General features: G+C 61.6%; 52 protein-coding genes (1 of these 52 cut by a window edge). 17 read left to right on the forward strand and 35 right to left on the reverse strand.

Features of this window, described 5'->3' with window-relative positions; all coding sequences use genetic code 11:
• Positions 1-50 precede the first annotated feature (50 nt).
• The 23 genes from atpA to PW947_RS12750 form a co-directional block, all read right to left on the reverse strand.
• Positions 51-1,592 (reverse strand): F0F1 ATP synthase subunit alpha, encoded by a 1,542-nt coding sequence (atpA, locus tag PW947_RS12640; RefSeq protein ID WP_299632070.1) that lies wholly within the window; start codon positions 1,590-1,592, stop codon positions 51-53.
• 58 nt (positions 1,593-1,650) lie between these two features.
• Entirely contained in the window at positions 1,651-2,190 is a 540-nt protein-coding gene (locus PW947_RS12645) for a F0F1 ATP synthase subunit delta (protein ID WP_299632072.1), read from the reverse strand.
• 2 nt (positions 2,191-2,192) lie between these two features.
• Positions 2,193-2,663 carry a F0F1 ATP synthase subunit B gene (locus PW947_RS12650; protein ID WP_299632073.1) on the reverse strand — a complete coding sequence of 157 codons (471 nt, stop codon included), beginning with the start codon at positions 2,661-2,663 and terminating at the stop codon, positions 2,193-2,195.
• 135 nt (positions 2,664-2,798) lie between these two features.
• On the reverse strand, positions 2,799-3,068 hold the full coding sequence (gene atpE / locus PW947_RS12655; protein WP_007180033.1) for a F0F1 ATP synthase subunit C: 270 nt from the start codon (positions 3,066-3,068) through the stop codon (positions 2,799-2,801).
• A 75-nt stretch (positions 3,069-3,143) separates the two neighbouring features.
• Positions 3,144-3,995, reverse strand: a complete 852-nt coding sequence (gene atpB, locus PW947_RS12660; protein WP_299632121.1) for a F0F1 ATP synthase subunit A — start codon at positions 3,993-3,995, stop codon at positions 3,144-3,146.
• A gap of 222 nt (positions 3,996-4,217) precedes the next feature.
• Positions 4,218-4,730, reverse strand: coding sequence for an ATP synthase subunit I (locus PW947_RS12665; RefSeq protein WP_299632122.1), 513 nt, complete (start codon positions 4,728-4,730; stop codon positions 4,218-4,220).
• A 395-nt stretch (positions 4,731-5,125) separates the two neighbouring features.
• Entirely contained in the window at positions 5,126-6,016 is an 891-nt protein-coding gene (locus PW947_RS12670; protein ID WP_299632123.1) for a ParB/RepB/Spo0J family partition protein, read from the reverse strand.
• A gap of 37 nt (positions 6,017-6,053) precedes the next feature.
• Positions 6,054-6,824: an AAA family ATPase gene (locus PW947_RS12675; RefSeq protein ID WP_299632124.1), complete on the reverse strand. Its 771-nt coding sequence runs from the start codon at positions 6,822-6,824 to the stop codon at positions 6,054-6,056.
• A gap of 80 nt (positions 6,825-6,904) precedes the next feature.
• Positions 6,905-7,588, reverse strand: coding sequence for a 16S rRNA (guanine(527)-N(7))-methyltransferase RsmG (rsmG, locus tag PW947_RS12680; RefSeq protein WP_299632125.1), 684 nt, complete (start codon positions 7,586-7,588; stop codon positions 6,905-6,907).
• A complete protein-coding gene (gene mnmG, locus PW947_RS12685) occupies positions 7,585-9,546 on the reverse strand; it encodes a tRNA uridine-5-carboxymethylaminomethyl(34) synthesis enzyme MnmG (protein WP_299632126.1) in 1,962 nt (653 codons plus the stop codon). Before mnmG ends, rsmG begins: the two co-directional genes overlap by 4 nt.
• Before the next feature lie 174 nt (positions 9,547-9,720).
• On the reverse strand, positions 9,721-10,497 hold the full coding sequence (locus PW947_RS12690) for an ABC transporter ATP-binding protein (RefSeq protein ID WP_299632937.1): 777 nt from the start codon (positions 10,495-10,497) through the stop codon (positions 9,721-9,723).
• Positions 10,497-12,281 carry a branched-chain amino acid ABC transporter ATP-binding protein/permease gene (locus PW947_RS12695; protein WP_299632127.1) on the reverse strand — a complete coding sequence of 595 codons (1,785 nt, stop codon included), beginning with the start codon at positions 12,279-12,281 and terminating at the stop codon, positions 10,497-10,499. Before PW947_RS12695 ends, PW947_RS12690 begins: the two co-directional genes overlap by 1 nt.
• A 4-nt stretch (positions 12,282-12,285) precedes the next feature.
• On the reverse strand, positions 12,286-13,341 hold the full coding sequence (locus PW947_RS12700) for a branched-chain amino acid ABC transporter permease (RefSeq protein ID WP_299632128.1): 1,056 nt from the start codon (positions 13,339-13,341) through the stop codon (positions 12,286-12,288).
• Positions 13,342-13,607: 266 nt separating this feature from the next.
• Entirely contained in the window at positions 13,608-14,768 is a 1,161-nt protein-coding gene (locus PW947_RS12705) for an ABC transporter substrate-binding protein (protein WP_299632129.1), read from the reverse strand.
• Between the two features lie 316 nt (positions 14,769-15,084).
• On the reverse strand, positions 15,085-16,251 hold the full coding sequence (locus PW947_RS12710; protein WP_299632130.1) for an ABC transporter substrate-binding protein: 1,167 nt from the start codon (positions 16,249-16,251) through the stop codon (positions 15,085-15,087).
• A gap of 575 nt (positions 16,252-16,826) precedes the next feature.
• On the reverse strand, positions 16,827-17,798 hold the full coding sequence (locus tag PW947_RS12715; RefSeq protein ID WP_299632131.1) for a branched-chain amino acid ABC transporter permease: 972 nt from the start codon (positions 17,796-17,798) through the stop codon (positions 16,827-16,829).
• Positions 17,798-18,682, reverse strand: coding sequence for a branched-chain amino acid ABC transporter permease (locus PW947_RS12720; protein WP_299632132.1), 885 nt, complete (start codon positions 18,680-18,682; stop codon positions 17,798-17,800). Before PW947_RS12720 ends, PW947_RS12715 begins: the two co-directional genes overlap by 1 nt.
• Before the next feature lie 85 nt (positions 18,683-18,767).
• Positions 18,768-19,985: an ABC transporter substrate-binding protein gene (locus tag PW947_RS12725; protein WP_299632133.1), complete on the reverse strand. Its 1,218-nt coding sequence runs from the start codon at positions 19,983-19,985 to the stop codon at positions 18,768-18,770.
• 113 nt (positions 19,986-20,098) lie between these two features.
• Positions 20,099-20,854 (reverse strand): ABC transporter ATP-binding protein, encoded by a 756-nt coding sequence (locus PW947_RS12730; protein WP_299632135.1) that lies wholly within the window; start codon positions 20,852-20,854, stop codon positions 20,099-20,101.
• Complete coding sequence (locus PW947_RS12735) at positions 20,851-21,630, reverse strand: ABC transporter ATP-binding protein (protein ID WP_299632136.1); 780 nt, start codon at positions 21,628-21,630, stop codon at positions 20,851-20,853. The genes PW947_RS12730 and PW947_RS12735 overlap by 4 nt, the downstream gene beginning before the upstream one ends.
• A 259-nt stretch (positions 21,631-21,889) precedes the next feature.
• Complete coding sequence (locus PW947_RS12740; protein ID WP_299632137.1) at positions 21,890-23,602, reverse strand: choline dehydrogenase; 1,713 nt, start codon at positions 23,600-23,602, stop codon at positions 21,890-21,892.
• Positions 23,603-24,242: 640 nt separating this feature from the next.
• A complete protein-coding gene (locus PW947_RS12745) occupies positions 24,243-25,409 on the reverse strand; it encodes an IS30 family transposase (RefSeq protein ID WP_299632139.1) in 1,167 nt (388 codons plus the stop codon).
• A 205-nt stretch (positions 25,410-25,614) separates the two neighbouring features.
• Complete coding sequence (locus PW947_RS12750; RefSeq protein WP_299632140.1) at positions 25,615-27,138, reverse strand: CoA-acylating methylmalonate-semialdehyde dehydrogenase; 1,524 nt, start codon at positions 27,136-27,138, stop codon at positions 25,615-25,617.
• A gap of 124 nt (positions 27,139-27,262) precedes the next feature.
• On the opposite strand from PW947_RS12750, the gene PW947_RS12755 reads away from it, so the two are divergent.
• Positions 27,263-28,162, forward strand: coding sequence for a LysR family transcriptional regulator (locus tag PW947_RS12755; RefSeq protein ID WP_299632141.1), 900 nt, complete (start codon positions 27,263-27,265; stop codon positions 28,160-28,162).
• Positions 28,163-28,444: 282 nt separating this feature from the next.
• Positions 28,445-28,987, forward strand: a complete 543-nt coding sequence (locus PW947_RS12760) for a class IV adenylate cyclase (protein WP_299632142.1) — start codon at positions 28,445-28,447, stop codon at positions 28,985-28,987.
• Between the two features lie 45 nt (positions 28,988-29,032).
• Here the strand turns inward: PW947_RS12760 and PW947_RS12765 are convergent, their stop codons facing one another.
• Positions 29,033-29,524, reverse strand: a complete 492-nt coding sequence (locus PW947_RS12765) for an Lrp/AsnC family transcriptional regulator (RefSeq protein ID WP_299632143.1) — start codon at positions 29,522-29,524, stop codon at positions 29,033-29,035.
• A 138-nt stretch (positions 29,525-29,662) separates the two neighbouring features.
• On the opposite strand from PW947_RS12765, the gene phhA reads away from it, so the two are divergent.
• Both phhA and PW947_RS12775 read left to right on the forward strand, forming a co-directional pair.
• Positions 29,663-30,553 carry a phenylalanine 4-monooxygenase gene (gene phhA / locus PW947_RS12770; protein ID WP_299632144.1) on the forward strand — a complete coding sequence of 297 codons (891 nt, stop codon included), beginning with the start codon at positions 29,663-29,665 and terminating at the stop codon, positions 30,551-30,553.
• 105 nt (positions 30,554-30,658) lie between these two features.
• A complete protein-coding gene (locus PW947_RS12775; protein ID WP_299632145.1) occupies positions 30,659-30,964 on the forward strand; it encodes a 4a-hydroxytetrahydrobiopterin dehydratase in 306 nt (101 codons plus the stop codon).
• Between the two features lie 67 nt (positions 30,965-31,031).
• Here the strand turns inward: PW947_RS12775 and PW947_RS12780 are convergent, their stop codons facing one another.
• The gene (locus PW947_RS12780) at positions 31,032-31,256 is read right to left on the reverse strand and encodes a DUF3717 domain-containing protein (RefSeq protein ID WP_299632146.1); all 225 of its coding nucleotides are present in this window, start codon (positions 31,254-31,256) and stop codon (positions 31,032-31,034) included.
• Positions 31,257-31,380: 124 nt separating this feature from the next.
• Here PW947_RS12780 and PW947_RS12785 point away from each other — a divergent pair, with 124 nt between their 5' ends.
• Both PW947_RS12785 and PW947_RS12790 read left to right on the forward strand, forming a co-directional pair.
• Positions 31,381-32,067 (forward strand): response regulator transcription factor, encoded by a 687-nt coding sequence (locus PW947_RS12785; protein WP_299632148.1) that lies wholly within the window; start codon positions 31,381-31,383, stop codon positions 32,065-32,067.
• Positions 32,068-32,213: 146 nt separating this feature from the next.
• On the forward strand, positions 32,214-33,767 hold the full coding sequence (locus tag PW947_RS12790; RefSeq protein ID WP_299632149.1) for a sensor histidine kinase: 1,554 nt from the start codon (positions 32,214-32,216) through the stop codon (positions 33,765-33,767).
• Positions 33,768-33,820: 53 nt separating this feature from the next.
• Here PW947_RS12790 and PW947_RS12795 read toward each other — a convergent pair whose 3' ends face one another.
• The 7 genes from PW947_RS12795 to mnmC all read right to left on the reverse strand — a co-directional run bounded on the left by PW947_RS12795 (position 33,821) and on the right by mnmC (position 43,369).
• On the reverse strand, positions 33,821-34,345 hold the full coding sequence (locus PW947_RS12795) for an SET domain-containing protein-lysine N-methyltransferase (protein WP_299632151.1): 525 nt from the start codon (positions 34,343-34,345) through the stop codon (positions 33,821-33,823).
• Between the two features lie 198 nt (positions 34,346-34,543).
• A complete protein-coding gene (locus tag PW947_RS12800) occupies positions 34,544-35,656 on the reverse strand; it encodes an NADH:flavin oxidoreductase/NADH oxidase (RefSeq protein ID WP_299632152.1) in 1,113 nt (370 codons plus the stop codon).
• A gap of 111 nt (positions 35,657-35,767) precedes the next feature.
• Entirely contained in the window at positions 35,768-36,478 is a 711-nt protein-coding gene (locus tag PW947_RS12805) for a glutamine amidotransferase (protein WP_299632153.1), read from the reverse strand.
• Between the two features lie 201 nt (positions 36,479-36,679).
• Positions 36,680-37,318, reverse strand: a complete 639-nt coding sequence (locus tag PW947_RS12810) for a MarR family winged helix-turn-helix transcriptional regulator (protein WP_299632154.1) — start codon at positions 37,316-37,318, stop codon at positions 36,680-36,682.
• 683 nt (positions 37,319-38,001) lie between these two features.
• Positions 38,002-39,117, reverse strand: a complete 1,116-nt coding sequence (locus tag PW947_RS12815) for a YbdK family carboxylate-amine ligase (RefSeq protein WP_299632155.1) — start codon at positions 39,115-39,117, stop codon at positions 38,002-38,004.
• A gap of 161 nt (positions 39,118-39,278) precedes the next feature.
• The gene (locus PW947_RS12820; RefSeq protein WP_299632156.1) at positions 39,279-40,484 is read right to left on the reverse strand and encodes a cation:proton antiporter; all 1,206 of its coding nucleotides are present in this window, start codon (positions 40,482-40,484) and stop codon (positions 39,279-39,281) included.
• Positions 40,485-41,401: 917 nt separating this feature from the next.
• Positions 41,402-43,369 (reverse strand): bifunctional tRNA (5-methylaminomethyl-2-thiouridine)(34)-methyltransferase MnmD/FAD-dependent 5-carboxymethylaminomethyl-2-thiouridine(34) oxidoreductase MnmC, encoded by a 1,968-nt coding sequence (gene mnmC / locus PW947_RS12825; protein ID WP_299632158.1) that lies wholly within the window; start codon positions 43,367-43,369, stop codon positions 41,402-41,404.
• Between the two features lie 212 nt (positions 43,370-43,581).
• On the opposite strand from mnmC, the gene PW947_RS12830 reads away from it, so the two are divergent.
• Together PW947_RS12830 and PW947_RS12835 are read left to right on the forward strand one after the other, a co-directional pair.
• Positions 43,582-43,782 (forward strand): hypothetical protein, encoded by a 201-nt coding sequence (locus PW947_RS12830; RefSeq protein ID WP_299632160.1) that lies wholly within the window; start codon positions 43,582-43,584, stop codon positions 43,780-43,782.
• A gap of 18 nt (positions 43,783-43,800) precedes the next feature.
• Positions 43,801-44,079 (forward strand): HU family DNA-binding protein, encoded by a 279-nt coding sequence (locus tag PW947_RS12835; RefSeq protein ID WP_074262967.1) that lies wholly within the window; start codon positions 43,801-43,803, stop codon positions 44,077-44,079.
• A gap of 206 nt (positions 44,080-44,285) precedes the next feature.
• Here PW947_RS12835 and PW947_RS12840 read toward each other — a convergent pair whose 3' ends face one another.
• Both PW947_RS12840 and PW947_RS12845 read right to left on the reverse strand, forming a co-directional pair.
• Positions 44,286-45,533, reverse strand: a complete 1,248-nt coding sequence (locus PW947_RS12840) for a GTP-binding protein (RefSeq protein WP_299632163.1) — start codon at positions 45,531-45,533, stop codon at positions 44,286-44,288.
• Between the two features lie 157 nt (positions 45,534-45,690).
• Positions 45,691-46,137 (reverse strand): lytic transglycosylase domain-containing protein, encoded by a 447-nt coding sequence (locus tag PW947_RS12845; RefSeq protein WP_299632164.1) that lies wholly within the window; start codon positions 46,135-46,137, stop codon positions 45,691-45,693.
• Between the two features lie 694 nt (positions 46,138-46,831).
• On the opposite strand from PW947_RS12845, the gene gspD reads away from it, so the two are divergent.
• The 3 genes from gspD to gspF are packed head-to-tail and all read left to right on the forward strand — an operon-like array spanning position 46,832 to position 51,940.
• Positions 46,832-49,216, forward strand: coding sequence for a type II secretion system secretin GspD (gspD, locus tag PW947_RS12850; protein ID WP_299632165.1), 2,385 nt, complete (start codon positions 46,832-46,834; stop codon positions 49,214-49,216).
• 26 nt (positions 49,217-49,242) lie between these two features.
• Positions 49,243-50,718 carry a type II secretion system ATPase GspE gene (gspE, locus tag PW947_RS12855; protein WP_299632938.1) on the forward strand — a complete coding sequence of 492 codons (1,476 nt, stop codon included), beginning with the start codon at positions 49,243-49,245 and terminating at the stop codon, positions 50,716-50,718.
• Between the two features lie 4 nt (positions 50,719-50,722).
• On the forward strand, positions 50,723-51,940 hold the full coding sequence (gspF, locus tag PW947_RS12860; RefSeq protein WP_299632167.1) for a type II secretion system inner membrane protein GspF: 1,218 nt from the start codon (positions 50,723-50,725) through the stop codon (positions 51,938-51,940).
• A 54-nt stretch (positions 51,941-51,994) separates the two neighbouring features.
• On the opposite strand, the gene PW947_RS12865 is transcribed toward gspF, so the two are convergent.
• Positions 51,995-52,408 carry a general secretion pathway protein GspC gene (locus PW947_RS12865; RefSeq protein WP_299632168.1) on the reverse strand — a complete coding sequence of 138 codons (414 nt, stop codon included), beginning with the start codon at positions 52,406-52,408 and terminating at the stop codon, positions 51,995-51,997.
• A 169-nt stretch (positions 52,409-52,577) separates the two neighbouring features.
• Between PW947_RS12865 and gspG the strand changes: the two genes are divergently transcribed.
• From gspG to gspL, 6 genes are all read left to right on the forward strand, one after another.
• The gene (gene gspG, locus PW947_RS12870; RefSeq protein WP_299632170.1) at positions 52,578-53,042 is read left to right on the forward strand and encodes a type II secretion system major pseudopilin GspG; all 465 of its coding nucleotides are present in this window, start codon (positions 52,578-52,580) and stop codon (positions 53,040-53,042) included.
• Between the two features lie 28 nt (positions 53,043-53,070).
• Positions 53,071-53,538, forward strand: a complete 468-nt coding sequence (locus PW947_RS12875; protein ID WP_299632939.1) for a GspH/FimT family pseudopilin — start codon at positions 53,071-53,073, stop codon at positions 53,536-53,538.
• 1 nt (position 53,539) lies between these two features.
• The gene (gene gspI / locus PW947_RS12880) at positions 53,540-53,953 is read left to right on the forward strand and encodes a type II secretion system minor pseudopilin GspI (protein ID WP_299632172.1); all 414 of its coding nucleotides are present in this window, start codon (positions 53,540-53,542) and stop codon (positions 53,951-53,953) included.
• Positions 53,931-54,608 (forward strand): prepilin-type N-terminal cleavage/methylation domain-containing protein, encoded by a 678-nt coding sequence (locus PW947_RS12885; RefSeq protein WP_299632174.1) that lies wholly within the window; start codon positions 53,931-53,933, stop codon positions 54,606-54,608. The genes gspI and PW947_RS12885 overlap by 23 nt, the downstream gene beginning before the upstream one ends.
• Before the next feature lie 787 nt (positions 54,609-55,395).
• On the forward strand, positions 55,396-56,439 hold the full coding sequence (gene gspK, locus PW947_RS12890) for a type II secretion system minor pseudopilin GspK (protein ID WP_299632940.1): 1,044 nt from the start codon (positions 55,396-55,398) through the stop codon (positions 56,437-56,439).
• Positions 56,440-56,467: 28 nt separating this feature from the next.
• Positions 56,468-57,671, forward strand: partial view of a type II secretion system protein GspL gene (gene gspL, locus PW947_RS12895; RefSeq protein ID WP_299632175.1) — the 5' portion only. Its footprint extends 212 nt past the window's final position; the window shows 1,204 of its 1,416 coding nt (coding positions 1-1,204); its start codon is at positions 56,468-56,470; the stop codon falls past the right edge of the window.

Below are 57,671 nucleotides of genomic sequence, written 5' to 3' on the forward strand. Positions count from 1 at the left end.
CAACCCGCGCCGCTTCAAGGTCCGTTTATGCCTTGCGGATCACTCGCGGATCAATAAGCGCCGGACTTCTTGAAGTCTTTGACGGCCGTGTGCAGCAGGCCTTCGTCGTCCTTCGAGAGTTCCTTGTTATCTTCGATGCGCTTGACCAGGTCAGCGTGGCTTGCCTTCAGGTATTCGCGCAGGCCCTTTTCGAACGGCAGAACCTGGCTGACTTCGAGGTCGTCCAGATAGCCGTTGTTCGCGGCGAACAGCGCAACACCCAGTTCCCACACTTGCAGCGGCTGATACTGCGGCTGCTTCAGCAGTTCCGTCACGCGGCGACCGCGCTCCAGCTGCTTGCGGGTGGCTTCGTCGAGGTCCGATGCGAACTGCGCGAATGCTGCCAGTTCACGGTACTGCGCGAGGTCGGTACGGATACCGCCCGACAGCTTCTTCACGATCTTGGTCTGAGCTGCACCACCCACGCGCGACACCGACACGCCGGCGTTAATTGCCGGGCGGATACCTGCGTTGAACAGATCGGTTTCCAGGAAGATCTGGCCGTCGGTGATCGAGATCACGTTCGTCGGGACGAATGCGGTCACGTCGCCTGCTTGCGTTTCGATGATCGGCAGTGCCGTCAGCGAACCGCTCTTGCCCTTCACTTCGCCGTTCGTGAACTTCTCGACGTAGTCTTCCGACACGCGAGCCGCACGCTCGAGCAGACGCGAGTGCAGATAGAACACGTCGCCCGGATACGCTTCGCGGCCCGGCGGACGGCGCAGCAGCAGCGAGATCTGACGGTATGCCCAAGCTTGCTTGGTCAAATCGTCATAAACGATCAGCGCGTCTTGACCGCGATCGCGGAAGTATTCGCCCATCGTGCAGCCCGCGTACGGTGCGAGATATTGCATCGCAGCCGAATCGGACGCCGAAGCCGCGACGATGATCGTGTATTCCATCGCGCCGGCTTCTTCCAGCTTGCGCACCACGTTCATGATCGACGACGCTTTCTGGCCGATCGCGACGTAGATACAGAAGAGGTTCTTGCCCTTCTGGTTGATGATCGCGTCGACTGCGACGGCGGTCTTGCCGCACTGGCGGTCGCCGATGATCAGCTCGCGCTGGCCACGGCCAACCGGCACCATCGCGTCGATCGACTTCAGACCGGTTTGAACCGGTTCCGAAACCGACTTACGCCAGATCACGCCCGGTGCGATCTTTTCGATTGCGTCGGTTTTCGTTGCGTTGACCGGGCCCTTGCCGTCGATCGGGTTGCCGAGTGCATCGACCACGCGGCCGAGCAGTTCCGGACCTACCGGCACTTCGAGAATGCGGCCCGTCGTCTTGACGATGTCGCCTTCCGAAATGTGTTCGTATTCACCCAGAATCACCGCGCCCACCGAGTCGCGCTCGAGGTTCAGCGCGAGGCCGTAGGTGTTGCCCGGGAATTCGAGCATTTCGCCCTGCATCACTTCCGACAGGCCGTGAATACGCACGATACCGTCGGTCACGGAGATCACGGTGCCCTGGTTGCGAACGTCTGCGCTCGCTTCAAGGCCCTGGATCCGGCTCTTGATCAGCTCGCTGATCTCAGAGGGATTGAGTTGCATTATTCGCTCCTGATAGTCAATTCTGTTGCGTGCCAGCCGCTTCAGCGCTTTAGGCGCTTCAGGCCGTCAGAGCCGTCTGCATGCTGGCAAGCCGCGCGCGGACCGAGGTATCGAGCACTTCGTCGCCGACCGTCACGCGCACGCCGCCGATCAGCGACGCGTCGGTTTCAACCGTCGGCTTCAGCTTGCGTTTGAACTTGCGTTCGAGACTTGCGACGAGGTCGTTCAACTGTGCGCCTTCGAGCGGGAATGCGCTGACGATCAGCACATCGGCCGCGCCTTCACGGGCGTTCTTCAACTCTTCGAACTGCGTGGCGATTTCCGGCAGCAGTTGCAGACGATGGTTATCCACCAGCATCTGCACCAGATTCTTCGCCTGCGCATTGTCCTTGAGCGGCGATTTGACCGCGGCGAGCAGCAATTCGCTGATCTGTGCGCGGCTTACTTTCGGGCTCGTGGCGATCGACAGCACTTCGGGCAGACGCGCAACCTGTGCCAGCTCGTGCACGAGCGTGGACCAGGCGGCGGTGTCACCAGCTTCGGCCACGCCAAACAGCGCTTCTGCGTACGGACGGGCGATGGTTGCAAGTTCGGCCATGATCAGAGCTCGGCTTTCAGTTGATTCAGCAGGTCGGCGTGGGCCGACTGATCGACTTCGCGCTTCAGGATCTGTTCAGCGCCCTTCACCGCCAGCGAAGCGACTTCGCCACGCAGGGTTTCACGCGCCTTCACGACTTGCTGGTCAGCATCGGCCTTCGCTTGCGCGACGATCCGGGCGGCTTCGGCGTGAGCCTGTGCCTTGATTTCGTCGGCGAGGGCGACCGCGCGCTTTTCAGCGTCGGCGATGCGCTGCTGGCCGTCATTGCGAGCCTGCGCGAGTTCCTGGTCGACTTTCTTGTGCGCGGCAGCGAGTTCAGCCTTGCCCTTTTCGGCGGCCGACAGGCCATCGGCGATCTTCTTCGCGCGCTCGTCGAGGGCGTTGATCAACGGCGGCCACACGAACTTCATCGTGAACCACGCGAGGATCAGGAACACGACCATTTGCGCAAACAGGGTTGCGTTGAGATTCACGGTGTTTCCTTAAACGTTGCTAGTTCGGAAAGTGAAACGGCAAGGCGCTCATCGATTCTGTGTTCGATCAGCGCCCAGTGCCCGTTCCGCCCTGCGCCTGATTGTTATCGATCAGGCGCAAACTTCCGAGGAACCTCAGCCTGCCAGCTTCGACAGCAGCGGGTTCGCGAACGCAAACAGCATTGCCACACCAACGCCAATCAGGAACGCCGCGTCGATCAGACCAGCCAGCAGGAACATCTTCGTTTGCAGCGGGTTCATCAGTTCAGGCTGACGTGCGCACGCTTCGATGTACTTGCCGCCCATCAGGCCGATACCGATACAGGCGCCGATAGCACCCAGGCCGATGATGATGCCGATACCGATGGCGGTCAGACCCTGGATGTTGGCGATGAAAGCTTGCATGATCACTCCTTTGTGAAAAGTCTTTTTGGAACTGGGATTTAAAAAACTAAAGCTTGATTGGTTCGACAGCCCGGATTAGTGGGTGTCGTGTGCCTGGCCGAGATACACCAGCGTCAGCATCATGAAAATGAACGCCTGCAGCAGCACGATCAGAATGTGGAAGATGGCCCACACGCTGCCGGCGATCACGTGGCCGATGAAGCCAAGCACCGTCGTGTCCGCGCCGAAACTCCAGATGCTGCCGAGCAAGGCAATCAGCAGGAACAACAGTTCGCCCGCGTACATGTTGCCGAACAGCCGCATGCCGAGCGAGACCGTCTTCGCGACGAACTCGATGATGTTCAGTGCAAGGTTCGGGATCCACAGCAGCGGATGCGAGCCGAACGGAGCGGACAGCAGTTCATGTACGAAACCGCCTACGCCCTTGATCTTGAAGTTGTAGTAAATCATCAGCACGAACACGCCGAGTGCGATGCCGAGCGTGCCGTTAAGGTCGGCGGTCGGCACGATGCGGTGGTGCGGGATGACGCCCGACAGACCCAACCAGCCGATCACACGGCCCGGGAGGTCGACGGGGATAAAGTCGAGCGAGTTCATCAGGGCGACCCAGACGAACACCGTCAGCGCGAGCGGCGCGATGAACGTGCGGCTGCCGTGAATCATCGACTTGGATTGATCTTCGACCAGCTCGACCAGCATTTCGATCGCGCACTGGAAACGGCCCGGCACGCCGGACGTCGCCTTGCGAGCGGCAAGATGCAGGATGAAGATCGTAGCCAGACCGCAAACAATCGACCAGAACAGGGTGTCGATATTCCAGACGTGAATGTCGAAAATCGACGTCTGCTTCGCGGTGGAAAAGTTCTGCAAGTGGTGCGCGATGTACTCTGAAGGATCCAGAGCGCGCGTGCCTTCGCTAGCTGCCATATCGTTAATGCCACCCAAATTGTCGAAAATCTATCCGGGCTATTCCCGTCTATGCAATGCTGCATTGCGGGAACATGCCAGCGCAGGTTGTGTCGAACCTGCGCGCCCTTGACTGACGCCTTGCGTCAGCCTGCTTTCAATTCTGTTTGCCGCTTGAATGCTGCTCGATTGTGCTGCCTGAGTCGCTGCCGCGACTGCCTGACTTGCTTTACTGCGGGCGGTTCATCGCCACGCGAGCGCGATCCAGTACGTCTTCAGTGCGATGAGGTAGGTCACGAGTAGCGGAATCCAGCGTACGTCGTGATACCAGAAGGCAATTGCGACAAACATCGCTATTGTTGTCCCCATCTTGAGCGCTTCGCCGATCATCCAGCTCATCACCGTTTCGGCGCCGCTCAGTGTTCTGAGGCGCGCTGCAAACAGCGCGCCCGGTATCCAGCAGATCGCTCCACCCAGAAACGCGGATAGCGCAGCAGCGCCCGGCGGCTTGGAAAGCAGCCACCACACCAGCGTAGCACCCAGGGACAAAACCATTTGCGCCGCCACGACCTTGAAAGGCGTGACGCGCGATGGACGGCTCACATTCGGACCAAACAGCTTTTCAGCCTCGGCCCGCGTAAGCGGAACGATATTGTTATCTTGCTGCTCGACATCCCATGCCTCTTCGGACGCAGACGGAATGTTGCTGACCGCGCGGTGTTCGTCGTGCCTGTGGTTCGGCGCTTGACCCGCCATCGCAGTGTTCCGCAAAAGTCCAAATTAGCCCGCGAGCTTACATGCCACTTACGGGGTTGCCTAGCAATTAAATCCGGGCGATTGTAAGCGATAGTTGCAGGCAATTCAAGACTTTAGGCCGTTCAATAAACCGCGCAAAACCGCCCCTCATGATGCGGCATAGTGTCTCAATAGGGCAATCGATTACTGACTGTAAGGCTGAATAGTGGTAGGCAAATGACGCGCTGAACAGGCGTCGAAAGAACTGGGATTTACGGCCGAATGATTGGAAATTAGGCAACCCGGAGAGCTACCTATTTTAGCCACGAAGATATCGAAAAATCGCGCGATTGCACTCGATGCGCGCGCGATGCCTGCCTAGAAAACGATCAACTCGAAACAGCGGCGATATTCGATCAAGCCGTCGCTGCTCCGCCCCGCAAACGCACCAGAATGCCTTCCAGCGCATCGAGGTCGCCGAAGTCGACGAGCACCTGGCCACGGCCGCGTCGGCCGAGTTTGATCTTCACCGTCGCTGACAGCAGATCCGACAACTCTTCTTCGAGACGTCGCGTATCGCGTCCGCCATCCTGATTCGCGCGCGCTTTCAAGGTCGGCGTGATTTTGGTCGTGGACGTGACCAGCTTCTCCGTCTCGCGCACCGACATCCGCTTGTTGATAACCTGATTGGCCAACGTGATCTGCGTCGCGGCGTCGACGGCGAGCAACGCGCGTGCGTGGCCCATGTCGAGATCGCCGGCGAGCAACATCGTCTGAACTGGCGCAGCCAGGTTCAACAATCGCAGCAAGTTCGACACTGCACTGCGCGAGCGCCCCACCGATTCCGCCGCCTGCTCGTGCGTAAAACCGAAATCGTCGAGCAAACGCTGGATGCCCTGCGCCTCTTCGAGCGGGTTCAAATCCTCGCGCTGGATATTCTCGATCAGTGCCATCGCGGCGGCCGCCTGATCGGGCACGTCCTTCACCAACACCGGCACTTCATCGAGACCGGCAAGACGGGCGGCCCGGAAGCGTCGCTCGCCCGCGATGATTTCAAACTGATCGGGGCCAACCGGACGCACGAGAATCGGCTGCATCAAACCCTGCGCGCGAATACTCGCGGCCAGCTCCTGCAACGCGCCCTCGTCCATCCGCGTGCGCGGCTGGTACTTGCCGGCCTGCAGCTTGTCGAGCGGCAACGTATGCGGCGCGCCGTCGATTTTCACCGCCTCGGTGATGTCCGCGCTGCCGCCGAGTAGCGCCTCAAGCCCGCGCCCCAATCCCTTCTTTCTCGCTACTGCGTTCATCGTGCTTCCTCGATCCGCCTGGATGCCTGTCCGCGCGTCACGACGCGCGCACCCGTTCAATCATCTCCGCGCCAAACTGCACGTAGGCCTGCGCGCCGCGCGACGCCCGGTCAAACACCACGCCGGGCAATCCGTAACTCGGCGCTTCGGCGAGGCGCACGTTCCGCGGAATCACCACGTCGAACACCTTGTCGCCGAAATGTTCTTTCAACTGCTCGGACACCTGCTGTTGCAAGGTAATGCGCGGATCGAACATCACCCGCAACAACCCGATGACCTTCAAATCGCGATTCAGGTTCGCGTGAACCTGTTTGATCGTGGCGACGAGGTCGGACAAGCCTTCGAGCGCGAAATACTCGCACTGCATCGGGATGATCACGCCGTGCGCCGCGCACAGGCCATTCAAGGTCAACAGCGACAATGCCGGCGGGCAATCTATCAGAACAAAATCGTAGTCGGCTTCGACGGCCGCCAATGCCGTGCGCAACACCTTCTCGCGATTCTCGACGCTGACGAGTTCAACCTCGGCGCCAGCCAGTTCGCGATTCGCAGGCAATACATCATATGAAACAGCTTCAGGTCGCACTCGCGCGTCCGACACGGCCACGCCGTCGACCAGAACTTCGTAAATCGTGTTTTCGCAGGCGGCTTTGTCGACGCCGCTACCCATCGTGGCATTGCCTTGCGGGTCCAGATCGATAAGGAGGACACGCTGGTCTTGCGATGCGAGGCTCGCGGCTAGATTAACCGCCGTCGTCGTTTTACCGACGCCCCCCTTCTGGTTCGCAACGCAGAAGATTTTTGCCATCGTTGGTGTGCCCTTGCAGCTTTGAAAAGTGTTTTTGGAATTGCGGGTACTGCATCCCGGCATGCGCCGGGTTGGCGGTGTTATCCGGCGACTGAAACCTTGATCAGGTGACGCTCGGCGTCGAGTTGCGGCACGGTGAGACGGATAATCTGCTCGGCCTTCGATCCGGCCGGCAAGCGTTCGATTTCGCTGTCGGGCTGCACGCCCTTCATCGCCCAGATTGCGCCGCCATCCGCAACCAGGTGCCGCGCCAGTGTAACGAAGTCGGCCAACTCTGCGAACGCGCGAGACACAATCACGTCGAATTTACCGGCAACTTCAACGCCCGGCTTCAAAGTCTCGACCCGTCCCGTGACAACCGATAGATTGCTCAGTCCGAGTTCAGCCTTCGCCTGCGATTGAAAAGCAGTCTTCTTATGGACGATATCGTTCAGCGTGATCGACCAGTCCGGTAGAACGATCGCCATGACGATGCCGGGCAAACCACCACCCGAACCCACGTCCAGCGCCGACGACGGCCCGAGCGGTGCCAGATGCGGCACGATCGACAGCGAATCGAGAATATGCTGGATCAACATTTGCCGCGGATCGCGAATCGCGGTCAGGTTATAGACCGCGTTCCACTTCGCCAGCAACGCAACGTAATCGAGCAACTTGTCGTGTTGTTGCGCGGACAGATTCAGTCCGAGCGCCGTTGCCCCATCGGCGAGCAACGCTGCGAGCGCGTCGCGGTCCGCGCCAATCCCCTTCTGACGACCGCTCATTGCACGACCGGCGTGTTATCGCCGCCATTGCCTTCGACCGGCTTCGTCGGCCGACGGCCCAGACCGCGCTTCAGGTGAACCATCAGCAGCGAAATCGCTGCCGGCGTAATACCGGAAATGCGCGACGCCTGGCCGATCGTCTCGGGACGGAACTGCGTCAGCTTTTGACGCGCTTCGAACGACAAGCCGCGAACTTCCGCGTAATCCAGCGCTTCCGGCAGACGCGTGCTTTCGTGGGCTTCGTTACGTTCGATTTCGCCGGCCTGACGGTCGATATACCCCTGATACTTCACACCGATTTCGATCTGCTCCTTGATCTGCGCGAGCAGAACGTCGTCCTCGGCCAACTGCTCAGGCGCCTCGCAGGCACCGTCACGCAAGCCGCAAACGCCGTCGTACGTAACGCCCGGACGGCGCAACAGGTCGGCGAGACTGTATTCGTGATCGATCGGCTTGCCCAACAATGCGGTAGCTTCGTCCGCAGACAATGTCTTCGGATTCACCCACGTCGTGCGCAGTCGCTCTGTTTCACGTGAAACAGCGTCGCGTTTACGACTAAAGGCGTCCCAACGTACGTCGTCCACGATGCCCAATTCGCGGCCCATTTCCGTCAAGCGCATATCGGCATTGTCTTCGCGCAGGCTCAGACGGTATTCGGCGCGGCTGGTGAACATCCGGTACGGCTCGGAGACACCTTGCGTGACCAGATCATCGACGAGCACGCCAAGGTACGCCTGATCGCGGCGCGGACACCACGCATCTTTACCTTGCACGTACAAACCAGCATTAATCCCGGCCAGCAAACCCTGCGCAGCCGCTTCTTCGTAACCAGTGGTCCCGTTGATCTGTCCGGCGAAGAACAGGCCGCTAATTACCTTCGTTTCCAGCGAGGCCTTCAGGCCGCGCGGATCGAAGTAGTCATATTCGATTGCATAACCCGGACGCAGGATGTGCGCGTGCTCCAGACCACGCATCGAACGCACCAGCTCAAGCTGCACGTCGAACGGGAGGCTGGTCGAGATGCCGTTCGGATAGAACTCGTTCGTCGTCAAACCTTCCGGCTCGAGGAAGATCTGATGCGAATCTTTCGATGCAAAGCGGTGAATCTTGTCCTCGATCGACGGGCAATACCGCGGCCCCACCCCTTCGATCACGCCCGTGTACATCGGCGAGCGGTCGAGGCCACTACGAATGATGTCGTGTGTGCGCTCGTTCGTATGCGTGACCCAGCACGGCACCTGCCGCGGATGCTGCTCAACGCGGCCGAGAAACGAAAACACCGGCACCGGATCGAGGTCGCCCGGTTGCTCATCGAGTTGCGAGAAGTCGATCGTGCGACCGTCGATACGCGGCGGCGTACCCGTTTTCAGGCGGCCTTGCGGCAACTTCAGTTCTTTTAGACGCGCAGACAGCGACACCGCAGCCGGATCGCCCGCGCGACCGCCCGTGTAGTTGTTCAGTCCGACGTGGATCTTGCCGTCGAGGAACGTTCCGGCGGTCAGCACGACAGCGCGCGCACGGAAGCTCAATCCGACTTGCGTCACCGCGCCGACAACACGATCACCCTCGACGACCAGATCGTCGACGGCCTGCTGGAACAGCCACAAATTCGGCTGATTCTCGAGTCGATGGCGGATTGCCTGCTTGTACAGCAGACGATCAGCCTGCGCGCGGGTCGCACGGACGGCCGGGCCTTTCGACGAATTCAGGATCCGGAACTGGATACCGCCTTCATCGGTGGCGGCCGCCATGGCGCCGCCGAGCGCATCGACTTCTTTGACCAGATGGCCCTTGCCAATGCCGCCGATCGACGGATTGCAGCTCATCTGGCCGAGGGTTTCGATGTTATGCGTCAGCAGCAACGTCCTGTTGCCCATGCGCGCGGAAGCCAAAGCGGCTTCCGTACCGGCGTGGCCACCGCCGACGACGATTACGTCAAATTCTGAGGGAAAAAGCATCGCAGATCTCACGCAGACCTTCGCGTGAGCCTTTCAGAGGAAAAAGTATGGGCGAATTATAACGGGTTCGCTTTCGGCCCGAATTCGGCCGAATGGCCAAAACAACAAAAAAGCGGCGTGTTTCACGTGAAACACGCCGCTCGAATTCGCAGCAAACACCCGTCGGCTGGGACGCTACGCCGCTTTTTTCGTCAAACCCAAATATGTTTCAATGACGCGCGGATTTTGCGCCAAATCCGCAGCCGGACCTTCGAGCGCCAACTCCCCTGTCTCTAGCACATAGCCGTAATCGGAGATTTGCAGTGCCGCGCGCGCGTTCTGCTCGATCAACAACGTCGCGACGCCCGTCTGACGCAGCGCGCTGATGATATGAAAGATCTCCTTCACGATCAGCGGCGCCAAACCCAGACTCGGTTCATCGAGCATCAACAAATCCGGCTTGCCCATCAATGCGCGCCCGACCGCCAGCATTTGACGCTCACCACCGGACAACGTCCCGGCTGCCTGTTTCCGGCGTTCTTTCAATCGCGGGAAAAGCGTAAACACCGGTTCCAGCTGATCAAGAAAATTGCGCTCCCCTGCACGCTTGCGACGATAGGCACCAAGCACGAGGTTGTCTTCAACCGTCATCGTCGAAAACAACTCGCGCTTTTCCGGTACCAGACACATCCCGCGTGCGACCCGCTTTTCGACAGGCACGGCGCTCACATCCTCGCCGCGATACACGATCACGCCTTTAGCGTGTCCCGTTACCGGCAACGCACCCATGATTGCGTTCAGCAACGTGGATTTCCCCGCGCCGTTCGGACCGATCACCGACACGATCTGCCCCGGCCGCACCTTGATAGCCGCACCGTGCAACGCTTCAACCTTGCCGTAGCGAACCGCGAGGTTCGTCACGTCGAGGATCGGCGTCGTCGATGCGTCTACTTCCTGATTTTGCTCGCTCATCATTCCACCCCGCCCAGATACGCTTCCAGCACCGCCGGATCTTTCTGCACATCGAGCGGCAAACCTTCCGCGATGCGCGTCCCAAACTCCATCACCACCAGCCGGTCGGTCAGGTTCATCACGAAATCCATATCGTGTTCGACCAACAACACGCTCATGCCCTCTTCCTTCAGCTTCCGGAGCAGCGTCGCCAGTTGTTGCTTCTCCTGATAGCGCAGACCGGCAGCCGGTTCGTCGAGCAGTAGCAACGTCGGGTCGCAACACAGCGCGCGGGCAATTTCGAGAATCCGCTGCTGACCAAGCGCCAGGCTACCTGCTTCGTCGTACATGTGCTGTTCGAGTCCGACACGGCGGATCTGACGCGCCGCTTCCGCCATCAAACGCGCTTCTTCAGCGCCATTCAGTTTGACGATGCTGCGCCACACGCCCGCGTGCCCACGAAGATGCGCGCCAATCGCGACGTTCTCCAGCACCGTCATGCCCGGCAGCAACTTCACGTGCTGGAACGTCCGGCCGATCCCGCGACGAACGATTTCACGTGAAGTCAGCGAATCGATCCGCTCGCCCCGGAATGTGATTGCGCCGCTCGTGGCTTGCAAGACGCCCGTCACCAGATTGAAGGTCGTGGACTTGCCCGCGCCGTTGGGGCCGATCAGACCGATGATCTGCCCCGCTTTCACCTCGAAACTCACGTCGTTGACGGCAACCAGGCCGCCGAACTGCTTGCGCGCCTTCTCCACCGTCAGCAGCGGTTCACCGGTCGTCGGCTTGCTGCGCTGCGGCAAAGGCTCTGCGTGATCCGGAACATGCGCGCGCGGCGGCTTCGGAAACAGTCGCGCGACATACGGCCAAACACCTTGCCGCGCGTACTGAAGGAGCAACACCATCAAGATGCCGAACACGATCACTTCGAAGTTGCCGTTTTCACCCAGCAGTTTCGGCAGCAGCGTTTGCAGATAGTCTTGCAGGATCGTAAGGATCGCCGCGCCGAGCACCGCGCCCCACACATGCGAGACTCCGCCCACCACCGCCATAAACAGAAACTCGATGCCATGGTTCAGGCCGAACGGCGTCGGATTCACTGCACGTTGCAGGTGCGCATACAGAAAGCCCGAGATCGACGCGAGGACCGCCGCATAGACGAAGATCACCACGCGCATCCAGGCCGTGTTCACGCCCATTGCTTCCGCCATCGATCCGCCGCCACGCAACGCGCGAATCGCGCGACCCGGCCGGCTATTAAGCAGATTCTGAACAGAAACGACCGCGCCGAGCACGACGACCCAGATCAGGTAATAGATGTGGCGACCCGATTCGAGGTTGATCCCAAACACGTTCAGGACCGGAATGCCGTTGATCCCGTCGTACTTGCCGAGGATCTCCAGATTGCCGAACAGGAAGAACAGCGCGAGCCCCCACGCGATCGTCCCAAGCGGCAGGAAGTGGCCCGACAGACGCATCGTCACCAGCCCGAGCAACAGCGCGATCGCGGCCGTCAGCACCACGCCGACGATCAACGCGAGCCACGGCGACACGCCGAACTGCGTCGTCAGATACGCCGTCGTGTACGCGCCGACGCCGACGAACGCCGCCTGCCCGAAGCTCGTCATCCCGCCGATCCCCGTCAGCAGCACAAGGCCGATCGCGACGATCGCATACAGCCCGATATAGTTGAGCAGCGTCACCCAGTACTCGGGAACGTGGATGGGTTGCGGCAGCACCGGCAACGCGAAAATCACCACGAGGAACAGCCAGAAGAACTTGCTTTGCATGATCCGTTTCATCGTGTCACTCCTCGTCCTCTTCGGCGTGCGGGCTGGCGAGACTCCGCCACAGCAGCACCGGGATGATCAGCGTGAACACGATCACTTCCTTATATGAACTGGCCCAGAACGACGAATACGACTCCAGCAGGCCGACCAGGATCGAGCCGGCCGCTGCCAGCGGATAACTGATCAATCCGCCGATAATCGCGCCCACGAAGCCCTTGAGACCGATCAGGAAGCCGGAGTCGTAGTAGATCGTCGTCAGCGGCGCGACGAGGATCCCGCAAAGCGCGCCGAGGCCCGCTGCGAGCGTGAACGCGAGGCGCCCCGCTTGCGTCGTGCCGATCCCGACCAGCCGCGCGCCGACCCGGTTCACCGACGTCGCGCGCAAGGCCTTGCCCGAGATCGAACGGTCGAAATACAGGTACAGCGCACCGATCAACACCACCGCCGTGCCGACCACCCAGATACTTTGTCCCGAGATCGTCAGCGTGCCGAGGTTGAACGTGGTGTCGGAGAACGCGTTGGTGCGCGAGCCTTCCGCGCCGAACATCACGAGCCCGAGTCCGACCATCGCAAAGTGCACCGCCACCGCGACGATCAGCAGCAACAACGTCGTCGCTTCGGCGATCGGTTCATAGGCGAGCCGATACACGAACGGGCCCATCGGAATCACGATCAGCAGCGTCAACGCGATCTGCACGATCATCGGCAGGTCGTGTAGTACGATGCCGCGCGTGACCGCATAGACCGCGATCGGAAACAGCAGATACTTGCCGGCCAGCATCGCCAGCGTGCGCGCCATGTGACGGCGTCGCTCGGCATGCCGGATCATCCCCGCCGTCTCGACCACGAAACAGGCAACGCCCATCGCGATCAGCAGCCAGCATGTCGCCGGAAATTTTTGTGTCTGGATGGCCGCCATCGTCAGTGCGCCATACGAGACGAATTCCCCTTGCGGGATAAAAATGACGCGCGTGACGGAAAACACCAGCACAAGCGCAAGCGCGAGCAGCGCGTAAATCGCGCCGGTGGTGATGCCGTCCTGCGCGAGAATGGCCGCTATTGAAAGATCCATACTCCCCGTCCTGGAACGTCGAAATCGAAACTGAAAAACGGCCGCGCACGCGATTGCGCCCGCGGCCTGCGATGCGTGCCCACCTGAAGGCGGACCCAGAAAAACAGCCGCCGCGCCAACCAGCAGCGCGGCGGACGACGCCAGTGGCGTCGGGCGAAAACGGTGCGGCAACGTCACCGCACCGGGCGCGAGAGGCGCGTATTTTTATAGTGTGTGTTGCTTCGTCGTCTACGTGACGCGTCGTCTATCGCGCGTCACGGCGTGGCTTATTCGCCTTGCAGCTTCCACTTGTTGTCGACGATTTCGACGATCACGCGCGCACGGTTGTCGAGGCCGTTGTGATCGGTCGGCGTGGTGTTCATGATGCCGTGCGACACAGGCAATTCCTTGATGTTTTCCAGTGCGCCACGCAGTGCCACACGGAACGCTTCCGTACCCGGTTGCGCGGTCTTCAGCGCCACCGGAATGGCTTGCTGGAGCATCAGCCCGGCATCCCATGCATGACCGCCGAACGTCGCCACCGTGCCCACGCCGTAGGCTTTCTCGTACGCGTTCTTATAGGCTTGCGACGATTTCTTAACCGGGTTCGAATCCGGCAGTTGATCCGTCACGAGGATCGGACCGGCGGGCAGCAATTCGCCATCGCAATCCTTGCCGCAGACGCGCAGGAAGTCGTTGTTCGCGACGCCGTGCGTCTGATAGATCTTGCCCTTGTAGCCGCGCTCCTTGAGCGCTTTTGCGGGGAGTGCCGCAGGCGTACCCGAACCCGCGATCAGCACCGCATCCGGATTCGCGCCGACCATCTTCAGCACCTGTCCCGTCACCGACGGATCGGCACGGTTGAAGCGCTCGTTCGACACGATTTTCAGATGGTGCTTGTCGGCGGCCGCGCCGAACACCTTGTACCAACTCTCGCCGTACGCATCGGCGAAACCGATGAACGCGACCGTCTTGACGCCATGCTTCTCCATATAGCCCGCGATCGCGTCGGCCATCAGATCGTCGTTTTGCGGCGGCTTGAATGCCCATGCGCGCTTCGCGTCCATCGGCGAGATGATCGCGGCCGATGCGGCCAGCGAGATCATCGGCGTCTTGCCTTCGGAGACGGGATCGAGCATTGCCAGCGAGTTCGGCGTGACGGTCGAACCGATGATCGCATCGACGTGGTTTTCATCGATCAGCTTGCGCGTGTTTTGCACGGCCTTGCTGGTATCGGACGCGTCGTCGAGCACGATGTATTCGACGCTCTTGCCGCCGATTTCTTTCGGCAGCAGCGCGATCGTATTCTTTTCAGGAATGCCGAGCGACGCCGCCGGCCCCGTCGCCGACAGCGTCACCCCGATCTTCACCTGGGCGGATGCCGCCCCCGCGCCGCACACCAGCGCGAGCGCAATGCTTGCGCGCACCCACTGCGTTGTCTTCTTCATTGCCTGTCTCCAAACGGCTTTAACCGCGTATCGTGTAACCCGCCTCATGGGCTGGGCTTCTGAATCTAGTGATCGGGTCGGGCCATGCCAAGCATGGTTTTCCCTGCTCACCGGCGAATAGTCGCGCGACGGTTTCTTGTCGTCCGTGCGGCGCAACACTGCTGCATGCGAACGCTTTATCGACGTTCGCAAACCTGCTCTTTTCGCGACTCTCGCGCGTCACCCGAACGCGCATCGCTCCCTTTCTACACGCGAAAAAAAAGGCGCGTTAGCAGTACGCGCCTTTTTTAGATATGTGCGGGACGATGGGCTCCGCTCAGTCGCCAGCGAGTTTCCACTTGCCGCCGCTGATCTCCACCATCACGCGCGCACGCTGGTCGAGACCGGCGTGATCGTTCGCGCTCATGTTGAAGATGCCGTGTGCGGCAGGCAAATCTTTCGTGCTTTCGATCGCAGCGCGCAACGCTTCGCGGAACGCCGGCGTGCCGGGTTGTCCCTTCTTCAGTGCGATCGGAATTGCACGTTGCAACAGCAATCCTGCATCCCATGCATGACCGCCGAATGTCGATACAGAACCCGCGCCGTTAGCCGCTTCATACGCGCGCTTGTACGCGAGCGCGGACTTCTTCACGGGGTTCGAATCGGGCAATTGTTCGGCGACCAGCAGCGGTCCGGCGGGCAGATACGTGCCCTCGCAATCCTTGCCGCACACGCGCAGGAAGTCGTTATTGGCGACGCCGTGGGTCTGGTAGTACTTGCCCTTGTAGCCGCGCTCCCTGAGCGTTTTTTGCGGCAACGCTGCGGGCGTTCCCGCGCCGGCGATCAGCACGGCATCCGGGTTCTGCGACATCATCTTCAGCACTTGACCCGTAACCGACGCGTCGCTGCGTGCGAAGCGTTCGTTCGCGACAACCTTGATTTTCGCGAGCTCAGCGGCCTTGCCGAATTCCTTGAACCAGCTCTCGCCGTATGCATCGGCGAAGCCGATGAACGCGACCGTTTTCACGCCGTGATTCGACATGTGCTGCGCGATCGCGGTGGCCATCAGGATGTCGTTCTGCGGCGTCTTGAAGACCCACGCGCGCTTCGCATCCATCGGCTCGACGATGGTGGCCGCTGCGGCCATCGAGATCATCGGGGTTTGGGTTTCGGCGGCGACGTCGATCATGGCCAGCGAGTTCGGCACGACCGTCGAACCGATCAATGCGTCGACGTGATCTTCGCTGGTGAGCTTGCGTGCGTTCTTGACGGCCTGGGTGGAATCCGTTGCGTCGTCGAGCACGATGTAGTCGATCTTCTGCCCTGCGACTTCTTTCGGCAGCAGCGCAATGGTGTTCTTTTCCGGAATGCCCAGCGATGCTGCCGGCCCCGTCGCCGAGACCGTCACACCGATCTTCACGTCAGCGGCGGCGCTGCCGCTCCAAGCTGCCGTGACGCTTGCCGCGACACATGCCGCGCTGATCCAACGCAATGCCGACTTCATCCCCGCTCCTCTGCTGCCACGTAATTTGTGTTGATGTCTCTGCCTGCCTGACGATCGAATTCAGGTCAGTCGAATATACTTTTCATAAACCGACTCAGCGGTCGGTGAACGGCGAGTTTAGCGGACCAAACCGGCCTGCGGCAAGCGCTTTGCAAGGTTTTAAAACACGAAAAAACGTGACGCAACAGACAGAAAAACAGCCTGCTGGAAGGGATAACCGCAGAAATACGCGACAGAAGGAAAAACGTCCGCACAAATAAAAAACGCTGCTGGATATCAATCCAGCAGCGTTTTCGTCTTGGGCACTGAGTGCCTCATTGTCTCCTCGTTCTCCACCTGCTAAATTCGGTGCATCAGAACTGCATGAAGATTAACGATCTGGCGTTCTTCAGACAACTAGCATTTACCCTAGTGGTGCAGTAAAGCACTTTTTTGGGGCATGCCCGCGAAGCGAAAATCCGGTGAAATCGTTGCACGTGCAACGACTCCGAGTCGCCAAATGTACGCCATTTTGATGTGGCGTCAGAACAATTTCTTCCGTTCGCTTCGTTACCGAGCCTTCACGCCCGATGTTCTCACGCACGTAACGGCTTGACCCGCGCGACGATCTCTCCGACGATGCCGCGCCGGAACGCCAGCACGCACGCGATGAAAATAATGCCGGTCACGATCGTCGCGGATTCGCCCAGCGAGTTGAACCAGTCGACCCGCGTCACGCGCGCAAGCGCGCTGCCGATATCGCCGAGCCGGTCTTCAAGCGCGACGATCAACGCCGCGCCGACCAGTGGCCCGAACAGCGTGCCCATGCCGCCAACCAGCGTCATCAGCACGACCAGCCCCGACATGGTCCAGTACGCATCGCCGAGCGTTTCGAAGCCGAGCACCACCACCTTCAGCGAACCCGCAAGCCCCGCGAGTCCCGCCGACAAAATGAACGCAAGCAGTTTGAAGCGATCCGTGTCGTAGCCGAGCGAGATCGCACGCGGCTCGTTTTCCTTGATCGCAACCAGCACCTGGCCGAACGGCGAATGCACGATCCGCACGATCAAACCGAACGCGGCCACCATCACGACCAGCATGACGGCATACAGCGTCAGATCGGACGACAGATCGATTGCGCCGAACAGTTTGCCGCGCGGCACGCCTTGCAAACCGTCCTCGCCATGGGTGAACGGCGCCTGCAGGAACACGAAGTAGACCATCTGCGCGAGCGCGAGCGTGACCATCGCGAAGTAGATGCCCTGCCGGCGAATCGCGAACAGTCCGACCACCAGCCCGAGCAACGTCGCGGTCAGCGTGCCTGCAAGCACGCCGAGTTCCGGCGACACACCCATCGACTGGATGAAATAGCCGGTCACGTAGCCGGCCGACGCGAGAAACATCGCGTGTCCGAACGACAGCAGGCCCGTATAGCCGATCAACAGATTGAACGCCGCCGCAAACAGCGCGAAGCACAGCGTCTTCATCACGAACAACGGATAGATGCCGATAAACGGCGCCGCGATCAGAAAGACCAGCAGCAGCGCGTAGAGTAATTTTCTCTGCATCATTTTTCCTTGCCGAAAAGACCCGCCGGCCGAACCAGCAGCACGATCGCCATGATTACGAACACGACCGTCGCCGACGCCTCCGGATAGAACACGCGCGTCAGTCCTTCGATCACGCCGAGCAGCAGACCCGTCAGGATCGAGCCCATGATCGAGCCCATCCCGCCAATCACGACCACCGCGAAAACGGTGATGATCATCGGTTGGCCCATCAGCGGCGAAACCTGGATCACCGGCGCCGCCAGCACGCCCGCGAACGCCGCCAATGCCACGCCAAAGCCGTAGGTCAGCGTGATCATCAGCGGTACGTTGATACCGAACGCCTCGACGAGTTTCGGGTTTTCGGTGCCTGCGCGCAGATACGCGCCGAGCCGCGTTTTCTCGATCACGAACCACGTCGCGAAGCACACGATCAACGACGCGACCACGACCCACGCGCGATAGTTCGGCAGGAACATGAAGCCGAGATTGGTCGCGCCAGTCAACGCCTCCGGCACGTCATAAGGCTGCCCAGACGAACCGTAGATCGAGCGGAACACGCCTTCCACCACCAGCGTCAGACCGAACGTCAGCAACAGCCCGTACAGATGATCGAGCTTGTACAGCCAGCGCAGCATCGTGCGTTCGATCACCATGCCGAACACGCCGACGATCAGCGGCGCGATGAAGATCATCGCCCAGTACGGCAGATTGAAATACGACAGCCCCATCCACGTGAGCATGGCGCCGAGCATGAACAACGCGCCGTGCGCGAAGTTGATCACGTTGAGCAGGCCGAAGATCACCGCGAGCCCGAGGCTGAGGATCGCGTAGAACGAGCCGTTGACGAGCCCGAGCAGCAACTGGCTCAGCATCGCCGGGAGCGGAATGCCAAAGATATCCATCGAATCCGCCGTCAGATTGATTTCGGCGCAGCGATGCGTGACGGGCAGCCTACCCGCCGCCCGTCACGCATCGTCTGCGGACCGCTTACTTCCACAGCGCGCAGCGCGATTCCGCTTTGGTGCCGAACGCCTGTTCGCCCGGAATGGTCGCGGTGATCTTGTAGTAGTCCCACGGCTCTTTCGATTCCGACGGCTTCTTCACTTCCATCAGATACATGTCGTGAATCATGCTGCCGTCCTGACGGATATAGCCCTTCGCGTAGAAGTCGTCGATCTTCATCTTGTGCAGCTGCTCCATCACCTTGTCGCTGTCGGTCGTGCCGGCGGCCTGCACGGCCTTCAGATACGTGGTGACGGCAGAATAGTCCGCGGCGTGCAGACTGGTCGGCATCTTCTTCATCTTCGCGAAGTAACGCTGCGCCCACTTGCGGGTCGCGTCGTCCTTGTTCCAGTACCAGCTATCCGTGGCGACCAGGCCTTGCGTCGTTTCGAGTCCGAGGCTGTGGATGTCGGTCAGGAAGATCAGCAACGCGGCGATCTTCATCGACTTCTGGATGCCGAATTCCTTTGCGGCCTTGATCGAATTGATCGTGTCGCCGCCCGCATTCGCGAGACCGAGCACCTGCGCTTTCGACGATTGCGCCTGCAACAGGAACGACGAGAAATCCGACGCCGACAACGGATGACGCACCGCGCCGAGCACCTGTCCACCGTTTGCCTTGACCACGTCCGAGGTGTTCTTTTCGAGCGCCTTGCCGAATGCGTAATCGGCGGTCAGGAAGTACCACGTCTTGCCGCCCTGCTTCGTCACCGCAGAACCCGTGCCCTTCGCGAGCGCCATCGTGTCGTACGCGTAGTGAACCGTGTACGGCGTGCATTGCTCGTTGGTGAGGTTGTCCGCGCCTGCGCCGATGTTGATGTACGGAATCTTCTTTTCGCCCGCGACCTGATTGGTCGATAACGCCGTAGCCGAGTTCGTGCCGCCGATGATCGCGTTCACGCCGTCACGATCGATCCATTCGCGCGCGCGCGACGCGGCGATGTCGGCCTTGTTCTGGTGATCGGCGTAGACCAGTTCGATCGGCTTGCCGTTGACCTTGCCGCCGAAATCGGCGATCGCCATGCGGATCGCTTCGAGACCGCCCTGGCCGTCGATATCGGCATACAGACCGGACAGATCGGTGATGTAGCCGATCTTCACGGTCGCCCCGTCCGCGGCTTGCGCACTGCCCGCGGTGAACATTGCGCTTGCGGCGGCCGCGAAGCAGAGGGCCGACAATCTGGCGAATGTCTTCAGTTTCATGCGTGTCTCCTTGTTTCCATGCTTGTGGTTATCAGAGGCAATCGGGCGCTGCACTGGTCGCTATCACGAGATGACCCCGTTCCCGATCTCCGGTCGGGATGCGCCCGCCCCGCTTATACGCCGAGCAGGTCGTGCAGCACCGGCATCTTGCTTTCGAGTTCGCTCGCGCCGAAGTGCTCGACGATGCCACCGTGCTCCATCACGTAGAAGCGGTCGGCGAGCGGCGCAGCGAAACGAAAATTCTGTTCGACCATCACGATCGTGTATCCGCGCGCTTTGAGCGTGACGATCATCCGGGCCAGCGCCTGGACGATCACGGGCGCGAGACCTTCGGAGATTTCATCGAGCAGCAGCAGGTTCGCGCCCGTGCGCAGGATGCGCGCAACCGCGAGCATCTGCTGTTCGCCGCCGGAAAGACGCGTGCCCTGACTGGCGCGGCGCTCTTTCAGATTCGGGAACATCTCGTAGATTTCATCGATGGACATCATCAGCGAGCGGTCGCCGATCGGCGGCGGCAGCAGCAGGTTTTCCTCGCACGACAGGCTCGAAAAAATGCCGCGTTCTTCCGGGCAATAGCCGATTCCGCAATGCGCGATCTTGTGCGTCGGCAGGTCGATGGTTTCTTTTCCGGACACGCGGATCGAACCTGTCCGGCGTCCAGTGAGCCCCATGATCGCGCGCAAGGTCGTGGTGCGTCCCGCGCCGTTGCGGCCCAGCAGCGTGACCACTTCGCCGCGATTCACGCTCAGATCGACGCCATGCAAAATGTGCGATTCGCCGTACCACGCCTGCAGGCCGCTGATCGCGAGCGCAGGCTCGCCCGTCGCGCCGCTCACCTCGACGCTCTCGCGTTCCGCCAGAGTATTCATGCGTGCGCTCCGGCGAGGGCGGCGTCGGCGCTGCCCATGTAGGCCTGCATCACGAGCGGATTTTTCGACACTTCGGCGTAGCTGCCTTCGGCCAGTACTTCGCCGCGTTGCAGTACGGTGATCGTGTCGGAAATGCCGGCGATCACGTTCATGTTGTGTTCGACCATCAGGATCGTGCGACCGCTCGACACCTTCTTGATCAACGCGGTGACGCGATCGACGTCTTCGTGACCCATCCCTTGCGTCGGTTCGTCGAGCAGCATCAACTCGGGTTCCATCGCGAGCGTGGTGGCGATTTCGAGCGCGCGCTTGCGACCGTACGAAAGTTCGACGGTGTGCGTATCCGCGAAATCGGTCAGGCCTACTTGCGTCAGCAGATCCATCGCGCGGTCGTCGAGTTCACGCAACGTGCGCTCGCTTTTCCAGAAATGAAATGCTGTGCCGAGACTGCGTTGCAAGCCGACGCGAACGTTCTGCAATGCTGTCAGATGTGGAAATACAGCGGAAATCTGAAATGAACGGATGATGCCGCGCCGGGCGATTTGCGCCGGACGTTCGCGCGTGATGTCGAGACCGTTGAAGACGATTTGCCCGGCCGTCGGCACGAGAAATTTGGTGAGCAGATTGAAGCAGGTTGTTTTGCCTGCGCCGTTTGGGCCGATCAGTGCGTGGATCGAACCACGGCGTACGCGCAGGTTCACACCGTTGACGGCGATGAAGCCCTTGAACTCACGGGTCAGTCCGCGCGTTTCGAGAATCGTGTCGCCGAGAATCATGTTCCCTTCCATGCGAAGTGAGGCGAAACACTGCGATCTTCCGCGCGTGACACCTGCGCGACATTGGACGGTGGCACCCCCCGTGCCCGCCGTGGCGTGGTGCACCAATCCGGAGATCGTCCGGGGCGTGCCACGCAGCATGGATGCCATTGTCGCGCCAATGATGCAGCGCATTCATTGGGATTTGCACTTAGTGGCGAACGCGCGCGCGGCGTCGTACAGACGCGTTGCGCGCCCCTTTAGCGTGTCGCGCGACGTGTCACGTAACCGACACGGGCAATGTTGCGCGCGGCGTCGTGGTGCCGGCGGGCTGGTAGGTGCCGTCGATGCGCGCGCGACGATCTTCGCGAATCATGACGCTCGCGCGTTCGGCGATCATCAGCGTCGGCGAATTGGTGTTGCCCGACGTGATCAACGGCATCACCGATGCATCGACGACGCGCAGTCCGTCCACGCCGATCACCCGCAGCCGCGTATCGACGACGGCGGCGGGATCGTCGGCGGTGCCCATCCTGCAGGTGCCGACCGGATGAAAGATCGTCGTGCCGACCTTGCCCGCCGCCTGCTGAAGTTCTTCCTCGGTCTGGAATTCGACGCCCGGCAAAATTTCCTCGGGTCGATAGCGCGACAACGCTGGTGCAGCAGCGATGCGTCGCGTCAGCCGCAATGCGTTGGCTGCGACCTGGCGGTCGTAGTCGGTGGACAGATAGTTCGGCGCGATCAACGGTGCCGCATGCGGATCGTTCGATGCGATGTGAATGCTGCCGCGCGACGTCGGCCGCAGATGGCAGACCGATGCGGTGAATGCGTTGAAGCGATGCAGCGGTTCACCGAAACGATCGAGCGACAGCGGCTGCACGTGATATTCCAGATCGGGACGCGTCAGCGATCGATCGTCGGGATTCGATCTTGCGAACGCGCCGAGTTGCGACGGCGCCATCGACATCGGGCCGCTTTGCATCAGCACGTATTGCAGGCCGATCATCAGTTTTCCCCACCAATGCGCCGATGCCGTGTTCAGCGTGCGCACACCGTGGACCTTGTACGCCATTCGCAATTGCAGATGGTCTTGCAGGTTTTCGCCGACACCGCGCAGATCCTGCACGACATCGATGCCGAGTTTCTGCAGGCGCGCGCCATTCCCGATGCCGGACAGTTCGAGCAATTGCGGCGAGTTGACCGCACCCGAACTGAGGATGACTTCCGCTTTGGCTTTCGCGAAGTAGTCGGTGTTATCGCCGCGGAATTCGACGCCGACGCAGCGTCGTCCATCGAACACGACACGTTGCGTGAGCGCACCGGTGATGACCGTGAGGTTCGGGCGTTTCATCGCCGGTCGCAGGAAGGCTTTCGATGCGTTCCAGCGGATGCCGCGTTTCTGGTTGACGTCGAAATAGCCGACACCGGTGTTGTCACCGCGATTGAAGTCGTCGGTAGCGGGGATACCGGTTTGCTGTGCCGCTTGCGAGAACGTCTCGAGGATTTTCCATTTGAGGCGTTGCTTTTCGACGCGCCACGGTCCACCCGCGCCATGCGATTCCGATACGCCGCCGTGATGATCTTCGCTGCGTTTGAAGATCGGCAGCACGTTGGACCAGGACCATGATGGATCGTTGGTGATGCGGGCCCATTCGTCGTAGTCTTCGCGCTGGCCGCGCATATAGATCATGCCGTTGATCGACGAACTACCGCCGAGTACACGTCCGCGTGGATATGACAGTTGGCGGTTGTTGAGGCCCGGTTCCTGTTCGGTTTTGTAGAGCCAGTCAGTGCGGGGATTGCCGATGCAGTAGAGGTAGCCCACCGGCACGTGGATCCAGTGGTAGTCGTCTTTGCCACCCGCTTCGAGGAGCAGCACGGAGATGTCGGGGTCTTCGGTCAGGCGGTTTGCGAGTACGCAGCCGGCAGTGCCGGCGCCGATGATGATGTAGTCGTATTCGCCTTCGGGTTTTCTTGTTGAGGTGGTGGTCATTCTGGTTGTCTCCGGTTCGTGCTTTTGCTTTTTTTTCTTTGTTTCTTTCTGGCTGGCTGTTGGGGTTGGTGGTCTTGGCTTGTCGTGCGTGGCCTGTTTTCGCGGTGGTCCGCCTGGATCGTCCCTGTGCGGGACCGCACCTACTTTTCTTTGCTCGCGCAAAGAAAAGTAGGCAAAAGAAAGCGCGTTTACACCAACACTTCGTAGCGAGTGGCGTCCTTTCAGAACGGGTAGTGGACCGCGCACGATCTGAGTTGCCGCACCGCTTAAGCTAGTGACAAGGCAGTCATTCGTTCCGGCTGTTCGCTCCGCGACAGCCGTCGGGCACAGCCCCGTCTATTTCTCTCAGCGCTCTTCGCGCACTGCACTCCGTCCGTCACAACACCCATTTTCCTGGTATGCACCGTTCAGTTCTCCCTCGCAAAATTCCCAGCTACACAGAGCGTCGGAACCGTCGAAAAGCCCGACAGATACCGTAGCGCAACCGGGGTTTTGAAGTGGGCTACCGCCGCGCAGCGGGCGGGATGTGCCGGCGCGGACCACCAGGAAAAACGGACCGACCACTCCAAACGTGCGCGGTCCACTACCCGAAAATTACTAGACGCCACTCGCTACGAAGCGCGAGGTAAACGCGGCGGATTCAACCGGTCGTTGCAACCCCCAACGTTTCTGCCAGTTTTTCAGCAGGGTTCATAAATTGCAGGGTCTGGCGAGGCCGACCATTCAGGCGCGCGGCAACCTTGTTTAGCTCAGCCTGCGAATAGCCGTCCACCGGCACCCCCTTGGGGAAGTACTGACGCAGAAGACCGTTCGTGTTCTCGTTGCTGCCTCGCTGCCACGGACTTTGCGGATCGCAGAAATACACCTGTACGTCCGTGGCAATCGTGAATTTCTTGTGGCTCGCCATCTCTGTGCCGCGATCCCATGTCAGCGACCGGCGTAGTTCTGCCGGCAGTTTGTTCACCTGCTTTATCAGCGCGGACACCACACTTGCCGTATCTTTGCCTGCGACCTTGACCAGCATCACATAACGCGAGTGCCGCTCCACCAGTGTGGCGATATAGCTGTTACCCGAGCCGGCCAGAAGATCACCTTCCCAGTGACCCGGCACCGCCCGGTCCTCCGCCTCGGCCGGGCGTTCACTGATCGACACCGCCTCGCTTATCCTGCCTCTGCCCTGGCCGCTTGCCGAGGCAAGCTTCGCCTGACGCATCAGACGGTTCGTACGCAGATGGGCAACGAGTTCCTTCTTAAGGACACCTCGCGCCTGGATAAACAGGCTTCGGTAAATCGTTTCGTGAGATATCTGCATGTCCTTGTTGCCCCGGAACTCACGCCGCAGCCACCCTGCTATCTGTACAGGAGCCCATTGTAGTTTGAGCTTGGCTGCTACCAGCCGGCGAAGCCGGGCATTCTCCGACAGCACACACGCCTTGGGGCGCCGCGCCCGCTCCCATGCATTGGCATCGGCCTCGTGTGCACGATATCTGTGGCTGCCACCATTGCGCGCGACTTCCCGCGTAATGGTGGATGTCGAGCGCCCCAGTTGCAACGCGATCTGACACATTGACATGCCTGCAACCAAAGCTCGCGAGATCTCCTCGCGTTCGGCAAGTGTCAGCGACCGCGCTGATCGTGTGCGGGCGACCGGAGAAATTCCCCCAGTTTTACAGATGACCCGACAAACCCCGCTTGGGTGACGCCCGAGCATGCGCGCGATGGCACTCAGCGACTCTCCTGCGCGCCACATCTTCCAGATATCGCTCTTCTGCTGCGCGTTTAGCCAATGTTTCCTCTGTCGTTCCATGGTGCTCCACTCTCCGATTCCGTATTGGAACAGATGTGTTGCAACGACCGGTTGAATCCGCCGCGCTTTCTTTTGCCTACTTTTCTTTGCGCGAGCAAAGAAAAGTAGGTGCGGTCCCGCACAGGGACGATCCAGGCAAACCACCGCGAAACCGGGACAACCAACGCAACCCAACCCACACCAAGCCAAACCCAAACCCAAACCCTTACTTAGCCACCGGCATAACAAACTCCGCCCCCTTCCCAATACTATCCGGCCACCTCTGCATCACGCTCTTGTAGCGTGTATAAAACCGCACCCCCTCCTCCCCATAAGCATGGTGATCACCAAACAACGACCGCTTCCATCCACCAAACGAATGCCACGCCATCGGCACGGGAATCGGCACATTAATCCCCACCATCCCGATCTGAATCTGCCGCGCGAACGCCCTGGCCACGCCACCATCCGACGTAAAACACGCCACGCCATTAGCGAACTCATTCGCATTGATCAACTCAACAGCCGACGCGAAATCAGGCACCCTAACCACACACAGCACAGGCCCAAAAATCTCCTCGCGATAAATCGTCATGTCGGTGCGCACATCGTCGAACAAGGTGCCGCCCAGAAAGAACCCTTCTTCGTGTCCGTTCAAAGCAAAACCGCGTCCGTCGACCACCAGCTTCGCGCCGGCATCCACGCCCGCATCGATATATCCGACGACCTTCGACCGATGCGCTGCCGTCACCAACGGCCCCATCTCCGCATCCGCTTCCATCCCGTTCAATATCTTCAGTGCCTGCACGCGCGGCGTCAGTCGTTCGATCAGCTCGTCGGCAATATGCCCAACGGCAACTGCCACCGATATCGCCATGCATCGCTCGCCTGCCGATCCATACGCGGCGCCGATCAACGCATCGACGGCCTGATCGAGATCGGCATCGGGCATCACCACCAGATGATTCTTCGCGCCACCTAATGCCTGCACCCGCTTGCCGCGTTTCGTGCCTTCCGTATAGATGTATTCGGCAATCGGCGTCGATCCGACAAACGACAACGCACCGACGTCCGGATGCGCAAGCAATGCATCGACGGCCACCTTGTCGCCATGCACGACGTTGAACACGCCGTCGGGCAAACCGGCTTCCGTCAGCAACTCGGCCAACCGGTTCGACACCGACGGATCGCGCTCCGATGGCTTCAGCACGAACGTATTGCCGCACGCGATCGCAACCGGAAACATCCAGCACGGCACCATCATCGGAAAGTTGAACGGCGTAATGCCCGCGACTACGCCCAATGGCTGGCGCAAGTTCCAGTTATCGATGCCGCCGCCGATCTGATCGGTGAAATCGGTCTTCAACAGATTCGGAATGCCGCACGCAAATTCGACGATTTCGATGCCGCGCATCACCTCGCCCTTCGCATCCGAAAACACCTTGCCGTGCTCGCGCGTAATCAGCTCGGCGAGTTCGTCGTGATGACGGTCGAGCAATTCCTTGAACTTGAAGAGCACGCGCGCACGCTTGATCGGCGCGGTTTCGCTCCATGCAGGAAATGCGGCTTTTGCGGCCGCCACCGCGGTATCGACTTCGGCGACGCTCGCCAACGGCACGCGCGCCGATATCGAACCCAACGCAGGATTGAAAATGTCGCCGTACCGGTCGCTGGTGCCGTCCACCGCATGGCCGCCGATGTGATGGGTCAACGCCGCGACGCGCGCGCCGCGGTTGTCTGTCTCGCTCATGTTTATCCTCGTCTGATCAACGACTGGGCGGTCGTCCGCCTTGAGTCCAAGCGTAAGCGCGCTCACCCGAGCAAATCCAATGAGTAATGCTCAATTACGATATAAGCCGCGTTAATATCAGGATATGGACCTGACGCTGCTACGCGCATTCGTCACCGTCGCACACGAAGGCAATCTGACGCGTGCTGCGGTGCAACTTCATCTGACCCAACCGGCTGTCAGCCTGCAAATCAAACATTTGCAGGAGACGCTTGGCGTGACGCTATTCACGCGGACGTCGCACGGCCTTGCGTTGACGCGTGACGGCCAGGCGCTGCTGCCGCACGCGGAACGCGCGATCGGCGCAGCGGCCGATGTCGTGCGCGCGGCGGCGGCGCTGCGCCATGAGGTCCGCGGCCGCCTGCGCATCGGCACGATTCTCGATCCCGAATTTCTGCGGCTCGGCGGTTTTCTGAAGCAGCTCGTGGAGACATGGCCGCATATCGAAACGGCGCTGCGTCACGGTATGTCCGGCTGGGTACTCGAACAGATCCGCGCGGGCGAACTGGACGTCGGCTATTACATCGGTGCGCCGTCGGACGACGGGACGCGCGACGGCGCCGTGTTTCACGCGGTCACGCTGACGCGTTTCCAGTATCGCGTGCTCGCGCCGGCGGGCTGGAAGGATCGGGTGAAAGGCGCGCGCGACTGGCGTTCGCTGGCCGCATTGCCGTGGATCTGGACGCCGCCCGCATCGGCGCATAACCGGCTGTTGACGCGCTGTTTCGGTGAAGCGGGCGTGCGGCCGGTTATCGTCGCAGAAGTCGATCAGGAACCGTCGATGCTCGATCTGGTGAAATCGGGCGTCGGGCTGACGCTGGCACGCGACGCCACCGCCATCGCCGAAGCGCATGCGCACGCGTTGACCATCGTCGAAGGTATCACCGTGCCGACTCAACTGAGCTTCGTCACACTCGCCGCACGTCAGCAGGAACCGGCCATCGCGGCGGCCCTGAAGCTGATCGAACAGCAATGGACGATATGAGCGCGGCTCATGACAGCGGGCGCGTGCCGGCGTGCCCACGTCGCCGCGAGCGCCGTGTTTCACTCGTTCACAGTCGCGATGTCAGCAAAGCGTTCGCATAAGTTCACGCCGCCGTCGCACGGTTTTTGTTAGGCTCAGGGTTCGCGCGTCGTGCACGGCGCAATCGCATCCCGTAGCTTTTCGCTTCCTTCCGCTTGAGTTTTGTCTTCACGACGGCCATGTCGCAGCGCAGCATGTTGCGTCCCGGCCGTCGCTCCCGCTATCTCTCGACAGGAGCCTGACATGGCACGCAATATCGAAATCAAAGCCCGCGCGCAGCACTTCGACCTGCTGCGCGAACGCGCCGCACAATTGGCGCCGGACGCACCGCTGATCTTCCGCCAGCAGGACTTTTTCTACGACGTGCCGCGCGGACGCCTGAAGCTGCGCCAGTTCGACGACGGCACGCCCGCCGAACTGATCTTTTATCAACGCGACGAACTCGACGGCCCGAAGGTCTCGTACTACACGCGCAGCCCGGTGACGAACGCCGAAGCGATGCACGCGTTGCTCGCCACCGCGCTGACCACGCGCGGCATCGTGATGAAGGAACGGCAGGTATTTCTGGTCGGACGCACGCGGATTCACCTCGACCGCGTGGACGGCCTCGGCGATTTCATCGAACTGGAAGTGGTGCTCGGACAAGACGACGACGAGGCTGGCGGCGAAGCTGAAGCACACGCGATGTTCGCGAAACTCGGCGTGCCGGAATCGGATCTGGTTGCGCGCGCGTATGTGGATCTGCTGGACGCGGGCAACGCGCCGGAGCCGCTGCGCGCGGCCTGAGCGCGCGCCTCGAGCGGGTGATCCGCGAACTGCGGCGGGCGCTTTTTAGCTCGTCGCCGCGCCCGGGGACAGATGACCGAGCGGCAACGGTCCATTGCGCTTGAACGTCGTCAGTACGATGTTCGAGCGGACGCTGTCCACGCCCGGCACGCGCATCAGCTTCTTCATCACGAATTGCGACAGCGCGTTCAGGTCCGGCGCGACAATGCGCAACAGATAATCGGCGTCGCCGACCACCGCGTGACATTCGAGCACTTCGGGCAGCACGTCGATCTGCTGCTGAAACTGCTCGACGATCGAATCGCCGTGGTGCTTCAATTTCAGGCTGGTGAACGCGGTCACGCCGAGGCCGAGTTTTTCGGGCCGCAACACGACGCGATAACCGTCCACCACGCCGACCTGTTCGAGCCGTTGCAGCCGCCGACCAATCTGCGACGGCGACAACGGCACCTGTTCGCCGAGTTGCTGATGCGTGGCACGGCCGAAGCGCTGGAGCACCTCCAGAAGCGCGAGATCGAAGTGATCCAGTTCAAGCATGACGATTCTCCGCATTGATTCGTGTTTTGATGCACGATTATCGCATATAAGGCGTCGATAACGCCAACAATGCGCCCTTCCCGCGCGTCGCCCGCTCTACACTTGCATCATTGAAACGTCGCGAGCAGAGAGCGAATCATGGCAACACCTAACACCGCAAAACTGAAGGAGCAATTCGACGCCGGTCTGCAGACCCGCGCCGACTTCACGATCGACCAGCCGATGCATCGCTACGGCGCGGTCGATCACGCGGTGTGGAATCAGCTCTACACGCGTCAGACCGCGTTGCTGAAGGGTCGCGTGTGCGACGCGTTCCTCGAAGGCGTGGCGCGGCTGAACCTGTCGCCGGACCGCGTGCCGTCATTCGACGCAATCAACGCGCAACTGACGCCCGCGACCGGCTGGCAGATCGTCGCCGTTCCGGGTCTGGTGCCCGATCAGGTGTTTTTCGAGCATCTCGCGAATCGCCGGTTTCCGGTGACCTGGTGGATGCGCCGCCCCGACCAGCTCGATTACCTTCAGGAACCGGACTGCTTTCACGATCTGTTCGGTCACGTGCCGCTGCTGATCAATCCGGTGTTCGCCGACTACATGCACGCGTACGGCCGCGCCGCGCTCGCCGCCAACGATGCGGGCGCGCTGCCGCTGCTCGCCCGGCTCTACTGGTACACGGTCGAGTTCGGCCTGATCCGCGACGCGGACAGCGCGAACGGCGTGAAAATCTTCGGTGCGGGGATCGTGTCGAGCAAAGGCGAAACGCTGTACAGCCAGCAAAGCGATGCGCCGAACCGGATCGGCTTCGATCTCGAACGCGTGATGCAAACGCGCTACAGGATCGACACGTTCCAGAAAACCTACTTCGTGATCGACGATTTCAAGCAACTGTTCGATGTCGCCAATACCGACTTTGCGCCGTTGCTCGCCAGACTCGCCGACGCCCCCGCTTTCGCCGCGGGCGACATCCGCGAAGGCGACCGTGTCGTCACGCGCGGCACCGGCGAAGGCTGGCCCGACGACGCCGACGTCTGACACGCTGTATTCGCCGCGCGGTTCGCGCGCTCAGCGCCACCGCGCAAGACATGAAAAAATGGCGGGACTGACGCGCGCGGCGCGTCGCTCTCCCGAGGCTCATCGATGATCAACACACTCACTTCCGAAGAACGCACCATCCAGCTCGCGAATCTTCCCGGCTGGGCAACGGTCGCCGGGCGCGACGCGATTCAACGTCATCTGGAATTTGCGGATTTCAACGAAGCGTTCGGTTTCATCACGCGCGTGGCGATCAAGGCGCAACAGATGGACCATCATCCCGAGTGGTTCAACGTGTACAACAAGGTGGAGATCACCCTGTCCACGCACGAGGCCAACGGACTGACCGTACGGGATATCGAGCTGGCCGGTTTTATCGAATCGATCGCGGGCGGCACGCGCGAAACCTGAGCGGGAACACGCTGCTCAGGCCCACTGAAAGGGCTTTGCAGGCAAGAGGCGGCCCAATCCTTCATTTCTACAGGCCGTTCTTAAGGCGAACGTAAGTTTCCCAGGCCTGGCGTGCATTTGGCTCCAAACCTTCCCGCGTCAGCACGGTCTGACGCTGTACAATCATCTGCGCGTATGGCTTGGAGAGCGCACTTGCCTCCTTGCATAGCACGAGTTCGTCGCCGCTCGACGGTGAGCGGGCGCGCCAGAAGTTGATCGCGGCTTCCAGTTCGTGAATCGTGATGTCGGACATGACTTTCGTGGTCGCTCCGGGGCCGCGCTGACGTAGCCCGATCATCGCGGCGCGCACCTGTGCAACATCGGGCGAGGCGAACCGCGTGCCCCACTGCCTAACTTATTGTACTTGAGCGAATTCCATGCGACTCCTTCTGATCGAAGATGACCGCCCTATCGCACGCGGCATCCAAAGCAGCCTCGAACAAGCCGGCTTCACGGTCGACATGGTCCACGACGGCATTTTCGCCGAGCAGGCTCTCACGCAAAACCGCCACGAACTCGTGATCCTCGATCTGGGCTTGCCCGGCATCGACGGCATGACCTTGCTGTCGCGTTTCCGTCAGAGCAACCGCCACACGCCGGTCATCATCCTGACCGCGCGCGACGAACTGAACGACCGTGTCCAAGGCCTGAATTCCGGCGCCGACGACTACATGCTGAAGCCGTTCGAACCCGCTGAACTCGAAGCGCGTATCCGTGCCGTGATGCGCCGCAGCGGGCCGCATGGCGACATGCCGCGTCCGGAAGTATCGCTGGGTGGCGTACGTCTGTCGGGCGTCGATCGCCGCATCTTCAACGACGACAAACCGCTCGAACTGTCGCCGCGTGAATTCGCGGTGCTCGAAATGCTGCTGCTGCGTCATGGCCGCGTGGTCAGCAAGGCGCAACTGCAAGATCACCTGACGCACTTCGGCGGCGACCTCGGCGATACCGCAATCGAAGTCTACGTTCACCGCGTCCGTAAAAAGCTCGAAGCGTGCCGCGTCGAGATCGTGACGGTGCGTGGTTTCGGCTATCTGTTGCAGGAAATCCGCCAGGCCGCATAATTGGACCCATCGGTCCCATTTTTTCCGACCTGACGGCGCTGGGGCCGGCGTTTGCGCATCCTTCACGGATCCGCACCGCCGGCCCCAGCTATTTGCGGCGCGATTCGCCGCTCGTAATTCTTATCGCGCGCCTGTCGCGTCCGGCCATGCCCCAAACGGTCGCCACCAGCCTGCGTCGCTCGTTGCTGCGTCGCCTCGCTGCTCCCCTTTCCCTGCTCGCGCTGATGAGCGGCCTGATCGCCTATTGGCTCGCGTGGCAATACACGCAGCACGTCGTCGACCGTTCGCTGGCCGATCTGGCCACCGCGATCTCCAAGCAGATCCAGATCGCCGGTCCCGATGCGAACGTCACCGTGCCGCCGCTCGCGCAAGCCATGTTCTCCGACCCCGTCGAACATCTGGTCTACCGGATCAGCAATGGCGAAACCGAAATCGCCGGCGACCCGAAGCTGCCGCTGCGCGGTACCAGCGTCCGGCGCATGCACTACGCGTACGTATTCGAAACCGAACACGAAGGCGTGGCGGTGCGCGTCGCGCAGGTCCGCGTCGATCAGCCCACCGGCAACCCGATCGTCGTCGAAGTCGGCCAGCCGGTTCGGCACCGGTTCCGGATCGCCGCCGAATTCCTGGTCGCGATCATGATGCCGTTGCTGCTGCTGTTGCTGGCCGGCTGGGTCATCGTGTGGCGCGTGGTCAACCAGCAGTTGAATCCGCTCACCGACCTCGCGGATTCGTTGAACCGGCAAACCCACACGTCGCTGGAGCCGGTGGACGAGACGTTCGTGCCGGTCGAAATCCGGCCGCTGACGGGCGCGTTGAATGCGTTGCTGGGTCGTCTGAAAACCGCACTCGATGGTCAGCGCAAATTTATCGCAGACGCCGCGCACCAGTTGCGCACGCCGCTGACCGCAGTGAAGTTGCACGCGGAGCAAGCCCTCGTCTCGCGCGATCCACAGCAAACGCTCGCGGCCGTCCGCGAATTGCGCGCAGCCGCCGATCGCGCGGTGCGTCTGTCGAACCAGTTGCTGTCGTTGGCGCGGGCGGAACCTGGCGAACAGGCCGCGCGTTTCGTCGATGTGGATATGGCGGCGCTGGCTTTCGAAACCGGTGCGGAATGGGTGCCGCGCGCGCTCGCCGTGCACGTCGATCTCGGCTTCCAGCGTCTCGACGATCCCGCCAACGATCATCCGTTGACCGCGCGCGGCAATCCGGTGCTGCTGCACGAAGTGATCGCCAATCTGCTCGACAACGCGTTGAAGTACGTGCCGCCGTCGCGGCTCGATGGCGGACGCATTACCGTGACCGTTTCGAAAGCCGTCATCGACGAGATCCCGAACGCGGAAATCATCGTCGAAGATAACGGCCCGGGCGTTCCGGAGTCGCAGCAGCTCGAACTGTTCAAGCGCTTCTTCCGTGGCGACGGTCAGAGCGACGGCGGCGTCGATAGCGGCGCGGGCCTGGGTCTCGCGATCGTCCACGACATCATGGTGCTGCATCGCGGCAGCGTGCATTACGAAAACGCGCCCGAAGGCGGCGCACGTTTCATCGTGCGTATTCCGCTGTCCAACGCGCAGACGCCGCGCGCGAACCGCGACGTGCGCGATCTGCGTGATTCGCGTGACTTGCGTGAACCGCGCGAGCCGAAGCAGCCTGGCGTGCAGGCAAAAAAATCGGCGCAAGATGCGCCGATCGATATGTAAGCCAAGGTATTGTCGCCGGGCCGTCCCGACTCAGGAACGGTCCGCGCAACACGTCATTTGTTTTTCGCTTTCCTGGCCGATTTTTTGGCCGATTTCCCCGCCTTTTCCGCCTTGGCCTGTCCGGACTTTTTCTCGGGCGGCGCCAGCATCGTGCCGCGACACTTTCGCGCGCCACACCGGCATTCGTACTCTTTCTTCAGCTTCTTCGTCTGACGCGCATCGATGACAAGGCCGTAGTCGTAAAACAGCTCCTCGCCTTCGTCGATATCGCGCAACGCGTGCACGTACACGTGACCGTCGACTTCTTCCGCTTCGCAATTCGGCGCGCACGAGTGGTTGATCCAGCGCGCGCTGTTGCCGTCGATCTTGCCGTCGATCACATGACCGTCATCGAGCGCGAAATAGAACGTGTGATTCGGTTCATCAGGATTGTGAGGATGACGGCGTAACGCTTCCTTCCATGAAATCCGTTCGCCTTTGTATTCGATCAGGCGTTTGCCGGCAGCAATCGCTTCGACAGCAAACACGCCCTTGCCGTGCACGCCCGAACGGCGCACGACGATCCTGCGTGAACTCATTGACTGAATCCTTAAGAAGAACGGAAAAGAACCCGAAGACCCTGAACGACTTTGCCGCGCACATAGCAAACGCGGCGCCTTGCGGGCGCCGCGTGGGCTGCGACGCGGGTGCGCCACACATCCGGCATCGTACACGGTAGCGATGCGTTCGTTCAACCGTCAGGACGCATCGCCGCACTCATCCGTGCGGGGTTCCGTTCAACGCTGACCGAACGAAATATCGCCGAACAATGCCTTCTGTTCGCGCGGCTGCGAACGCCAGTATTGCGGCGGCGCTTCGACGGTTGCGCCGAGTTGCGCAGCCGCGTGCCACGGCCAGCGCGGGTTGTACAACAGCGCGCGGGCGAGCGCGATCAGATCGGCGTCGCCCGCTTCGATCAGTTGTTCCGCGTGCAGCGGATCGGTGATCAGACCGACCGCGATCGTGGTCAGTCCGGTAGCCGCTTTGACCGCGCGCGCGAACGGCACCTGATAGCCCGGTTCGAGCGGAATCTTCTGCAACGGCGACACGCCACCCGACGACACATCGATCCAGTCGCAACCGCGCTTTTTCAACTCGCCCGCGAACACCAGCGTGTCGTCGAGGGTCCAGCCGCCATCGACCCAATCGGTTGCGGACACGCGCACGCCGACCGGTTTGTCGGCGGGAAACGCGGCACGCACGATGTCGAAGATTTCGAGCGGAAAGCGCATCCGGTTTTCGATCGAGCCGCCGTATTCGTCGGTGCGCTGATTGGCGATCGGCGACAGGAACTGATGCAGCAGATAACCGTGCGCGCAATGCACTTCGAGTGCGTCGATGCCGAGTCGCGCCGCGCGTCGCGCCGACGCCGCGAACGCCTCGCGAATCCGGTTGAGGCCCGGCGTATCGAGCGCGAGCGGCGGCTCTTCACCGGCCTTGTGCGGCGCCGCCGACGGCGCATGCGGCAACCACCCGCCCGCCGACACCGGAATCAGCTGACCGCCTTCCCACGGCGCCTGGCTCGACGCCTTGCGACCCGCGTGCGACAACTGCATCGCGACACGAATATGCGAATGCTTGCGGATCGCGGCGAGCACCGGCACCAGCGCTTCTTCCGTGGCGTCGTCCCACAGACCGAGATCGCCCGGTGTGATGCGGCCGTCAGGTTCGACAGCGGTTGCCTCGATGCACAGCAGGCCGGCGCCCGACAACGCGAGGCCGCCGAGATGGATCATGTGCCATGCGGTCGCTTCGCCGCGCTCGGCCGAATACTGGCACATCGGCGAGACAACGATACGGTTTGGAAGCGTCACGCTGCGCAGCGTGAGCGGAGAAAATAGCGCGCTCATGGGTCTCGCCCTGGATGACGGAAAGAGCGAACGAGGATAGCACCGGGCCCGAAATGATGCTGGTAGCGCGCGCCACGCAGACGGCGCGGCACACGTTTTAATCGACGATTGTCAGCGGGTGTCGACGTGATCGAGCCATTCGCCGAATGCTGCACGTGCACAGGTTTCGAGCGACGGCGCCAGGCGTGCGGTATCGGCGCGCAATGCGCAAATATCGACACCGTGTTCGTCGAGTTCGGCAGCGTTCGCGATCAGCCACGGTTCGAAGCGATCGGCGCGAATCTCCGGATGACATTGCACGCCGAGCACGTGCGCGCCCCACGAAAACGCCTGGTTTTCGCAAGTGGGCGTGGCGGCCAGATGCGTCGCGCCGGGCGGCAGATCGAAGGTATCGCCGTGCCAGTGCAGCATCGACGTATTCGCGCCGTCGAGATGGTGCAACGGCGATGCGCGTCCGGCGTCGGTCAACGTGAGCGGCGACCAGCCGAGTTCCGTCTGCTTCGCGCGATACACGCGCGCGCCGAGCACGCGCGCGATCAACTGCGCGCCGAGGCAGATGCCGAGCGTCGGCAAGCCCGTGGCGATGCGTTTTTCGATCAGCGAAAGTAATGGCGCGAGCGTCGGATAACGGGCGTCGTCAGTCGCGGAAATCGGACCGCCGAGCACCACCATCAACGAGGCGGCAGCTGGGTCCGGCGCATCGACGCGGCCAAGCCCGACGTCGAGATAACGAACCAGTTGCCCGCGGTCACCGAGCACGCGTTCGAGACTGCCCAGATCTTCGAAGTGCACATGACGAATGGCCAGAACTTCGCGATTCATCGGCAGGCCCCGCAAATTGACACGCAGATTGACGGACAGGCGGCATCCCGTGCATTCGACAACCGGAATTCGACGCGCTGGACAGCCGGACGTCGGGCACCGAAATTCGGGCGCGACCGGCTTGCAGTGTAGCGGAACGTCGTCGACCGCGCGCAATACGCAGCCGACGACCGATCAACGCTGTAGACCCCTTCCTGATGCTTATTGCGCGAACACTTTCCAGACTTTCTTCTGCGTCGCGATGTCGGCCGTTTCGTGGACCGAGCAATCGAGGCGCACGTCGGTGTCCGCCATCTTCAGTTCGAGCAGCGCGCAGTGATGCGGCGTCTTTTTCGGATTCTTGCTCGGCTGGAAATGCGTGCAGGTCAGACACATCCGGTGCGGCGGAATCTGCTCTTGTGTTTCCAGCTGACGGATGGTCTTCAGCAGCGTGCGATAAAACGCCGATTGCTCGTCGTTCGGCAACGTGCCGACGGCCTTCGCGAGAAAATCAGGCCACGTGGCAGCGCGCTTTGCGGCGGTGCGGCCACGTGCGGTCAGACGAACCGCCAGTGCGCGACCATCGTCGAGTGCGCGACGCTTTTCGACCAGACCCTTGCCTTCGAGCGTGCTGACGGCATCGCTGGTGGTGGCTGCGGTGAGCGCCGTTTCGCGAGCAATTTCGCCCAGACGCATCGGGCCTTTGCGTTGCATCAGCAGCACGAGAATTTCGCCCTGCGTCGGCGTCAGGCCTGCGCCCTCCGCCCATTCCCATGCCTGGCTGCGCATTGCAGTACTCAGCCGCAACAGGCTGTGGGTAACTCGCCCGGTTGCCTGCTCTCCGTAAACGCCTTCGCTCATAATCTTTCGTTGGTTATTGACAGCTCGCGCTGCCTAGCCGGCCGTTCAGCGCCAATACGCCGCCGACCTTGTGGGGGAGCCAGTTCCATCGTGTGGAAAAGGCCAGTTCTACTCTCACGACAATTGATCGTCTTGCATGCAAACATACGCATGCGGCCATTCAAACGCCTTGCAACAGCCGGCATGCGCGCTGACTCAACGCATTGCCGGTGCGCCCTCGCCAAGGCGTGCAGCGACGAAAACCGACATTCTATGCGAGAGCGGGAAATCGTACAGCTTAGTTATCCCATTCAAGCTGTGGATAACCGGTGCAAAACTGGGTGAATTGAAGTGCTGTCCATTCTTTACGCCGGTTTGTAGCGATTCGTGCAGCCCGTTCGAGGTTCACGGCAACGCGCGTCGAAGCGCCGTCAATCCCCAGCCTTATGGTTTTCCTAGCACTTTGACTTTGCAAGGAATTATTCAGTTGTCCACAGGCGCATGCAACGCGCGATGCAGACCGCTATCCGTGTATACGTAATCTTTTGAAAAGAATTAAGGGCTACGAGCGAGAAAAAGAAAGATAAAAAAAACCCGCACAAGGCGGGTTGTTTCGACGCAGGTGATGCAAAACGCATGTGACGCCTATTTTTTGGGCAATCGTTCTCAATGCAGTGCGCTTGAGCAGGCTAAGCGCGCCGACGTCATGCGCGCCATTGCAGGCATTGCTGACGGACGGCTTCGTGCAGCGACTTTTCCTGATCGACGACACCGCGCAACCATGTCGCGTCGTTGACCTGACTACGCGCGATCGCGCCGATCTCCGCGAGCGCCTGACCCGATCCCAACGCGTCCGCGTGCGGCGCAATCCGGTCGAGCGTTTCGAGAATGTCTTCCGAAATGGTTTTGCGTTCGCCCGATTGGGGATCGATACACGTCCCGGCGAGGCCGAAACGGCACGCTTCGAAACGGTTGAACGTGTAGACGAGGTAATCGTCTTCTTTTGGCATCAGCGGTTTGTCGAGCAGCAGATGGCGAGCGAGCGTCTGGATGTAACACGCAATCGCGGCCGCGCGATCCACCGACAGCGGCGTATCCATCACGCGCACTTCGATCGTGCCGAAACCCGGCTTCGGACGGATGTCCCAGTAAAAATCTTTCATGCTGTTGACCACGCCCGTGTGAACCATCTTCGAAAAATATTCTTCGAAGCTGTCCCACGTCAAAACGAACGGCGCGCGTCCCGACAACGGAAAAGCAAACACCGAATTCAAACGCGCCGAATGAAAACCGGTATCGACGCCCTGCACGAACGGCGACGACGCCGACAACGCGATGAAGTGCGGAATGAAGCGCGACATCGAGTGCAGCAAAAACAGCGCGCTGTCCGAATCCGGACAACCGATGTGAACGTGCTGCCCGAACACCGTGAACTGCTTCGCGAGATAGCCGTACAACTCGGACAGATACTGAAAACGCGGCGTATCGACGATCTGCCGTTCGCTCCATTGCTGAAACGCGTGCGTGCCGCCGCCGCACAAGCCCACGTTAAGACGATCGGCGGCAGCGACCAGCGTGTCGCGGATCGCGCGAAGATCCGTGACGGCCTGCTCGTGCGTCGTGCAGATGCCAGTGGACAACTCGATCATGCTTTCGGTGATTTCCGGCGTGATATTGCCTGGAATCTCCTGGTCCTTGATCAACCGCATGAGATCGCTGCCGGCTTTGGTCAGATCGTAATCGTGTGTGTTGACGATCTGCATTTCGAGTTCGACGCCGAATGTGAACGGCTTCGAATCGATGAAGGGTTCGAGCGACATGGTGTCCCCTGATCGGTGTCGAGTCAGCGACGGGCATCGTGCGAAATTCGCCCAGCCGCTGCATCGATCGAAAATTAGCTGCGAAAGCTGCGCGACACTCGCCGCGCAAGCCCTGAAAAACCGTGCGCAATCTTTGCGCCGCTACGGGCACTGACGCCCAATCATTCCTCGCGACGCTCGCCGACCAGCGCAAGACTGCGATACACGAGCCACGGTCCGAGAATCTGCAACACGACAATCGAACACATCACGACCGCGCGCAGCATCGGATCGAAATTCGGATACAGCTCATAGGTATCGTCGACCAGTAACCACGCGAGCGCGGACATCGGCGATAACGATAAACCCAGCGCGACACCCTGCTTCCAGTCGAGTCCGCTCGGTTTTGCAAATGCCATCACGCCGACCAGCTTGCCGATAAAACGCGCGACGATCAGCCCGAGCGCGACGACGCCGCCCAAAGCAATGTCTTTCCATTCGAACGACGTCAGCGTCAGCACGAACAGAATCACCGTCAGCAACCAGCCGGCCGTGCCGAAATGCTGCGGCCACAACTGCGGCCGCGCTTCCAGATTTTTCACGATGATGCCGGCGGCAAGCAGGCTGAGAATCGTCGACAGCTTCAACAGATGCGCAACCGCGACCGCCAGCATCACGAGACCGAACAGCGCGACGAACGAATGCTCGTCGGCCATGTTCATCCGGCGGTAGAAAAACGTGCAGGCCCGCGCGAGTCCATAGGCGAGCACCAGCGACCCGATCAGCAGATACAAAGGTTGCAGGATCGTCGCGAATACGTTGCCGTACACCTCTTGATGCAACCAGCTCGACACCAGTTTTTCGATCACCACCGCGTACATGCTGTTCAGCGCGGTCAAGGTCATCAGACGTTGCGTGACCTGGCCTTCGGCGCGCAGTTCGGTCTTGAGCTGGATCACCATCGCGGGCGAGGTCGCCATCGCGATTGCGGCGAGCACCATCGCGACCATCAACGACACGTTCAGGAACAGGCACACGCCGAGCACCAGCGCGAATGTCAGCGTCGATTCAGCGAGGCTCGACAGAATCAACCACGGATTACGACGGATCCAGCGCAAATCGAGCCGGCTTCCGAGTTCGAACAGCAACAGACCGAGCGCGACGTCGAGCAACGGACGCGCGGCATCGGCCGATTGCGCGTCGATCACGCCGAAACCCGCCGATCCGGCAATCAGCCCGATCACTGCATAACCGGAAATACGTGGCAACCGCCACGCCCGATAACACAACTCGCCACATAAACCCGCAGCCAGCAGCGCGAGGCCGGCCCAGAAAATCGCATCGGGCGTGAGCGGCCACGCAGGAAAAAACGAAAACGCCGACTTCATCGTGATGGGTTCTCCTTAGCAGCAACCGTCAGACGACGTGAACCGGCCAACCAGCCGGCGAGGCTCAACCAGAAGCGCAAGGGATCGTCGGGATCGCTTCGCGCCGACCGGCGTTGCAAGTGTCAATGATCGGGTGAAGACGGAACGCGCGCCGCGTAGTGCAAGCGACGACGCCGTATGTGCTGCCGCAGCAAAGCTGCGCGGCACGAATGAAAAGAACGCCGTCGACCTGTGAGTCAGATTCTGTTGGAGCGGCACCGTTCCGTTGATGCGTCGGACGCTTGATGCGAGGCCCGACGCGGAAAGAACGGCGATTGTGCCATAGCTTTTTAACACGGGACGTAAAACACACGATCACGCCGGTAAAGCGGTAAAAAACGGTACTAACTTCGGATTGGGCGGAAAAATCGTCCGTTTGACCGTGCGTTGGCCCACGTCCGGATGGGTCGCAAGAGTGCGATGAGATCGCTGCAATCCCCGAGCCAGTAGGCGCGTGCCGGTTTTACGCGGTTTGCGTGACGCGCCTGGGACATTCGACGTGTTGGGAATCTAGAGCGTAGCGACAACGTCTACGACTCAGCCAAAGTCCTTCTGCCCGACTTTTTCCCGCTCCGGTGAGTGCGCCACTAGGGTTTACGGATAAGTCGTATATATATGTAGTAGCAGTTAACAAGGCCGCTGCTTTTCTGTGGATAACTCCTGTTTACCGAAACGAATCATCGGTTTGCCGAACGCACAACTGGATGCGTTTTATGTGGGATCCGGTCCAGGAAAAAAGAATAACTTTCCGCCGATTTGGCGCGGCGCAAAGTTACCCCGTTTACGTCCACATCGCATCCACACGAGTTGCGCACGTAAACAAACGGGTTATCCACAACCAGGTGTGGATAACCCGTCTATCTTGAGCGTTGGAATTTTCAGGCCGCGGTGCCGCGTCGCAGCGCGTGCAGCAGAAAGCGTGCGGGATCGAGGTCTTCGACGAGCGGGCGTTCGAGTGGCCACGGCTCGCCTTCGAGCTGCGACGCGATCAGTTCGGCGCCGAGCGCTGCCCAAACGAGTCCACGCGAGCCATACGCGAACGCGCCGTACAAACCCTGTGCGCGCGGCAGATCGAGCGGCCATGCGCCACGCAATGCAACGGCATCGCGAATAGCGGCCGATTCGTCGGCGAGTGCGCCGATCATCGGCAGACGATCGCTTGCGACGCAGCGAAACGCGACGCGTCCGGACAAGCCAGCCGCCCGATCCGCATCGATCGATGTCGCGATCGACGGCCACATCTGCGCGACTCGCGCGAGATTTTCGACGTGACCGGGTGCGCGTTCGCCTGGATCGGGATCGTCGATATCGTAGGTTGCGCCGGTCAGCGTGACACCGTTCGGCAGCGGCACCGCGTAGCCTTCACCGATCACCGGCATCCGCAGCGGCGACACGCTTCCCGATGGCAGCAACGTGAGCTGGCCGCGCACGCTTTGCGTCGGTGCATAGCGAAGTCCGGCGACGCGCGCGGCGTCGTGTGCGTTCGCGAAAATCACGACGGGCGCAGCCGTAATCGCGCGACCGTTCGTGTCGAACACGATCCATTGATCGCCCGAGCGTTCGACCCGCGCGACCTCGACGCCGAAGCGTCGTTCGAGCCGATCGCCCGCCGCCGCGCATTGCGCCGCGCACAGCGACGCCGGATCGATCCAGCCGCCTTGTGGAAACAGCCAGCCGCCGCGCGCGAGCGGCACGTTCGCAAGACGCTGCGCGTCCGCTTGCGAGACGCGCGTCACGTAGTCGGGCGGGTATTCGAATCCGGCGAGCGCGTCGTTCATCGTGCGCGCTTCGTCGTCGGAGGCGCCGATCTGCAAGAGTCCATCGCCGCCGCGTGCGATGAGATGGCCGTCGCGCGTCAACGCATTCCAGCGCTGCAATGCGTACAGGAAACCGGCGCGCGTGATGCGCGAAGCGACGCTGTCGTCACGCGACAGCATCGGATGAAACACGCCTGCGGGATTGCCCGACGCGTCGCGTGCGACCGATGCGTGCCGTTCCAGCGACGTCACCTGCCAGCCGCGCGACGCGAGCCGCTCGATCAGCGCACACCCGGCGAGGCCCGTGCCGATCACCACTGCGTGCCGTTCATTCATGGCCAATGGCGAAGGCGGCTCGTGCCGGCGCACGCGCCATTTCGGCGCGAAGCGTCCGACCAGCATCGCGCGTTTCCAGCCGAAGCCGTCCACTTTCTTGTACTCGAAACCGCTTTGCAGCAACGCGCGTTTGACGTCGCCCGCGCTGGTGTACGTCGAAAAAGTCGCTTCGTCGGCGGCCAGTCGCGCGAGCGATTTGAATACCGGCGGCGTCCACAATTCGGGGTTTTTAGACGGCGAAAAACCGTCGAGATAAAACGCGTCGGCGCGTAGCCAGAGTGTCGGCAGCAGGTCGGTGGCATCGCCGAACAGCAAGGTCAGCGTGACGCGTCCGCCGTCGAATTCGAGCCGATGCGTGCCGGGCACGAGCATCGGCCACGCGTCGGCGAGTTCGACGCCAAGTGCCGCGATCGATGTATCCGCAACCGTCACCGAGTACGCACGACGTAAATCGTCCGGAAAAAAGGGGTGTTTTTCGATCGACACGAAGTGCAGCCGCTCGCAACGCAGCGGATCGGCGCGCCACGCGGCCCATGTCGCCAGAAAATTGATGCCCATGCCGAACCCGGTTTCGAGCACGGTGAAAACGCGTTTGCGTTGCCATCTTTCGGGCAACTGGTTGCCTTGCAAAAACACGTATTCGGCTTGGGCGAGCGCGCCGACCGCGCTGTGATAGATGTCGTTGTGACGCGGCGAGAACGGCGTGCCGTTGTCGCGAAAGGCAAGCGTGGCGGGGATGAGCGGGTCGGTCATGCGTGACGGAAGAAGGCAGTCGCGGGAGAGGACGGCGTGGAATCGCACCGCACGGCATCAAACCGGCCGGCACGCCGACGCGGTGTTCGACGGTGTCGACAGACCGCTTCGGCCACGTCGCCGACAGACACGCCGACGTAAGCCCGAACCGCCGCGTGGATCGCAGCGACGTCGAAAATGCCAATTTCCTTTCGGGTTCGCCGGTTTGAACCGTGCAATTCTTCGAAACCCTTATCCTGATTGGGTTTGCGCTGCGCTATCATAGCAAGCGCCGCGAAGGGAAGCGGCAGCACGGCCGTCCTGCAGTGCGCTGCACGATGCGCTCGCCCGGAGGTGTTCCGGGGCCGTTGCTGCTCGACGGCGCCGTACGCGCACGTATAATCGGCGCGTTCGCGCTGTTCGTGTCAACCTAAACTCAGAAAGGAACCTTAATGAACAAACAGGAACTGATCGACGCCGTCGCAGGTCAGACGGGCGCCAGCAAGGCTCAAACCGGTGAAACGCTGGACACGTTGCTTGAAGTCATCAAGAAGGCAGTCTCGAAGGGCGACGCGGTTCAATTGATCGGCTTCGGCAGCTTCGGTTCGGGCAAGCGCGCAGCACGTACGGGCCGCAACCCGAAGACCGGCGAAACCATCAAGATCCCGGCAGCCAAGACCGTCAAGTTCACGGCTGGCAAGGCGTTCAAGGACGCAGTCAACAAGCGTTAAGCAGCACATTGCCTGATTGTTGACACCCGCCACGGGCGGGTTTTTTTTTTGACCTGCGCATCTCCGGCAGGGCGAGCGGCACCGACGTTGTGCGGCGGATCCACGATCCGCGCGCCACTCGGTGCCGCTTTGTTTTTAGCGCGCTATTTGCAGGCTATTTTCGTTGTTTAGTGCCTGCGCGCCGCGTGTTTAGCATCTCGCATTGATCAATGCTTGTGACCGTGATCGTGACCATGATGATGATGGTCGTGATCGCAGGTGTGGTCGCAATCGTGATCGTGGTGGTGATGGTGCGCGTGCTCGTCGTCGGATTCGAAATCCCACGCGGGGAACGGATCGTTCAGGTGCAGCCACGCATCGCCGCCTTGCGCGAATTCGGCGTCGGTGAGCAGACACGCATCGAGTTTTGCGCGCCATGCGTCGGCGTCGATATCCACGCCGATCATCACCAGTTCCTGCCGACGATCGCCGATGGTCGGATCGTTTTCGTCGCCGAACCAGTCCGTGGCGATTTCCGCGCTCAGTTCGTCATCGCCTTCCGGCCATTCGTCGCGCGGTTGCGCAGCCCACCAGGTACCCGCCGGACTCGGACGACACGCCCCGCCCGCTTGCGACAGTGCGCCCGCAATCTCGCTCCGTGACGCGAGCCAGAAAAAGCCTTTGCTGCGCAATACGCCGGTCCATTCTTCATGCAGCAGCGTCCAGAAACGTTCCGGGTGGAACGGCCGGCGCGCGCGATACACGAAGGTGCTGACGCCGAGTTCGTCCGCATCGAGGCGATGCGCGTGCGCGGCGTGACTGTCCACCAGATCCAGCGATGCGAGCCAACCCGGCGCGCTCGCGGTCGCGTCGAAATCGAAGCGTTGCGTATCGATCACCTCGTCGAGCGGCACCACGCCGAAACGGCTCACCAGTTGCACCGCGCGCGGATTGACGCGCGCCAGGATGCGTTGCAGTTTCGTGAGATCGTCGGCGCTGACCTGGTCGGCCTTGTTGATCGCCAGAACATCGCAAAACTCGATCTGCTCGATCAGCAGTTCAACGACCGTGCGGTCGTCGTCGGCGGTTGCGAGGCCGCGTTCCGACAGCGCGTCGGCGCACGCGCAGTCGCGCAAAAACGCGGACGCATCGACGACCGTGACCATCGTGTCGAGTCGTGCGAGATCGGAAAGCGCGGTTTCGTCGTCTTCGACGAAGGTGAAGGATTCGGCGATCGGCATCGGTTCGACGGCCGCGCCCGACTCGATCACGATCGCATCGACGTCGCCCGCCTGCGCGATGCGACGGACTTCATCGGCGAGGCCGGCGGGATCGGCCGGATTGTCGAGCGCATCGGCGGCGATCACGGCGATGCGCAAATCGCCGCGGTTCGCGAGGATGTGATTGACGAGCGTGGTCTTGCCCGCGCCCACAAAACCGGAGAGCACGGTGACGGGCAGTGGCGGCTGGTTCATCGCAGTACGGATAGGGAGAGGATCGGAAAGCGTGCCTCTGCCCGGATCACGGATGGCGCTCGGGGCGCAGGCAGCACGAAGCCGCATTGTGCATCAAACCACGCGCGGCCTCAGCGCCGGGATCGGCGCAACGTCGGGTTCGACGCCGTGAAACGCGTCAGCGTGCAGCGGGCATCAGGTTCCACTTTCTCAGGATCGCGGCGATCTGCGACGCGTACTGGTCGCGCAACGCCGGCGTCTCCGAATGGTAAGCGCCGACTGCTTTCCAGGTATTACCGTATTTGTTCATTTGCCGGCGCAAATGCCACGCTGCAATGTAGACGTTCTTGCACGGCTCCATCAGCGTGCCGGTGGAAATGCCATATTGCGCGAGTGTCGGCAGATGGATCGAGTTGATTTGCATCACGCCGTAGTCAGTCGATCCATTCGCGTTTTTATGCAGCGCGTCGGGGCGATTATGCGATTCCTGCCACGCGATCGCGCGCAATATCAGCGGGTTGACCTTTTGATATCCGGCCGCCGCATCGAAGCAGTCGGCGCGTGCCGATCCGGCCGCGCACAACGCGATCAGTCCGGCAACGGCAATGACGTAAGCAGGTTTCATCCGTCGCGATGACTCTCAAGATCACTAATCAAAAATGGCTGGGTAAGGATTCGTAATGCGTCCCGCAACGCCTTGCTGCATGCGGTTTTCCGTCTGAAGCCGCCACGGCCGGGCGATTGCCGCGAGTCGGGGAAAACCCCGTTTGCCGCGCTCGCATCCAGTGTCGCAAACCGCTCGTATCATACCGGCAGACTATTGACCGTCAAGTTCGCCAACCGACATAAGCACGCACAAAACCGTGCTACGCGAGCGCCGCAGGTGCAATGTGTTACTGAATGGATTACGCGCATCGGTGAATGGATCGGTAAATTGGAAATGGAGCGTCTGTTTATCAGGCGAGTGTGTCGACGATATGTCGATACTGGCATTTATGTCCGAAAGACAAGGGCATTCGACAGCGGTAACGTGCCGAAGGACGCCGTCGTCCGGTTCCGGCTTTCAAATTCGTAACAGCCGGAAACCGGTATTTAGAGTAATTACACGGGCCCCTTTCGTTTTGTTTCAAAACCGACATGAAAAGCTGTTACTGTTCTTTTTTTTCGGATACAGGGTGGCCGGCAGCCGGGGTGAAACGTGCCCAGGATGCGCCGACGCAGGCCGAGGGGGGCTGCGTTGCCATGCTGTGTCAGATGCGCCAGACAGCCGGCAACTACGATTGTCGGCATAGACATCACACTCCATGAGAAGAAATCGTATGGCATTGCGTCGCGTCGCCACGGCGCTGCTGGTGGCCGGTCTGATCACGACGCAGATCGCGCACGCCCAGGTCACCCTCAACTTTGTCAACGCCGATATCGATCAGGTCGCGAAGGCGATCGGCGCGGCGACCGGCAAGACGATCATCGTCGATCCACGCGTCAAGGGTCAGCTCAATCTCGTTTCGGAAAACGCGGTGCCCGAAGACCAGGCGCTGAAGACATTGCAATCCGCGCTGCGGATGCAGGGTTTCGCGCTGGTTCAGGATCATGGCGTGTTGAAGGTCGTGCCCGAAGCGGATGCGAAGCTGCAGGGCGTGCCCACTTATATCGGCAATGCGCCCACCGCGCGCGGCGATCAGGTCATCACCCAGGTGTTCGAGCTGAAGAACGAATCGGCGAATAACCTGCTGCCGGTGCTGCGTCCGCTGATCTCGCCGAACAACACCGTGGCGGCCTACCCCGCCAACAATACGATCGTCGTGACCGACTACGCGGACAACGTCCGCCGGATCGCGCAGATCATCGCCGGTGTGGATACGGCGGCCGGCCAGCAGGTCGCCGTGATTCCGATGAAGAACGCGAATGCGCTCGACGCCGCGACGCAACTGTCGAAGATGCTCGATCCGGGCGCGATCGGCAGCACCGATGCGACGCTGAAGGTGTCCGTCACCGCCGATCCCCGTACCAACTCGCTGCTGCTGCGCGCGTCGAACGCGGGCCGGCTGAGTGCCGCCAGAACGCTCGCCCGTGAACTCGACGCGCCCACCGCGCAACCGGGCAACATGCACGTGGTCACGCTGCGCAACGCCGACGCCGTACGCCTGGCCAAGACCTTGCGCGGCATGCTCGGCAAGGGGAACGGCGACAGCTCGTCCACCGGCAACAGCAGCAGCGGCAACAACAGCACGAACTCGTTCAACCAGAACGGCAACAGCTCGACCGGTACGTCCGGCATGCCGCCGCTACCGTCGGGTTCGACCAGCGCGTCCGGCAGCAATCCGATGGGCGGCTCGTCGAACGGCGGCAATAACAGCGCGGCCTTCCTCGGCGATAAAGACAACACCAACAGCAGCGAAGACAGCAACTCGGGCGGCGGCATGATCCAGGCCGACGCCGCGACCAATTCGCTGATCATCACCGCGCCGGACCCGGTCTACCGCAACCTGCGCACCGTGATCGACCAGCTCGACGCGCGTCGCGCGCAGGTCTACATCGAGGCGTTGATCGTCGAACTGTCGGCGACCACGTCGGCGAATCTCGGCATTCAATGGCAAGGCGCGCTGCTGTCGAGCAGCGGCAATAACGGCGTGTACGGCGGCTCGAATTTCGCGTCGAACGGCAGTCAGGGCATCGTCAACCTGACGGCGACGGGTGCGGCGATTGCGCAAAATCCGACCACGGCGCTCGCCGCTGCCGGCACGGGTCTGCTGAACAACGGGCTGAATATCGGTTTGCTGCACCAGTTCGGCAACGTATTCGGACTCGGCGGCCTGTTGCAGGCGCTGTCGCAAAACACCGACGCGAACATTCTGTCCACGCCGAACCTGATCACGCTCGACAACGAAGAAGCGAAGATCGTGGTTGGCCAGAACGTGCCGATCGTCACGGGTTCATACGCGACGCCCACGGCAAACACCACCACGTCGGTCAGCGCGTTCAACACGTTCGACCGTCAGGACGTGGGCATCACGTTGCACGTGAAGCCGCAGATCACCGAAGGCGGCGTCCTGAAACTGCAGCTGTATCAGGAAGATTCATCGGTCGATTCGACCACGACCAGCAATCCTGGCGGCGTCACGATCAACAAGCGTTCGATCCAGTCCACCATTCTCGCGGACGATGGCGAAATCGTCGTGCTGGGCGGCCTGATGCAGGATAACTACGCGAACGGCAACAGCAAGGTGCCGCTGCTTGGCGATATCCCGTGGCTCGGGCAGTTGTTCCGCTCGGAAAACAAGTCGCGTACCAAGACCAACCTGATGGTTTTCCTGCGACCGGTGATCGTGCGTGATGCGACAACCAGCAACGAAATCACGATGAATCGCTACGACTACGTACGCGGCCAGACGAACAACTATCAGTCCGACAACCGGCTGATCCGCGACAAGAACGGGCCGATGGTGCCGCCGCCGCCGCCGGGTCCGAGCCAGGGTGTGCCGGCCGCGCAGAATCTGTTCGACCTGAACCGCATCATGGGCCAGATTCAGGGCGGCCAACCGGCCGGTCCGGGTACACCCGGCACGCCGACGGTGCCGTCGAACGCGGTCAACAACGCGCAAGGCGCGACCACCTACACCGCGCCGGGCGTGCAAACCACGCCGGTACCGCAACCGCAATATCAGACGCAGCCGTCGGGCGCCGCACCGGGAGTCCAGCCGTGAGCACCCCGTCTACCGGAAACGGCAGCATGCTGGCCTCAGCGGTCGAGCGCGTCGCGCCGTCGCCGGTGGCCGCGCGTCTCGTGCCGTATGGCTTTGCGCGCAGCGGACAGATTCTGGTCGCGCATCAGCATGCGGATTCGCTCGAAGTGTGGATCAGCGAGCGCACCAGCGACGCTGCGTTGTCGGAAATCGCGCGCAACTTCGGCGCAATTTCAGTGGTGCGTCTGGCCGCCGACGAACTCGCGCTCGCAATCAACCAGGCGTACGCGCGCCAGGACGGTAGCGCTGCGCAAGTGGTCGGCGAAGTGGAAGGTGAAGTCGATCTGTCGCGGCTGATGCAGGATATTCCCGAGGTCGAGGATCTGCTCGAATCGGAAGACGACGCGCCGATCATCCGGATGATCAATGCGCTGCTGACGCAAGCCGCGCGCGAACAGGCGTCGGACATTCATATCGAGCCGTTCGAAACCGCGTCGGTGGTGCGTTTCCGCGTGGACGGCACGTTGCGCGATGTCGTGCGCCCGAAGAAAGCGTTGCACGGCGCGTTGATCTCGCGGATCAAGATCATGGCGCAGCTCGACATCGCCGAAAAACGTCTGCCGCAAGACGGCCGGATCACGTTGCGGGTCGGCGGCCGTCCGGTCGATGTGCGCGTGTCCACGTTGCCGACCGGTCACGGCGAGCGCGCGGTGCTGCGTCTGCTCGAAAAGGATGCGTCGCGGCTGAATCTCGAAGCGCTCGGCATGGCATCCGATACGCGCGACAAGTTCGACCGGCTGATCGGCAAGCCGCACGGCATCGTGCTGGTGACCGGCCCGACCGGTTCGGGCAAGACGACCACGCTGTACGCGTCGATGTCGCGGCTCGAAACACAAACCACCAACATCATGACGGTCGAAGATCCGATCGAATACGACCTGTCGGGCATCGGACAAACCCAGGTCAACGAGCGGATCGGCATGACCTTCGCGCGGGCGCTGCGGTCCATTTTGCGGCAAGACCCGGACGTCATCATGATCGGTGAAATCCGCGACCTCGAAACCGCGCAGATCGCGGTTCAGGCCTCGCTGACGGGTCACCTGGTTCTGGCGACGCTGCACACGAATGACGCTGCGTCGGCCGTCACGCGGCTGACCGATATGGGCGTCGAACCGTATCTGCTCGCGTCGTCGTTGCTCGGCGTGCTCGCGCAGCGTCTGGTGCGCCGCCTGTGTCCGGTGTGCCGCGAGGAGCGCGAGGAGCCGGACGGCACCGTGCGCTGGCATCCGGTGGGTTGCGACCGGTGCGGGCAATCGGGTTATGCGGGACGACGCGGTGTCTACGAATTGCTGCTGATCGACGATGCGATTCGCGCGCAGATTCACCGCAATGCTGCCGACGCCGAGATTCTCACCGCCGGACGCGCGCAAGGTATGCGCACGCTGCGCGAAGACGCGGATCGCTGGCTCGAATCGGGTTTGACGTCGCTCGAAGAAGTGATTCGCGTGACGGGCGGAGCATAAGCGCATGCCGGCATTCCGTTTCGAAGCGATCGATGCGTCGGGCAAAGCGCAAAAAGGCGTGCTCGACGCCGACAGCGCGCGCGGCGCGCGCACGCATCTCCGCACGCAAGGTCTGACGCCACTGGTGGTCGAACCGGCCGCGACGCGCACGCGCGGCGAGCGCAATCAGCGCTTGTCGCTTGGGCGCAGACTGTCGCAACGCGAACAGGCCATCCTGACGCGGCAACTCGCCAGCCTGCTGATCGCGGGCTTGCCGCTCGACGAAGCGCTGGCCGTGCTGACCGAACAATCGGAGCGCGATTACATCCGCGAACTGATGGCGTCGATTCGTGCGGAAGTGCTCGGTGGCCATTCGCTCGCGAATGCGCTGCAACAGCATCCGCGCGACTTCCCGGAAATCTATCGCGCGCTGGTGGCAGCCGGCGAACATACCGGCAAGCTCGGTCTGGTGCTGTCGCGTCTGGCCGATTACATCGAGCAACGCAATGCGCTGAAACAGAAGATCGTGCTCGCGTTCACCTATCCGGCCATCGTCACGCTGATCGCTTTCGGGATCGTCACGTTCCTGCTGAGCTATGTCGTGCCGCAGGTCGTCAACGTGTTTTCCAGCACCAAGCAGCAACTGCCCTTCCTCACCATCATGATGATGGCGCTATCGGGATTCGTGCGGCAATGGTGGTGGGCGACGCTGCTCGCGGTGGTGGTGATCGCGTGGATCGTCCGTTCGATTCTCGCGCAACCCGGGCCGCGTCTGGGCTTCGACCGCTGGCTGCTGACTGCGCCGCTGCTCGGCAAACTCGTGCGCGGCTATAACACCGTGCGTTTTGCCAGCACGCTCGGCATTCTGACGGCGGCCGGCGTGCCGATCCTGCGCGCGTTGCAGGCCGCGAGCGAGACGTTGAGCAACAAGGCGATGCGCGGCAATATCGACGATGCCATCGTGCGGGTTCGCGAAGGCACGTCGTTATCGCGTGCGTTGGGCAATACCAAGACGTTTCCGCCGGTGCTGGTTCACCTGATCCGCTCGGGTGAAGCCACCGGCGATGTCACGACGATGCTGGATCGTGCCGCGGAAGGCGAAGCGCGCGAACTCGAACGTCGCACGATGTTTATGACGAGCCTGCTCGAACCGTTGCTGATTCTGGCGATGGGCGGTGTGGTGCTGGTGATCGTGCTGGCGGTAATGCTGCCGATCATCGAGCTGAACAATCTGGTGCAGTGACGGATGTTGCGCCGCGCGCATCGCGACGCGGCGTCAAGTTACCGGGTCAGCGGGTCAGCGGACGTAGATGGTCGGGCCGGCCGGGTTGGCGGGCAGGAACACTTCGGAATGCACGCCATTGCGATCGATCACGATGGAGCGGGCGCGTACTTCGTAGAGCTTCGCGCCTTGCATCAGCGGACCGCCGAGCGACACCGCGCGCGGCGGCTCGCCACCGGTGCTGACGATGGCCGCCGAGCCTTCACGCAACGACAGGATGCCGAACAGCCTGACGTCCTGATTGACGTTGCGGGTGAGTTGCCCGCCGAACAGCGTCGCGGCCTGATCGACCGAGACCGGCGCGTGGGCGGCGGCAGCCGGCACGGGGTTGCCCGACAGCGCCATGATCGAGACGACCCAGTACGTGAGCGTCGCGCAGAACAACGCAAAAAGCGCGAGCGACAGAAGGCGGATTTGGATAGCGTTCATGCGCAATATTGTACGGACTATTGTGAAAATTGCGTTGGGTTGAAGCCCTTTAAGTGCATGACATTAAAATGACCGATCGGGCGTGGTTCAATCGCGGATTGTGCGAATGAACCGGAACGGCGCGACGCGCCTCCGACCGACATTCCAATCTGAAAAGAGGTAGCAAGCTATGCAAATGTGGACCATCCGCCGTACCGCGATCGCCGGTCAGCGCAGCCGCCGTCAACGCGGTTTCACGCTGATCGAAGTGATGGTCGTGATCGCGATTCTCGGCATTCTGGCCGCGTTGATCGTGCCGAAGATCATGAGCCGTCCGGACGAAGCGCGCCGGGTCGCGGCAAAGCAGGACATCGGCACGGTGATGCAGGCGCTGAAACTGTATCGCCTCGATAACGGCCGTTATCCGACGCAAGAGCAAGGGCTGCGTTCGCTGACCGAAAAGCCGAGCACCGATCCGATCCCGAACAACTGGAAAGACGGCGGTTATCTGGAGCGTCTGCCTAACGATCCGTGGGGCAACGGGTATCAATATCTGAATCCGGGCGTTCATGGCGAGATCGACGTGTTCAGTTACGGCGCGGACGGCAAACCGGGCGGCGAAGGCAACGATGCCGACGTCGGCTCGTGGCAATAGCCGCATCGCATTGAACGCTCATCTGGCCATGCAACCGGCATTGCGACGCGAACGTGGTTTTACGCTGCTGGAAATGCTGGTGGTGTTGATGATCGCGGGCTTGCTGATTTCGCTGGCGTCGTTGACGTTGTCGCGCAATCCGCGCACCGATCTCAACGAAGAAGCGCAGCGGCTCGCGTTGCTGTTCGAATCCGCAGGTGACGAGGCGCAGGTGCGCGCGCGTCCGATCGCATGGCAACCGCTCGAAGGCGGCTTTCGTTTCGATATGCGGACCGACGACGGCTGGCGTCCATTGCGTGACGATCTGCTTGGGCCGCGTCAATGGGAAGGTGGCGTGACGGGCGTGTCGATTGCTTATCCGGGCGCGGACACGCAGGCGAGCCGGATCGTGTTCGGCACCGAGAGCATCGATGCGCCGGTGCAGGTGACGTTGTATTCGTCGGCCGGTCGCGCGACGATCGTCGGAACCGGCAATGGCCGGTACGAGGTGCGCTGAGATGGTTCGACCGGTAGCGGCAACGATCGCCGCACGTACGCGTGCACAGCGCGGTTTCACGATGATCGAAGTGCTGGTCGCGCTGGCGATCATCGCGATTGCGCTGGCGGCGTCGTTGCGCGCGGTGGGAAGTCTGGCGAGCGGCGAAGCCGATCTTCACAACCGGCTGCTGGCCGGCTGGAGCGCGGACAACACGCTGGCGCAACTGCGGCTAGCGCATAGCTGGCCGGATGTGGGCGCGCACAGTTTCGATTGTTCGCAGGGGAATTTGCAATTGATCTGCACGGAGAATGTGACATCGACGCCGAATCCGGTGTTCAGACGGGTCGAGGTTTCGGTGACGATGCCGGGGCGTCGGGGCAATCTCGCGCAGATGGTGACGGTGGTGGCGAATGAAACGAACCGTTCGCTTTAGGCGTCGAGGCGCGTCGGGTGCGCGTGGTTTTACGCTGATCGAATTGCTGGTGGCGATTGCGATCATGGCGGTGATCGCGGTGTTGTCGTGGCGCGGACTGGATCAGATCGTGCGCGGCCGGCAGACCATCACGAACGCGATGGAAGACGAGCGCGTGTTTGCGCAACTGTTCGACCAGATGCGGATCGACGCGCGGCAGGCCGCCTCGGAGGATGAAGTGGGCCAGGCGGCGGTATCGATAGGCGGCAGCATGTTGCAGATTGTGCGCGAGGTGGGCGCACCGGGCAGTGCGCCGCGTTTGCAGGTCGTGCGATACCGGATCGCCGAGGGACGGATCGTGCGGTACGCGTCGCCGTTGCTTGGCAATGTCGGCCAGTTGCGTCGGGCGTTGCGTGGCGGCGAAGGTAGCGACTGGTCGGCGGTACCGTTGATGGGTGGTGTGGGCGCGATCAATGCGCGGTTGTATGTACCGAAGGTTGGGTGGACCACGCAGATGAACGATGTGACATCGGCGATCACCGAAGGGGTGAATAACCTGAAGGTTCCGCAGTTGGGGAATGCGCCGCTGCCGCGCGCGGTGACCGGGCTTGAGGTGAGTGTTGGGGCTAGGTCGTTGGCTAGACCGGTTAGTCGGGTTTTTCTCGTCGGGGAGTGATGATGGGTGGCGAGGGTTTGGTTTTGTTTTTGGGTTGTTGTTGTGGTTGTCCCGGTTTCGCGGTGGTCTGCCTGGATCGTCCCTGTGCGGGACCGCACCTACTTTTCTTTGCTCGCGCAAAGAAAAGTAGGCAAAAGAAAGCGCGTTTACCTCGCGCTTCGTAGCGAGTGGCGTCTAGTAATTTTCCGGGTAGTGGACCGCGCACGTTTGGAGTGGTCGGTCCGTTTTTCCCGGTGGTCCGCGCCCGCACATCCCGCCCGCTGCGCGGCGGTAGCCCAGTTCGAACACCTTTTTGCGTCACCGTATTCGCATGCCATTTCGACGGTTCACGAAGCTTCACATGTGCACAATAAAACGTGCACTCAACCTCCTCGAGGAGGCGGGTCCGTGTGACCGGCGAAGTGATGCGTATCGATTCGGCCAAGCCGAAAGGATCGGGGTGTGCCCGTCGGCCGTCGCGGAGCGAACAGCCGGAACGAATGACTGCCTTGTCACCGAGGCAAACGGTGCGACAACTCAAAACGTGCGCGGACCACTACCCGTTCTGAAAGGACGCCACTCGCTACGAAGTGGTGGTGTAAACGCGCTTTCTTTTGCCTACTTTTCTTTGCGCGAGCAAAGAAAAGTAGGTGCGGTCCCGCACAGGGACGAAGCGAACGTACCGACGCGAAAACAGGCCGCGCACGCAGGCGCGTGCATCGAGCCCGGCGCCCGCAGCAAGCTAAAGCCAAAGCAAAACCAAAACCAAAACCAAAACCGAAGCACCAACCAACAATCCGGCGCAGCCATCATCAGCGCCCTCCTGGTCGTCGCCCTATCGGCGATCCTCGTCTCCGGCATGCTCTGGCGCCAGCAAGTCCAGATCCGCCGCATCGAAAACCAGCGCCTCATCTCGCAAGCCCAATGGGTCGCGCGAGGCGCGCTCGACTGGACGCGGCTGATCCTCCGCTCGGAAGGCGACACGTCCGCAGGCGTCACCTATCTCGGCGGCGTCTGGGGCGTTCCCATCGCCAAAACGCGTCTGTCCGATTTCCTCGGCCAGATCGGCGAGGTCCGCGCGGATCAAGGCGCGGCGACCTATCTGTCCGGTTCGATCGAAGACGCTCAAGCGAAATTCAACCTCCGGAACCTGGTGTCGAGCCCGGCGCCCGGCCTGCTGCAACTGAACGTCGAACAGATCGAAGCGTTCCAGCGCCTGCTCGCCCTGCTCGGCCTCAACGGACAACTCGCGAAAAACACCGCGGTCCAGATGCGCAACAGCCTCGCGCAATCGGCCAGGCGCTTCCAGCAACAAACTTCCACCACCGGCGCGACCACGACGCCGCAACTTCAAGGCGGCGCCACCGGCGGCAGCAATTTCACGGATAAACCCGGCCTCGAAGACAGCGACGACGACGCCGCCGTCGCGCCGCTGCAAATGATCAGCGTCGATTCCCTGCTCGATGTGCCCGGCTTCAGCGCCGACATGGTCGCGCGGCTTCGCCCGTTCGTCACGGTGCTGCCCACCACGACCGCGCTCAACATGAATACGGCACCGGCGGAAGTCATCGCGGCTGTCGTGCCGGGGATGAACCTGTCGGCCGCGCAGGCGTTCGCCGCGCGCCGCGAAACGGTGTTCTTCCACAATGCCAGCGACGTGCTGCTCGCATTGCGCGGCACGGGTCTCCAGCAGATCTCGATCGATACCAGTCAACTCGACGTCAACACGAGCTATTTCGTCATCCACGGACGCGTCGATCACGAACGCGCGGAAGTGGACCGCACCACCCTCGTCTATCGCGATGCGCTGACTCACACGACACGCATCGTGCGGGTCCAGGACCAACTATGAATAACGAATTTCCCGGAGAGAGGGGCCTTTGAGCACGCTGATCGTTCTATTGCCGCCGCGTGACCCGGCGGTGCCGTCGCAGGAATGGCAACTGCCGGAGTTGCCGTTCGTGCTGCTCGACAAATCCGGCCGCACCCAACGCGCCGGCCGCTCGGCGCTCGCGCTGCTGCCGCGCGCGTCGTCGACGGTGCTGATGCTGGCCGCCCGCGACCTGCTGATGATGCCGGCCACTTTGCCACCGCTGAAGGGGCCGCGTCTGCGTCAGGCGTTGCCCAATGTCGTCGAGGATCAACTGATCCAGGATCCGCAGACCTGCCACATCGCAGTCGATCCGCAAGCACTCGACGGCGGTCGCCGTCTGCTCGCGATCGTCGATCGCGGCTGGTTCCGCTTCATCTGCGAAGCGTTCGCCGCAGCCGGACACCGCGCGCTGCGTGCGGTGCCGGTCACGCGCTGTCTGCCGCCGCCATCGCCGGCCGCGATGGAAAGCCTGGCAACTGTTGCAGAAGAAGCCGCCGCGCTGGTGTCTGCCGGCAGCGCTGGAGCGTCGAGTGCCGCGCCGGTCAACTCGAAAAAGACCGCGTCGAAAGCACCGCAGACGCCCGGCGCGAGCGCGCCGGTTCCGGTGGTGGCGGCGCTGCTCGGGACGGTCACGCCGACTGCGCCCGGCTTGCTGCTCGATGCGGCGGTGGAGCGCGCGGCCACGCCGCGCGTCGAACTCGCCGTCGTGCGTGGCGCGCAAGGCGAAGGGTTCGCGGTGCCGGCCAACGCGGTCGAAGCGACGCTGACCGCGCTTGCGGGCGCGGCCAATGTCACGCTGTACACGCTCACGGACGTGCCCGGCAGCGAGCCGGGTCTGACGCGCGGCGCACCGGCGGCGCCTGCCGCGCAAGCGTTGCCGTTCGACGCGTTGGCGCGACGCGCGCTCGATTGCCGTTTCGATCTGTGTCAGTTCGAATTCGCGTCGCAACCGTGGCGCCTCGACCGCGCGACCTTGCGCCGTCTGCGCCTGCCGATCGCGCTGCTGGTGGCGTCGCTGGTGGTCGCGATCATCGGCGCGAACGTGCAGTGGTTGATGCTCGCGCGTCAACGCGACGCGATCAGCGCGCAGATGACGGAACTGCTGTTGAACGCGTTCCCGAAAACCACGGTCGTGCTCGACGCGCCCGGCCAGATGTCGCGTCAGTTGCAGCAACTGCGGGTCGCGGCGGGTGAGCTGTCGCCGGACGATT

This window comes from Paraburkholderia sp., assembly GCF_028283785.1.
GTDB lineage: Bacteria > Pseudomonadota > Gammaproteobacteria > Burkholderiales > Burkholderiaceae > Paraburkholderia.

Bases quoted from the DNA above. Each gene is read 5' to 3' on its own strand.
- PW947_RS12735 (WP_299632136.1), bottom strand. From the start codon at position 21,630: ATGATTCTCGGCGACACGATTCTCGAAACGCGCGGACTGACCCGTGAG.
- PW947_RS12755 (WP_299632141.1), top strand. From the start codon at position 27,263: ATGGACCTGACGCTGCTACGCGCATTCGTCACCGTCGCACACGAAGGC.
- atpE (WP_007180033.1), bottom strand. From the start codon at position 3,068: ATGCAAGCTTTCATCGCCAACATCCAGGGTCTGACCGCCATCGGTATC.
- mnmG (WP_299632126.1), bottom strand. From the start codon at position 9,546: ATGCTTTTTCCCTCAGAATTTGACGTAATCGTCGTCGGCGGTGGCCAC.
- PW947_RS12710 (WP_299632130.1), bottom strand. From the start codon at position 16,251: ATGAAGTCGGCATTGCGTTGGATCAGCGCGGCATGTGTCGCGGCAAGC.
- PW947_RS12675 (WP_299632124.1), bottom strand. From the start codon at position 6,824: ATGGCAAAAATCTTCTGCGTTGCGAACCAGAAGGGGGGCGTCGGTAAA.
- PW947_RS12810 (WP_299632154.1), bottom strand. From the start codon at position 37,318: ATGAGCGAAGGCGTTTACGGAGAGCAGGCAACCGGGCGAGTTACCCAC.
- PW947_RS12745 (WP_299632139.1), bottom strand. From the start codon at position 25,409: ATGGAACGACAGAGGAAACATTGGCTAAACGCGCAGCAGAAGAGCGAT.
- PW947_RS12715 (WP_299632131.1), bottom strand. From the start codon at position 17,798: ATGCAGAGAAAATTACTCTACGCGCTGCTGCTGGTCTTTCTGATCGCG.
- PW947_RS12865 (WP_299632168.1), bottom strand. From the start codon at position 52,408: ATGAACGCTATCCAAATCCGCCTTCTGTCGCTCGCGCTTTTTGCGTTG.
- PW947_RS12690 (WP_299632937.1), bottom strand. From the start codon at position 10,497: ATGAGCGAGCAAAATCAGGAAGTAGACGCATCGACGACGCCGATCCTC.
- atpA (WP_299632070.1), bottom strand. From the start codon at position 1,592: ATGCAACTCAATCCCTCTGAGATCAGCGAGCTGATCAAGAGCCGGATC.
- rsmG (WP_299632125.1), bottom strand. From the start codon at position 7,588: ATGAGCGGTCGTCAGAAGGGGATTGGCGCGGACCGCGACGCGCTCGCA.
- PW947_RS12815 (WP_299632155.1), bottom strand. From the start codon at position 39,117: ATGTCGCTCGAACCCTTCATCGATTCGAAGCCGTTCACATTCGGCGTC.
- PW947_RS12670 (WP_299632123.1), bottom strand. From the start codon at position 6,016: ATGAACGCAGTAGCGAGAAAGAAGGGATTGGGGCGCGGGCTTGAGGCG.
- mnmC (WP_299632158.1), bottom strand. From the start codon at position 43,369: ATGACCGACCCGCTCATCCCCGCCACGCTTGCCTTTCGCGACAACGGC.
- PW947_RS12875 (WP_299632939.1), top strand. From the start codon at position 53,071: ATGCAACCGGCATTGCGACGCGAACGTGGTTTTACGCTGCTGGAAATG.
- PW947_RS12820 (WP_299632156.1), bottom strand. From the start codon at position 40,484: ATGAAGTCGGCGTTTTCGTTTTTTCCTGCGTGGCCGCTCACGCCCGAT.
- PW947_RS12665 (WP_299632122.1), bottom strand. From the start codon at position 4,730: ATGGCGGGTCAAGCGCCGAACCACAGGCACGACGAACACCGCGCGGTC.
- PW947_RS12700 (WP_299632128.1), bottom strand. From the start codon at position 13,341: ATGGATCTTTCAATAGCGGCCATTCTCGCGCAGGACGGCATCACCACC.
- PW947_RS12765 (WP_299632143.1), bottom strand. From the start codon at position 29,524: ATGCTTGAACTGGATCACTTCGATCTCGCGCTTCTGGAGGTGCTCCAG.
- PW947_RS12885 (WP_299632174.1), top strand. From the start codon at position 53,931: ATGAAACGAACCGTTCGCTTTAGGCGTCGAGGCGCGTCGGGTGCGCGT.
- PW947_RS12835 (WP_074262967.1), top strand. From the start codon at position 43,801: ATGAACAAACAGGAACTGATCGACGCCGTCGCAGGTCAGACGGGCGCC.
- gspE (WP_299632938.1), top strand. From the start codon at position 49,243: ATGCTGGCCTCAGCGGTCGAGCGCGTCGCGCCGTCGCCGGTGGCCGCG.
- PW947_RS12760 (WP_299632142.1), top strand. From the start codon at position 28,445: ATGGCACGCAATATCGAAATCAAAGCCCGCGCGCAGCACTTCGACCTG.
- atpB (WP_299632121.1), bottom strand. From the start codon at position 3,995: ATGGCAGCTAGCGAAGGCACGCGCGCTCTGGATCCTTCAGAGTACATC.
- phhA (WP_299632144.1), top strand. From the start codon at position 29,663: ATGGCAACACCTAACACCGCAAAACTGAAGGAGCAATTCGACGCCGGT.
- PW947_RS12785 (WP_299632148.1), top strand. From the start codon at position 31,381: ATGCGACTCCTTCTGATCGAAGATGACCGCCCTATCGCACGCGGCATC.
- PW947_RS12840 (WP_299632163.1), bottom strand. From the start codon at position 45,533: ATGAACCAGCCGCCACTGCCCGTCACCGTGCTCTCCGGTTTTGTGGGC.
- PW947_RS12790 (WP_299632149.1), top strand. From the start codon at position 32,214: ATGCCCCAAACGGTCGCCACCAGCCTGCGTCGCTCGTTGCTGCGTCGC.
- PW947_RS12750 (WP_299632140.1), bottom strand. From the start codon at position 27,138: ATGAGCGAGACAGACAACCGCGGCGCGCGCGTCGCGGCGTTGACCCAT.
- PW947_RS12780 (WP_299632146.1), bottom strand. From the start codon at position 31,256: ATGTCCGACATCACGATTCACGAACTGGAAGCCGCGATCAACTTCTGG.
- gspI (WP_299632172.1), top strand. From the start codon at position 53,540: ATGGTTCGACCGGTAGCGGCAACGATCGCCGCACGTACGCGTGCACAG.
- PW947_RS12775 (WP_299632145.1), top strand. From the start codon at position 30,659: ATGATCAACACACTCACTTCCGAAGAACGCACCATCCAGCTCGCGAAT.
- PW947_RS12845 (WP_299632164.1), bottom strand. From the start codon at position 46,137: ATGAAACCTGCTTACGTCATTGCCGTTGCCGGACTGATCGCGTTGTGC.
- gspF (WP_299632167.1), top strand. From the start codon at position 50,723: ATGCCGGCATTCCGTTTCGAAGCGATCGATGCGTCGGGCAAAGCGCAA.
- PW947_RS12805 (WP_299632153.1), bottom strand. From the start codon at position 36,478: ATGAATCGCGAAGTTCTGGCCATTCGTCATGTGCACTTCGAAGATCTG.
- PW947_RS12720 (WP_299632132.1), bottom strand. From the start codon at position 18,682: ATGGATATCTTTGGCATTCCGCTCCCGGCGATGCTGAGCCAGTTGCTG.
- PW947_RS12645 (WP_299632072.1), bottom strand. From the start codon at position 2,190: ATGGCCGAACTTGCAACCATCGCCCGTCCGTACGCAGAAGCGCTGTTT.
- PW947_RS12730 (WP_299632135.1), bottom strand. From the start codon at position 20,854: ATGAATACTCTGGCGGAACGCGAGAGCGTCGAGGTGAGCGGCGCGACG.
- gspG (WP_299632170.1), top strand. From the start codon at position 52,578: ATGCAAATGTGGACCATCCGCCGTACCGCGATCGCCGGTCAGCGCAGC.
- PW947_RS12800 (WP_299632152.1), bottom strand. From the start codon at position 35,656: ATGAGCGCGCTATTTTCTCCGCTCACGCTGCGCAGCGTGACGCTTCCA.
- PW947_RS12740 (WP_299632137.1), bottom strand. From the start codon at position 23,602: ATGACCACCACCTCAACAAGAAAACCCGAAGGCGAATACGACTACATC.
- PW947_RS12795 (WP_299632151.1), bottom strand. From the start codon at position 34,345: ATGAGTTCACGCAGGATCGTCGTGCGCCGTTCGGGCGTGCACGGCAAG.
- gspD (WP_299632165.1), top strand. From the start codon at position 46,832: ATGGCATTGCGTCGCGTCGCCACGGCGCTGCTGGTGGCCGGTCTGATC.
- PW947_RS12705 (WP_299632129.1), bottom strand. From the start codon at position 14,768: ATGAAGAAGACAACGCAGTGGGTGCGCGCAAGCATTGCGCTCGCGCTG.
- PW947_RS12725 (WP_299632133.1), bottom strand. From the start codon at position 19,985: ATGAAACTGAAGACATTCGCCAGATTGTCGGCCCTCTGCTTCGCGGCC.
- PW947_RS12695 (WP_299632127.1), bottom strand. From the start codon at position 12,281: ATGAAACGGATCATGCAAAGCAAGTTCTTCTGGCTGTTCCTCGTGGTG.